The organism is Arthrobacter sp. 01L42 (assembly GCF_056400005.1).
In genome coordinates this window covers 1-48,868 of the sequence record NZ_JBFTSL010000029.1, presented here as the reverse complement: position 1 = coordinate 48,868, position 48,868 = coordinate 1, and the positions used below count along the sequence as shown (strand labels likewise).

General features: G+C 63.3%; 40 protein-coding genes and 1 pseudogene. 27 read left to right on the top strand and 14 right to left on the bottom strand.

Going from position 1 to position 48,868, the window contains the following annotated elements; genetic code table 11:
• Positions 1-493 precede the first annotated feature (493 nt).
• Complete coding sequence (locus AC1DN2_RS20070) at positions 494-799, top strand: DUF1905 domain-containing protein (RefSeq protein WP_476851691.1); 306 nt, start codon at positions 494-496, stop codon at positions 797-799.
• An 83-nt stretch (positions 800-882) separates the two neighbouring features.
• On the opposite strand, the gene AC1DN2_RS20065 is transcribed toward AC1DN2_RS20070, so the two are convergent.
• The 4 genes from AC1DN2_RS20065 to AC1DN2_RS20050 all read right to left on the bottom strand — a co-directional run bounded on the left by AC1DN2_RS20065 (position 883) and on the right by AC1DN2_RS20050 (position 3,182).
• Positions 883-1,350, bottom strand: a complete 468-nt coding sequence (locus AC1DN2_RS20065; RefSeq protein WP_223915857.1) for a hypothetical protein — start codon at positions 1,348-1,350, stop codon at positions 883-885.
• A 252-nt stretch (positions 1,351-1,602) separates the two neighbouring features.
• Positions 1,603-2,082, bottom strand: a complete 480-nt coding sequence (locus AC1DN2_RS20060) for a hypothetical protein (protein ID WP_476851690.1) — start codon at positions 2,080-2,082, stop codon at positions 1,603-1,605.
• 247 nt (positions 2,083-2,329) lie between these two features.
• Positions 2,330-2,671 carry a YciI family protein gene (locus AC1DN2_RS20055; RefSeq protein WP_476851689.1) on the bottom strand — a complete coding sequence of 114 codons (342 nt, stop codon included), beginning with the start codon at positions 2,669-2,671 and terminating at the stop codon, positions 2,330-2,332.
• A gap of 124 nt (positions 2,672-2,795) precedes the next feature.
• Positions 2,796-3,182, bottom strand: a complete 387-nt coding sequence (locus AC1DN2_RS20050) for a VOC family protein (RefSeq protein ID WP_476851688.1) — start codon at positions 3,180-3,182, stop codon at positions 2,796-2,798.
• Positions 3,183-3,308: 126 nt separating this feature from the next.
• On the opposite strand from AC1DN2_RS20050, the gene AC1DN2_RS20045 reads away from it, so the two are divergent.
• A complete protein-coding gene (locus tag AC1DN2_RS20045; RefSeq protein WP_476851687.1) occupies positions 3,309-3,608 on the top strand; it encodes a hypothetical protein in 300 nt (99 codons plus the stop codon).
• Positions 3,609-3,746: 138 nt separating this feature from the next.
• Here the strand turns inward: AC1DN2_RS20045 and AC1DN2_RS20040 are convergent, their stop codons facing one another.
• Positions 3,747-3,923 (bottom strand): hypothetical protein, encoded by a 177-nt coding sequence (locus AC1DN2_RS20040; RefSeq protein ID WP_476851686.1) that lies wholly within the window; start codon positions 3,921-3,923, stop codon positions 3,747-3,749.
• Between the two features lie 327 nt (positions 3,924-4,250).
• On the opposite strand from AC1DN2_RS20040, the gene AC1DN2_RS20035 reads away from it, so the two are divergent.
• Both AC1DN2_RS20035 and AC1DN2_RS20030 read left to right on the top strand, forming a co-directional pair.
• Positions 4,251-6,086, top strand: a complete 1,836-nt coding sequence (locus AC1DN2_RS20035) for an AfsR/SARP family transcriptional regulator (protein ID WP_476851685.1) — start codon at positions 4,251-4,253, stop codon at positions 6,084-6,086.
• Between the two features lie 85 nt (positions 6,087-6,171).
• A complete protein-coding gene (locus AC1DN2_RS20030; protein ID WP_028275253.1) occupies positions 6,172-6,354 on the top strand; it encodes a PspC domain-containing protein in 183 nt (60 codons plus the stop codon).
• Between the two features lie 199 nt (positions 6,355-6,553).
• Here AC1DN2_RS20030 and AC1DN2_RS20025 read toward each other — a convergent pair whose 3' ends face one another.
• From AC1DN2_RS20025 to AC1DN2_RS20015, 3 genes are all read right to left on the bottom strand, one after another.
• Positions 6,554-6,757 carry a cold-shock protein gene (locus tag AC1DN2_RS20025; protein WP_011690916.1) on the bottom strand — a complete coding sequence of 68 codons (204 nt, stop codon included), beginning with the start codon at positions 6,755-6,757 and terminating at the stop codon, positions 6,554-6,556.
• A gap of 200 nt (positions 6,758-6,957) precedes the next feature.
• Positions 6,958-8,856, bottom strand: a complete 1,899-nt coding sequence (locus AC1DN2_RS20020; protein WP_476851684.1) for an O-antigen ligase family protein — start codon at positions 8,854-8,856, stop codon at positions 6,958-6,960.
• A gap of 74 nt (positions 8,857-8,930) precedes the next feature.
• On the bottom strand, positions 8,931-12,572 hold the full coding sequence (locus AC1DN2_RS20015) for a carboxypeptidase regulatory-like domain-containing protein (protein WP_476851683.1): 3,642 nt from the start codon (positions 12,570-12,572) through the stop codon (positions 8,931-8,933).
• 364 nt (positions 12,573-12,936) lie between these two features.
• Here AC1DN2_RS20015 and AC1DN2_RS20010 point away from each other — a divergent pair, with 364 nt between their 5' ends.
• Complete coding sequence (locus tag AC1DN2_RS20010; protein ID WP_476851692.1) at positions 12,937-13,329, top strand: TfoX/Sxy family protein; 393 nt, start codon at positions 12,937-12,939, stop codon at positions 13,327-13,329.
• Here AC1DN2_RS20010 and AC1DN2_RS20005 read toward each other — a convergent pair.
• Positions 13,326-14,063 (bottom strand): hypothetical protein, encoded by a 738-nt coding sequence (locus tag AC1DN2_RS20005; protein WP_476851682.1) that lies wholly within the window; start codon positions 14,061-14,063, stop codon positions 13,326-13,328. The genes AC1DN2_RS20010 and AC1DN2_RS20005 overlap by 4 nt on opposite strands.
• A gap of 232 nt (positions 14,064-14,295) precedes the next feature.
• Between AC1DN2_RS20005 and AC1DN2_RS20000 the strand changes: the two genes are divergently transcribed.
• From AC1DN2_RS20000 to AC1DN2_RS19980, 5 genes are all read left to right on the top strand, one after another.
• Positions 14,296-14,874, top strand: a complete 579-nt coding sequence (locus tag AC1DN2_RS20000) for an HNH endonuclease (RefSeq protein ID WP_476851681.1) — start codon at positions 14,296-14,298, stop codon at positions 14,872-14,874.
• Positions 14,875-15,005: 131 nt separating this feature from the next.
• A complete protein-coding gene (locus AC1DN2_RS19995; protein WP_476851680.1) occupies positions 15,006-16,448 on the top strand; it encodes a DUF3375 domain-containing protein in 1,443 nt (480 codons plus the stop codon).
• A 65-nt stretch (positions 16,449-16,513) separates the two neighbouring features.
• A complete protein-coding gene (locus AC1DN2_RS19990; protein ID WP_476851679.1) occupies positions 16,514-17,095 on the top strand; it encodes a DUF4194 domain-containing protein in 582 nt (193 codons plus the stop codon).
• On the top strand, positions 17,092-20,496 hold the full coding sequence (locus AC1DN2_RS19985) for an ATP-binding protein (protein ID WP_476851678.1): 3,405 nt from the start codon (positions 17,092-17,094) through the stop codon (positions 20,494-20,496). The genes AC1DN2_RS19990 and AC1DN2_RS19985 overlap by 4 nt, the downstream gene beginning before the upstream one ends.
• A gap of 73 nt (positions 20,497-20,569) precedes the next feature.
• Positions 20,570-21,799, top strand: coding sequence for a Wadjet anti-phage system protein JetD domain-containing protein (locus AC1DN2_RS19980; RefSeq protein WP_476851677.1), 1,230 nt, complete (start codon positions 20,570-20,572; stop codon positions 21,797-21,799).
• Positions 21,800-21,804: 5 nt separating this feature from the next.
• Here the strand turns inward: AC1DN2_RS19980 and AC1DN2_RS19975 are convergent, their stop codons facing one another.
• Positions 21,805-22,131, bottom strand: coding sequence for a type II toxin-antitoxin system PemK/MazF family toxin (locus tag AC1DN2_RS19975; RefSeq protein WP_476851676.1), 327 nt, complete (start codon positions 22,129-22,131; stop codon positions 21,805-21,807).
• A complete protein-coding gene (locus tag AC1DN2_RS19970; RefSeq protein WP_476851675.1) occupies positions 22,128-22,331 on the bottom strand; it encodes an antitoxin MazE family protein in 204 nt (67 codons plus the stop codon). Before AC1DN2_RS19970 ends, AC1DN2_RS19975 begins: the two co-directional genes overlap by 4 nt.
• A 233-nt stretch (positions 22,332-22,564) precedes the next feature.
• On the opposite strand from AC1DN2_RS19970, the gene AC1DN2_RS19965 reads away from it, so the two are divergent.
• From AC1DN2_RS19965 to AC1DN2_RS19955, 3 genes and pseudogenes are all read left to right on the top strand, one after another.
• Positions 22,565-23,785, top strand: a complete 1,221-nt coding sequence (locus AC1DN2_RS19965; RefSeq protein ID WP_476851674.1) for a flavin-containing monooxygenase — start codon at positions 22,565-22,567, stop codon at positions 23,783-23,785.
• 336 nt (positions 23,786-24,121) lie between these two features.
• On the top strand, positions 24,122-27,070 hold the full coding sequence (locus AC1DN2_RS19960) for a hypothetical protein (protein WP_476851673.1): 2,949 nt from the start codon (positions 24,122-24,124) through the stop codon (positions 27,068-27,070).
• A 53-nt stretch (positions 27,071-27,123) separates the two neighbouring features.
• A pseudogene (locus AC1DN2_RS19955) lies at positions 27,124-27,264 on the top strand (DeoR/GlpR family DNA-binding transcription regulator); the annotation flags it as partial.
• Between the two features lie 111 nt (positions 27,265-27,375).
• Here AC1DN2_RS19955 and AC1DN2_RS19950 read toward each other — a convergent pair.
• A complete protein-coding gene (locus tag AC1DN2_RS19950; RefSeq protein ID WP_476851672.1) occupies positions 27,376-28,143 on the bottom strand; it encodes a hypothetical protein in 768 nt (255 codons plus the stop codon).
• Positions 28,144-28,511: 368 nt separating this feature from the next.
• Between AC1DN2_RS19950 and AC1DN2_RS19945 the strand changes: the two genes are divergently transcribed.
• Positions 28,512-28,895 carry a hypothetical protein gene (locus tag AC1DN2_RS19945; RefSeq protein WP_476851671.1) on the top strand — a complete coding sequence of 128 codons (384 nt, stop codon included), beginning with the start codon at positions 28,512-28,514 and terminating at the stop codon, positions 28,893-28,895.
• A gap of 674 nt (positions 28,896-29,569) precedes the next feature.
• Here AC1DN2_RS19945 and AC1DN2_RS19940 read toward each other — a convergent pair.
• A complete protein-coding gene (locus AC1DN2_RS19940) occupies positions 29,570-32,605 on the bottom strand; it encodes a DEAD/DEAH box helicase (protein WP_476851670.1) in 3,036 nt (1,011 codons plus the stop codon).
• Positions 32,596-33,363, bottom strand: a complete 768-nt coding sequence (locus AC1DN2_RS19935; RefSeq protein WP_476851669.1) for a hypothetical protein — start codon at positions 33,361-33,363, stop codon at positions 32,596-32,598. The genes AC1DN2_RS19940 and AC1DN2_RS19935 overlap by 10 nt, the downstream gene beginning before the upstream one ends.
• A gap of 695 nt (positions 33,364-34,058) precedes the next feature.
• Between AC1DN2_RS19935 and AC1DN2_RS19930 the strand changes: the two genes are divergently transcribed.
• The 13 genes from AC1DN2_RS19930 to AC1DN2_RS19870 form a co-directional block, all read left to right on the top strand.
• Positions 34,059-35,861 carry a DEAD/DEAH box helicase gene (locus AC1DN2_RS19930; RefSeq protein WP_476851668.1) on the top strand — a complete coding sequence of 601 codons (1,803 nt, stop codon included), beginning with the start codon at positions 34,059-34,061 and terminating at the stop codon, positions 35,859-35,861.
• On the top strand, positions 35,842-36,306 hold the full coding sequence (locus tag AC1DN2_RS19925; protein ID WP_476851667.1) for an EcoRII N-terminal effector-binding domain-containing protein: 465 nt from the start codon (positions 35,842-35,844) through the stop codon (positions 36,304-36,306). The genes AC1DN2_RS19930 and AC1DN2_RS19925 overlap by 20 nt, the downstream gene beginning before the upstream one ends.
• A complete protein-coding gene (locus AC1DN2_RS19920) occupies positions 36,303-37,889 on the top strand; it encodes an ATP-binding protein (protein WP_476851666.1) in 1,587 nt (528 codons plus the stop codon). The genes AC1DN2_RS19925 and AC1DN2_RS19920 overlap by 4 nt, the downstream gene beginning before the upstream one ends.
• A gap of 6 nt (positions 37,890-37,895) precedes the next feature.
• Entirely contained in the window at positions 37,896-38,693 is a 798-nt protein-coding gene (locus AC1DN2_RS19915; protein ID WP_476851665.1) for an HNH endonuclease, read from the top strand.
• Between the two features lie 463 nt (positions 38,694-39,156).
• The gene (gene dcm, locus AC1DN2_RS19910) at positions 39,157-40,404 is read left to right on the top strand and encodes a DNA (cytosine-5-)-methyltransferase (RefSeq protein ID WP_476851664.1); all 1,248 of its coding nucleotides are present in this window, start codon (positions 39,157-39,159) and stop codon (positions 40,402-40,404) included.
• An 877-nt stretch (positions 40,405-41,281) separates the two neighbouring features.
• Positions 41,282-42,316 carry a LacI family DNA-binding transcriptional regulator gene (locus AC1DN2_RS19905; protein WP_476851663.1) on the top strand — a complete coding sequence of 345 codons (1,035 nt, stop codon included), beginning with the start codon at positions 41,282-41,284 and terminating at the stop codon, positions 42,314-42,316.
• A 126-nt stretch (positions 42,317-42,442) separates the two neighbouring features.
• Entirely contained in the window at positions 42,443-43,765 is a 1,323-nt protein-coding gene (locus AC1DN2_RS19900; protein WP_476851662.1) for an ABC transporter substrate-binding protein, read from the top strand.
• Positions 43,766-43,844: 79 nt separating this feature from the next.
• Entirely contained in the window at positions 43,845-44,918 is a 1,074-nt protein-coding gene (locus tag AC1DN2_RS19895; protein WP_476851661.1) for a carbohydrate ABC transporter permease, read from the top strand.
• Positions 44,915-45,853 carry a carbohydrate ABC transporter permease gene (locus tag AC1DN2_RS19890; protein ID WP_476851660.1) on the top strand — a complete coding sequence of 313 codons (939 nt, stop codon included), beginning with the start codon at positions 44,915-44,917 and terminating at the stop codon, positions 45,851-45,853. The genes AC1DN2_RS19895 and AC1DN2_RS19890 overlap by 4 nt, the downstream gene beginning before the upstream one ends.
• Positions 45,850-47,460: an alpha-amylase family glycosyl hydrolase gene (locus tag AC1DN2_RS19885; RefSeq protein ID WP_476851659.1), complete on the top strand. Its 1,611-nt coding sequence runs from the start codon at positions 45,850-45,852 to the stop codon at positions 47,458-47,460. The genes AC1DN2_RS19890 and AC1DN2_RS19885 overlap by 4 nt, the downstream gene beginning before the upstream one ends.
• Positions 47,461-47,669: 209 nt before the next feature.
• Complete coding sequence (locus AC1DN2_RS19880) at positions 47,670-48,092, top strand: hypothetical protein (protein WP_476851658.1); 423 nt, start codon at positions 47,670-47,672, stop codon at positions 48,090-48,092.
• On the top strand, positions 48,093-48,215 hold the full coding sequence (locus tag AC1DN2_RS19875) for a hypothetical protein (RefSeq protein WP_476851657.1): 123 nt from the start codon (positions 48,093-48,095) through the stop codon (positions 48,213-48,215).
• A 105-nt stretch (positions 48,216-48,320) separates the two neighbouring features.
• On the top strand, positions 48,321-48,868 hold a 548-nt coding region (locus tag AC1DN2_RS19870), incomplete at its 3' end, for a helix-turn-helix domain-containing protein (protein WP_476851656.1).

Genomic DNA, 48,868 nt, shown 5'->3' with positions numbered 1-48,868 from the left:
GCCCGGCAAATTCAACCAATTCAATACAATAAATTGGTATCAACAAACTTGGCACACTATTGAGTTCTCAAACAACAGACACACCCGGCACCACCACAACCAACAATCAGTCAAGGATCGCTCCGGAGCAACTTTTCAAACTTACCCGATCTCGGAAGTCTTTGCAAATTCGCATTTCTGCGATTTACATTCATCCAAGAAGGTCCCCACCGTTATTTAGCACGCAAATTTGCGAACCATTTTCAGGCTGTTTAGAAGGGGGTCGGTCGCTTTCTTTCCGCATCAGCGGCGGCGACTCGAATTACTTTACACGCCGGGAGGACCCTACACAAATCGGCCCCCTGAGGGGGTTCCATGGCGTCACATTCCCGGAACCGCGCGGATTTCGGCAGCCGCGGCCGCCCCCAGAGGCCGGCGGCCCGGCGTCGGGGTTCTATGGAGTGGGTCACACGCGCACATCACGAGGCTTTGCTCCCGGTGCCATACTCAGAGCGTGACGACGTCGTACACGTTCCGTGCCGAGCTGTGGCACTACCCCGAGCAGGCAGGCTGGCACTTCATCACCTTGCCGCCGGACCTGGCGGAGCAGCTCAAGGACCAGGCCGCCCCGTTCCGGAAGGGCTTCGGTTCGGTGAAGGTGAATGCCTGCATCGCCGGGCAGCGGTGGCGGACGTCGCTCTTCCCGGACAGCAGGACCAACTCGTACCTCCTCCCCGTCAAGAAGGCCATCAGAACCGCAGCCGGCATCCACGCCGGCGATGAGGTGGACGTGGAAGTCGAACTGATTCTTGAGGGCTGACAACACGGACTGGATTGCAGGGGTAGCTGCAGGGCGACCCGAGCGCTTGTGCTCTCTGTTGAGCCGCTGCTTGAAGGAACAGTTCACCCCGCCGGAGAGGCCTCCACGAACGCCACCTGCGTGGCGTATTGCTGGTACAGCTTGACGGCCTCGTCGATCTCGATGTGGCCGAAGTTCAGCGCGACCTGCAGCCCCTCCAGCTGGGCACTGGCGGTCTCGGCTGCGCTCACACGGTCCGCCACGGAACGGGACGTGGCAAAGTTCGTGGCCAGCGCCGCGGCAACGGAGCAGATCACCGCCAGCAGACACAGTCCCCGCCACACAATCGAGTCGTCCGCCAGGTTGAAGATGTTCGCCACCGCTTCGGTGAACCCCGTGCCACCGGCGGCGGGGCCGACCGTGAACGCGGCGGCCAGCGCACTGCCCACGATGCTGATGCCGGCCAGCCGGGAGCGCCGGGGTCGTTCCCGGCCGAGGTAGGACTGAAGGTCCCGTTGCTTCTGGTCGATGCGGTTAGACAGCCTTTGCCGCGTATCGGATGTTTCGTCCATGATCTGGTCCCCGGTTCCCTCGCCGATCGTGTCCGCACGCCTGGAAAGTGGGACTGCCAGCGGTCCACCGGTTCCCCAGGATTCCCCAGCCGGGACGGGATCTCCCTGCCCCTTGGCCGCTCTCCTCCCGAAACGCGCACACGTTTAGGATGCTCCCGCGCCACTGCGGGTGTCTAGACACTTGACCGACGACGTCGGCGTTCCCCGCCGGTCCGGGGCGGGGAACGGTGCCCCGAGGTTCTCCCGCCGCCGCTATTCGTTCGTCGGCGCCTTCACGTCAGCTCCCGCGTGCACGGCGGTCTCGGTGGGAGGCCGCCAGATGGGCGTGCCGTCGAGTGAGAGGTCAGCCGGTGGAGCAGTCACATGGGCCGTGATCCCCTGGGACCGGAGTTCGGCCTCCAGTATGAGCAGCATCCTCTCCGCCATGCCCATCGAGAGTTCGCCTTTAGTGTCAGTCCAAATCATGGGGCCAAGTTCGGTCAGATAGACATCGGAGACGTAGTTTGGCGTGTACTGGGGGTAGTCGCCAGTCATTTCGGCGGGGCTCAGTTCCTTGCCGTTCTGGTCCACCGACATAAAGCGCCCTCCCGCGGCATACAACGCCGCGGCGGCCTTGTCCTGGTCGTCAGTCTCGACAAGGAACCCGGGTGACGTTTCCCATCCGTCACCTAGTCCTTCCTCGTACCTCTCGCCCTGCTGGTCGAAGATGTCAGGTGCCACGGTTACGCTCACTGCGCTGCTTCCCTTCACGTTGCCGTCGTGGGCGATGGACGGGCTCGGCTGAGGACTCGGGGTTGAGGGTGCCGCAGGCATGGTGGGCGAAGTGAAGGCTTGACCGGGCTGTGTGGATCCAGAGCATCCGGCCAAGGCCAGCCCGAAAGCCACCACTACTGCCCCACAAAGATGTCCTCTTGCCACGTGCCCTCCCCCGGCGCCCACCAGCCGAGGTCAGTGTAAGCCACCCCCGCCGCGCAGTCACCTAGCTGGCGGGGTCGTACTGGAAGGCGCGCACCTCCTGCGCGCAACGGCAGGCGGCCGCGATCTTCGCGGCCCACTCCAAAGCCTCATCGTAGGAGGGCAGCTCCAGCACCGAGTAGCCGCCTTCGAGCTGCGTCGTCTGCGGGTAGGTGCCCTCGCTCACGGTCCCGTCGCCGTCGACCATGACGGGCGGGATGCCCTCATCGATGCCGCCGCCAAACACCCAGACGCCGGCGTCCTTCGCCTCCTGGACGACCGCGTGCGACGCATCCGAAACAGCCTGCAGCTCTTCGTCAGGGAAGACCATGGCGGCACTCGGAAACGAGATCAGATACTTCGTCATTCGCGTCGACTCCTTGTTTGCAGCACGGTTTGCAGCACGGTGAATCGCGTTCATCCTCGCCGATGCCATCGTGCCGCGCAAGGATCTCGGCGGCCCCGGTGGCCGTGACGGCGAACCTGGGACCTCATGCAGCACCCGATCCGTACGGACGCGTGATTGCCTCAAGGAAATGCCCGTCAGGATCCGCGAAGTAGACGCCGCGTCCGCCGTCGTTGTGGTTGATCTGCTGTGGGCGGGACCGTCCCGGGTCCGCCCAGTAGGGGATGCCCTCGGCCTGGATCCTTGCGAAGATTCCGTCGAAGTCCTCCTCGCTGACCAGGAAGGCGTAGTGCTGCGGGGCGATGGGCCGGTCCGCCGTGGCGAAATCGAGGGCCACTCCGTGGTCCAGGGGCACGGTCATGAAGGACCACATGGCTTCGGGTTCCGGCAGTCCGAGCACGTTGGCCAGGAACTTCGCCGACCGCCGCTTATCCGTTGCGTAGACGATGGTGTGGTTGAAAGCGACCGTCATGGCGACCCCCTCCGGGGTGGTTGTCTGAGACCATCTGACATCCGGCACTCTTCAGATTTCAAGAGCGCCGGCTACGTCCCTGGAACCTTCGTGGCGCCAGTCTCAGCAGGGGAAACATAGGCTGCGATGACGACGGCGGCCATCGGACTCAAATACCTGGCCTACGACTTCGCGGTTAGGGCATTTACGAAGACCTACAGGACTCCTGCACTGCTCGTCTGCTTCTTCGTCGGCTACGCGGCCGCATTGGCCATCGATGCTGCATGCCTATTTTCGGCGTCGAAGCCAATAGCCGATGCAGGGTTCGCCATCATGGGCGCGATTTTCCAAACTCCGTTGGTCCTCTTCGCATTTGGGACCGCAATCGCCGCGACGGTCCTTTTAAAAGACCGGCCTCCCCAGACCGGGGCTACGCAGGCCCCGTGAACGGACGCGGCGAGCACGCCGCCACGAAGCGCTGAACTCCGCAAAGGCACCGCACGACGTCGGGCCTGACCTCCGCCTCCCATGCTGGAGGTGGGGGTCAGGCCCGTGCGGTTACTGGCGTGTGGTTACCGGATTCAGTCAGCCCTGCAGGGACCGCAGGGATGCGTACGGTTCGCTGGGCAGGTTGCCTGCCATCCAGGGGCGGGTGGACCGGATGGGAGGGGTGTGGCCCCGGCCGTCGCGGACGACCGCGACGATGGTGGCGACGGCTGCGAAGACCAGGAGTCCGGCGAGCAGGATGGCGGCAAATTCCATGTGAAGAGCACCTCGGGCGAGTGATGGAGCTGGTTGTTGGGGCTGACGATGGATCAATTGTTGGGCCGGAATCCCGGGCGATCGGTGCGGGTTTCGTTTGCGGGTGGGGTTCAGGTTTCCGGTCCTTTTGTAGGGACATGTCCAGTTTCCGCACCCACCGTGTGAGCCACCGTGTGAGCATTTTCCGCTTTGGTTTTTCCGCCCGCTTCCGGCTTCCTTCGGCTCCCTTCGGCTCCGATCATGCGACGGTCAGGCGTCGTCGCTCCCCCGCCGCACGCTCGCCGTCGGCACCTCCAGCTCCCCCACTAGCGGCGTAGCATGACTGATATGGCCGAGACTTGGATTCGGCTCCTCGGTCCGCCCCGGATCGAGTCCGCTGGCACCGCACCCCGGCAGCCCCGGGGCCGCAAGGCATGGGCTGTGCTGGCCTACCTTGCGCTGCAACCGGGCGGCACGGGCCGGGCCCGGACGGCGGCCCTCCTGTTTCCCGACGCCGAGGACCCGCTCGGTGCCCTGCGCTGGAACCTTTCCGAGCTGCGCCGGACCCTCGGCGCGGAATCGGTGGGCGGCGACCCGCTGCGGCTGGTGCTGCCGGCCGGCTGGAACTGCGACGTGCTGGCGGCCCTGCAGCCAGCCGGCGGCGCCGACCCCCGCACCTTCGACGGCGACCTCCTGGAGGGTCTCACCTTCGAAGAATGCCCGGCGTTCGAGTCCTGGCTGGAGGACCAGCGGCACCGGCTCGAGAATGCTGTCCTGACGCTGCTCTACGAGGCATCGCTCGCCGCGCTGGCGGCCGGAAGGGCCGACGACGCCGTCGACCTCGCCACCCGCGCGCTGCACCTGGACCCGTTCAACGCCGACTGCCACGCCGTGCTGATCAAGGCCCTGCTCGCCCTGGGTGACTACCGGCGGGCGCGGGAGCAGGCCGACAAGTGCCGCGAACTGTACCGCCGGGAGCTCGGGCTCGGCGTGCCCGCGGAGGTGCGCCGGGCGCTGGCAGACGGGGCGCCCCCGGCCGAGCCCGGGCTGCCGGCCAGTTCGGCCGCCGTGCGGTCGTACCTCGACGCCGCCGAGGCCTCGCTCTCGGCAGGCTCCGTGGACCGCGGGCTGGATCAGTTGCGCCTCGCCGCCGAGATCGCGCAACGGACCGGCGACCATCATCTGCTCGCCGAATCCCTGGTCACCTTGTCCGGGGCGCTGATCCATCAGGCCGGCGGACGCGGCGCCGAGGTGGCCGACCTCCTGCACCGGGCGCTGAAGTCGGAAGGGTTGGACCCTGAGTCGATGGCGTCGGGGGGACGGAACCCCGCGCGGCCGGCGTCGCGGGTGGCGGCGGCCGCGTACCGGGAGCTGGGGTACCTGTCGGTGCAGCGGGGCATTCCGGACCGCGCGGCCGGCTGGCTGGAGCAGGCGGCCCGGGCGGCGGACGGGTTCGACGACGAACGGTCCAGGATCCTGGCCATCCAGGGCATGGCGGCCTCGGACACCGCGCACTACGGTGAGGCGCTGGCGGCCCTGGCCGAATCGAGCCGGCTCGCCACCGCCGTTGGCGGCCGCCGCCTACTGGCGTTCAGTACGGCCCTGACCGGCCGGGTGCATCTGCTGCGCGGGGATTTGGAGCCGGCTGCTGAATGCCTGGACCGGGCCCAGGAACTGATCGCGGCCGAGCACTGGACGGCCTTCGAACCCTTTGTCGCCGGCCTCCGCGGCGAGACCTTCCTCGCCGCCGGCCGTCTGGAGGACGCCGCTCCCCTGATCGACCGCTCGTGGGTGATGGCCGACGTCGCCGGCGACCACTGCTACCTGACCCTGGCCGCCGGGGCCAAGGCGAGGCTCAGCATGGCGCTGAATGACCAGGCCGCGGCCGAATCCTGGCTCAAGCGCGGGCTCGACACCACGCCCTGGTATCTGTGGTACCGGGCGCGGCTGCTGGACACCGCCGCCGAGGTCGCGATCGACGCCGGCTCCCCCGCCGCCGGGGACTACGCCGACCGGCTGGGCACCATGGCCAGCCGCGGCGCCTTGCGCGAACTGGTGGTCCGGGCGCACTCGCACCGGGCAGTTCTCGGCGACACCGCCGCCGCGGAGACCATCCCGTGGCTGGCCAAGGACATCGACAACCCGGCGCTCAACACCTACCTGGCCCGGCGCGGCCAGCTCTGATCAGCTGCGGCGCGTGCTGTGGCAGTGGGCGGCAGGGGCGAAAGACACTGCTGACTCGACGGGCGCCTGGTGCTACGGTAGCGAAATGTCAGCAACCTTGGTTCGCCCCAGACGCGGCAAAATCTTCGCAGGCGTGTGCGCTGCCTTGGCCGACCGTTTCGAAGTGCCCCGGGCATTTGTCCGGCTCGGGTTTATGTTCTTCGGCCTGTTCGGCGTGGGCGAGTTCGTCTACGTCGCGTTGTGGATCCTCATCCCCCGGGACGACTAGCCCCAGACTTGTGGTGCGGGACCCGGCGCAGGGAGCTGGCCGGCATGAGGACCGCGACGGCGCCGTGGGCGGACGACGTCGGTGCCGCGCCGCCGTCGTCATCCCTGTTTTGGAGGCACAGGTGGGTTAAACAAAAGCAGGGCCCGTCCGAAGACGGGCCCTGCTCGAAACCTAACGGTCCCGGGTATCTAAAAGGAAATTAGATAGCCTGGATGTTGGTGGCCTGGGGACCCTTGGGGCCCTGCTCGGTTTCGAAGGAGACCTTCTGGTTCTCTTCGAGGGAGCGGAAGCCGGAGGAGTTGATCGCAGAGTAGTGTGCGAAAACGTCCTGTGAGGAGTCATCGGGGGAAATGAAGCCGAAGCCCTTTTCAGCGTTAAACCATTTGACGGTACCAGTAGCCATTATTTTTGTCCTTCGTGAAGGTGGAGGAACTGTCCCGACTTTCGGGTCCTCCTGTTTGGGGTGCTCAAAACCGCTGCTTCAGAAGAACAAGGTCTTGCAACCTTGCGTACTGCCTGAACTACGAACTGCATAAACACAACAACAGGATCAACTGTACAGGACGTTTGGAGTGTGGATTACCACACCTCCATCTGGAACGGTCAGCGAGGGCCGAGCGCATCCGCACGGGCCTGCGCCTGCCCCGCCGCTTCCGGATCTCCCAGCCGGTCATAGATCCTGGCCAATATGGTCCAGGGCTCCGCCGAGGCCGGCGCACGTTCCGCCGAGGCGGCGAGGTCGGCCAGACTGTCCTGGACGTTGCCGAGGCCGAAGTTGGCGACGCCACGTTGGAGATAGGCAGCGGAGTCGAAGGGGGAACGCCGAATCATCTCGTCCAACGTGTCTTTGCCTTGTTGGAGCTTCCCAATGTTGATAAAGCCGATGGCGAGGGCCAGGCCCGCCTCGGATGAGCCGGGCGTGCGGTCCAGCGCGATGCGGGCCCATTCGACGGCATGGTTCGCGGCGATGGAGTCCCCGTCGGCGGCCGGCCCGGTGAAGGCCTGGGCCGCCAGCAGCGCGGTATCCGAGTCCCAGGGCCGCAGCCCGTAGGCGCGCTGGAACTGGCTCTCCGCCGTCGTCAGGTCTCCGGCCGCGACGGCGGCTACACCCTCGGCCATCGGCCATTCGGCGATCGCCGCCGGCACTGCGATGCCCAGCCCCAGGGCCACGAGCAGCCCCGTAGCCACCGCACCGGCCGGGAAGGTCTTCCAGGTCCGGACCTCGGAAGCTGATTTCGCGGGAGCCGCCTTGGCGCGAGGCCGGACCTGCTGCACGGCAGCCCGCGACGTCGACACCAATCCCCCGCAGATGAAGGCCGCCACGGGCGTGGTGGCCGGCGAGGTGAATGCGGTGAGGAGCATCAGACCGTAAGCGGCCACGGCAGCGAGGGCGCCGGTCAGGTTGTCGCGGTCAACTCCCGGTGCCGCGGTGCGGATGCTTTCACTAGCGCTGCGCAGAGTGAGGAAGGCCAGCACCGCCGCCGCCAGCAGCAGCGGAAGTCCGCCCACGGCGGCGGCCTGCAGAAGCCAGGAGTGCGGCGAGTCCGGCGGGAATGTGCCGCCCACCCGGACGGCCCACTCCAGGGTGTGGAAGCCCGTGATGGCATCGACAAAACCGTTCGGGCCGACGCCGGTCCAGGGATGCTCGGCGATCAGCTTCAGGCTCTCGTCCCACAGCAGCCAGCGGCCGTTGACCGTGTCGGCGCTGAAGAGCCGCTCCCGCGCCACGGGAATGGCGACTGCGGCAACGCCAAGCAACACGAGCGAGGCACCGCCAGCCGCCGCGACGCGCGCGCGGCCGGGGGTCCGGATTGCGGCCGCTACCAACACAAGCACGACGGCGGCCAGGCCCAGGATCGCTGCACGGGAACCGGACAGGACCGTGGTCAGGGCCGCCGCTGCAAGGCCGATGCGGGCCGGCCAGTCCCGGCCGCGCAGTGCCGGCAGTGCCAGCACTGCGGCCGCCAGAACTCCGATGATTCCCTGGTCCGTCGCGTTGCCCAGGGTGGCCCCGGGGCGCAGATCCGCGGACCCGCCCAGGGGCCGCAAGCCTGCGGCCTCGAAAGCACTAATAAAGCTCACAATCACCACCGCCGGGGTGAGCGCGGTGCGGAACATGGCCCAATTCCTGGCTCTGCCCGGCCCGCCGAGGACCTTGGCACCCAAGGCAAAGACGGCGACGTAGAGCGCGATGACCAGTGCGCCCTCAAACCGTGGCCAGCGTCCCAGGAAGCTGGCAAGGGGGCTGGCGGAGAAAGCCGTAGAAATGGCCAGCACAATGGCGGCGGCCCACAGTGCCCGCCGGATGCCTTGGGGCAGCCGGCCTCCGGCCTGGGCAAGGGCTCCGATTCCGACGACGGCCAGGAGCCAGACCACCTTCATCCAGGTGAACCGGAACAGCCCGCCCGGCTGGAAGACCAGGACCGAGCAGGCCACCAGCCACACACAGGCACGGGGAGCGAAGACCCGTGCCCTTTCCAACGTTTGGATTGGGAAGGGCACGGGTCTCCTTGTGATTTTGCTTTGCAGGGCTGGTGATGCGCTCTGGTGCGGCGGCCTGCCGCGCCTGGGGGGTCCTAGACGGCGGTCACGATTTTCGTGGCCGCGCTGGTCTTGGCCGCCGTCGTGTAGCCAGGTTTGGAGCCGGTTACCGTGACCGTGATCGTCTTGCCCACGTCACCGGAGGCCAGGACATATGTCGCGGCCGTCGCCCCGGAGATGTTCACCCCGGAACGCTTCCATTGGTAGGCCAGGGTGACCGGCGCCGGACCCCACGTGCCGGGAACCGCCGTCAGCTTCTGCCCGCTCACAGTAGTGCCCGTGACCGTCGGGACCGGCGAAGCCGTCAACGCCACGGGTGCCGTGACGGTCTTCGTGGCCGCACTGGTCTTGGCCGCAGTCGTGTAGCCGGGCTTGGACCCGGTCACTGTAACGGTGATTGTCTTGCCGACATCACCGGAGGTCAGGAGGTACGTCGCCGCGGTCGCCCCGGCGATGTTCACCCCTGCGCGTTTCCACTGGTACGCCAGGGTGACCGGTGCCGGACCCCACGTGCCGGGAACCGCCGTCAGCTTCTGCCCGGTCACAGTAGTGCCCGTGACCGTCGGAACCGGCGAGGCCGTCAGCGCCACGGGTGCCGTGACGGCCTTGGTCGCCGCACTGGTCTTGGCCGCCGTCGTGTAGCCGGCCTTGGACCCGGTCACTGTGACGGTGATTGTCTTGCCGACATCACTGGACGTCAGGGCGTACGTCGCGGCCGTCGCCCCGGCGATGTTCACCCCTGCGCGTTTCCACTGGTACGCCAGGGTGACCGGCGCCGGGCCCCACGTGCCAGGAACCGCCGTCAACTTCTCCCCGGACACCGCAAGGCCGGTGATCGTCGGAACCGGGACAGCCGTCAATGCCACCGGCGGGGTGCCGAAGGACAGCGTGCCCATGTTGGTGGACTTGCCCACAATGACCGCCACGGCCGCAGCGCTGGCCTCGGTGGCGACGTTTCCTGAATAGATCTTCGACCCGTCAGCACCGGAGTGCGCGACGACGAAGTACTTTCCGGTACTGAGTCCCGTGATATTGAACTTTCCGCTGGCGTCGGTGGTCCCACTACGCGTGACGAGACTTCCATCGCGGGTGTAGGCCTGTACTCCGGCGGTGGGCAGAGGTTTGCCCGCCTTGTCCGTTAGCGTCCCGGCGATGGAGCCGCCCGTGACCAGGGTGGCGTTGATGTTCGATACCGACGCGCTTGCGCCGACGGTCACGGTCTGGGCTGCACCTGCCCCTGCGGATTCGGGCTTGTTGTTGTAGAACTGCGCCTCCGCGACGGAGGAGCCGCTGGCACGGTTGAATGCCACTTTGTAGGATCCCGCCGCGAGACCGCCAATGCTGTAGGTTCCGGCAGCGTCTGCGTAGCCGTCCTTGACCACAGCCCCCGCGGAGTTCAGGACGCTGACGGGGGTGCCCGTGGTGCCTCCGCCGGTGATCTTGCCGCTGACGGTGGAGCCCTTGACCAGGGCCGGGTTGATGCCGGTCAGGTCCTGCCCGGCCGCCACCGTCAGGGTTCGGGCCGCGTCGAACGAGGCAGCCTTGTCGAACCACTGGTCGGCCGCGCCCGTGTTCCAACCGGAAATGAAGAACTTGTAGGATCCGGCAGCCAAGCCCGTTACCTTGTAGCTGCCGTCCGGATTCACATAGCCCTGCGCGACCGTCGCCTTGGATGAGCCGGCGGCGTAGACCTTCACGGTTGTCATCGCGACGGGGACGCCGGGATAGACAACCTTCGTGAGCTCCACACCGGCGGGAGCGGTGATTTTCCCGCTGATGGTCGCTGCCTTGACCAAAGTGGCATTGATGCCGGCCAGGTCCTGCCCGGCAGCCACGGTCACCGCAGTGGCTGTGTCAAAGGAGGACGCGTTCTTGTACCACTGGTCGACGGCTCCGCCGGAGCCAGCTCTGAAGGCCACCTTGTAGGATCCCGCCGGAAGGCCGATGATCTTGTACGTGCCGTCCGGCGCCACCGTGCCGGAATACCTTCTCTGCTGGTCTGGCGAGGCTGCCGGTGCGGCCGGAGAGGCCGTGACGGACATCCCGGAAGGGCTGACGCCTGCCGGGGCGGTGACCTTTCCGTTGATCGTGGCGCCCTTGAGCAAGCTGACGTTCACGCCGGTGAGGTCCTGGCCGTTCGTTACGGTGACGGGGCGGGCCGTGTACGGCGAGTCTGCGTTCTGGTACCACTGTTCAACTGCGCCGGTGTTCCAGCCGGAGAACTGGAGTCGATAGGATCCCGAGGGAAGGCCGATGATCTTGTAACTGCCGTCTGGCGCCACATTGATGTACTGGCCCACTGGTGTCATGGAGGACGCCAACCAGGTTGAGACCTGGACGCTGGAAACGGTGACGCCGGCCGGGGCGGTGACTTTTCCGCTGATCGTGGCGCCCTTGACCAAGGTGGCGTTAACCCCGGTGAGGTCCTGGCTGGTGGCTACCGTGACGGCCGTGGCCGTCTCGAAGGAGGCGGCATTTTTGTACCACTGATCGAGGGCGCCGGTGTTCCAGCCGGAGAACTGGAGCTTGTATGAGCCCGCTGACAGGCCCGTGATTTTGTAGCTGCCGTCCGCTGCGATGCTGGCGCCTTGAGTCCCTTGGCCGCCCTGTGTCGTTGCAGGCGAGGCGCTGACGTAGGCGTTCGACAGATCGACGCCGGCCGGTGCGGTGACTTTTCCGCTGATTGTGGCAGCCTTCACCAACGTGCTGTTGATGCCGGCGAGGTCTTGGCCGGCGGTGATGGTCACAGCAGTGGCAGCGTCAAAGGACGTGGCGTTCTTGTACCACTGGTCCGCAGCGCCGGTGTTCCAGCCGGAGAACTCCACTTTGTAGGATCCTGCCGGCAGGCCGGTGATCGTGTAGCTGCCGTCCGGCGCCACAGTGGAAGATTCGCCCACCTGGCGTTGTTGGGCGGCGGCAGAGGCACTGACTGAAACGTTGGAGAGGGTGACACCTGCCGGCGCAGTGATTTTTCCCCTGATCGACGCGGCCCTGACCAGGGTGGCGTTGATGCCGGCGAGGGTCTGTCCGGTGGTGACGGTCACGGCCGTGGCAGTGTCAAAGGAGCTGGCGTTTTTGTACCACTGGTCCAGGGCGCCAGTGTTCCAGCCCGTGAACTGGAGCTTGTATGATCCCGCCGTCAGGCCGGTGATCTTGTAGCTGCCGTCCGCTCCCACGCTGGACTGACCCGCCTCGCGCCGCGAGTCAGCCGATGAGGCAACCACAGACAGGTTCGGTGAACTGACGCCGGCAGGAATTGTGACCTTTCCGCTGATCGCGGCGCCTTTTACCAGCGTGGTGTTGATGCCGGTGAGGGCCTGTCCGGCGGTGACGGTCACGGGAGTGGCAGTTTCAAAGGAGTCGGCGTTTTTGTACCACTGATCCTGGGCACCGGTATTCCAGCCGGAGAATTGGAGCTTGTAGGACCCCGCCGGCATGCCCGTGATTTTGTAGGTGCCCTCCTGGGACACGCTGACGAACTGACTCCACTGGCCTTCGAATTCCGCCGATGAGGCGTAAACATATACGCCGGCGATTTCAACTCCGGCGGGAGCCGTCACGGTCCCCTGAATGGAAGCCGTCGACGTATCGGCTGCGGTGGCCGGGACCGAACCCAGCATCATAAGTATCGCCAGCACTGCACTGATAAAGGCAGGCAGGCGGAATGTACTCGTCATTGCGAGCATGTATTTCCCCCAAGTTCATGCGTCAGCGAATGCTGAGCAACCAAAGTCTGCTGAGCCAGACTTTGCAAATAGTAACCCGCCATGTGAGTTTTGACTATCTGTTACTAGGCCAGGCACTCCGAACTAGGCACAGCTGCAAATTGTCGGAATTTACTGCGTCCGCATTTGCCGTGAAAAAAGCCGTCCCATGGAACCCGTATAACGGACCAGGAGGTCGCTGTTCCTGGGCTATGCCTCAATCATGCCCGCCGAAAGCTGGCTCGCAACATTTATGCCGACCGCCTGTCCCATGCCCGGCCGCGGGCATATCCTGCAGGAAGACCAGCCCGCGACCGTCAGTACCGGAGGAAGACCCATGGAAATGCCGAAAGCGTCCGACGCCGACAAGGAACACTTCCGCTCGGTGCTGCCGGACCATCCCAAGGTGGTGGTCAAGCCGATGTTCGGGAACTTGGGCGCCTTCGTGCACGGCAACATGTTCGCCGGCCTGTTCGGCCCCACCATCGGCGTGAAGCTGGCCGAGGCGGACAAGGAGATGCTCGAAAGCACCGAGCGGACCGTCCCGTTCGGGCCGGCCGAGCGTCCGATAGGCGGCTACACCGGATTGCCGGAGATCTGGAACGCCGAGGGCGACGGCGACGAGGCGCGGGCCAAAGCCTGGGTGAAGAAAGCATTCGAGCACGTGGCCGGACTGCCGCCCAAGGAGCCGAAGGTTTCTAAGCCCCGGCCCAAAAGGGTGGAAAACTAGGGCAGGACAACACTCACCAGTTCTGACCGGCTGCCGGTCTCCAGGTCCTCGGTAAGGGCCAGCGCACCGATCTGCGGGCAGTGATACTTATACTCCCGGGAGTTCTTTTCCAGCGGCGTCCAGTCGTAGACCTTGACGCAGTCGGTGTACGTGCCTGACTTGGTGGAGACTGTCTCGCCGGTAGCTACGGTGTCCCGCATGTCTTCCGCATTACCAACGTAGAACTCCTGCCTGTAGGAATCGCCGACGCGCTGCTCGGCCTTCATCCAGATGCCGGCTTTTGCGCCGTCTTTTCCATGCAAAAAGCTGCCGGAGTGGTTCACCAACATTCCATTCGAGTAGTTGTCCACGTCCTCGCCGAAGTACCACACGTCGCCGTTTTTGTGTTGCGCCAGATAATCGCGGGTTTCCTCCACGAGCTGCCCGTTCTTGTACTCCTTGTCCAGATAGACCACCGTCTCAACACCGTCTATGGTCCTCGTCTCCGGCAAGATTTCGATCTCGATCCTCTCGGTGACTCTTCCTTGCTCGGTAGTCTCGTAAGTCAGTTTCTTGCCGACAGGGAGCGCGAAGTATTTGTTGGTGATTTCGGTGGTGAAATCTGCTGGGTTGATCTGCGGGTTGTACTCCGCGGCCCCGTTCCTTTTTGTGTTGTCGAAGGCAAATAATGTCACCCCGCCAACAACCAGCAACAGAACGATCACACCAAAGAAGATTTTGGTTCGTCGATTCATGACCGTTCCCCCTCCTTCTGAGTAGAAATTCCTGTAGGGGGTCAGAGCACCGTTGCTGGTCCATGGCCATAGAAAAAAGCTAGCGCAGTCCGCACTGAACCAGAACACCCTCGGCGAAACGCCCCGCTTGAAGAGGCACCGCCTCCCCGTAACGCCAGCGAAGGTACGATCTGTCTCAGCGAGCGGGACGCCGCCCGTCTTCATTTGCCGGAGTCTTTATGGGGGAGACCAAATGATTGAATTGAAACGCATCTACTGGACGCGCCAATTACTTCGGTTCGCCATGGCCGCGTTGACGGTGTGGATCTTCGCCGGAGCCATCCTGTCGCTCGTGACGCGTTCCGGGAACGCAACTGCGGTACGACCAACCACGACCGTCACAGCCATCTTTACAGGGATGTTCGACGGCGTGCTGGCGGCCGTCGCGCTTCCAGGCGTACTCGCCGTCGTCCTGACCATTAGCGCGTCGGTAATCCGGGCGAGGGACGTGAAGCGCCGCGATCCGGTCCGGCGCTTCAGCCGCCAGCAGCGCCGCGAAGGCATGTCGCGGGCAGAGGGCCAGTGCGAGATGGAGGCCGGTTTCCGCCGCCGGTGTTCCCGTCCTGCGGAACACGGTGACCATTTCTACCCGTGGTCCAAGGGCGGATCCACCAGCCTGCGGAACTTCGTCGCCGCGTGCAGCAGGTGCAACCGCGCGAAAGGCGCCCACATCCCGTCGCCAGGCCAGCAGGAAAGACTGGAACGACGACGGCGGACGTACGTAACGCTTGAGGATGCGGTCGCCGTCGGGGAACGGCAGCCGCTTGTCTAGCGACATCCTGCCTCTTCCTCCATCTGCAAGCGCACGTGGCGGGTCATGAGGACTCTTCCTCCGCAGAAAATGTCCGCGGCGCCCTTTAGAGTGAATGTAGGACGTGAGGCGGGCAACACCACGAGGACCGGATGGACTACTACGCAATCAACGCCCTGCGCGAAAGCCATGCAGGCTGGTCCCTGCTGCGCGCCCAGAACGCGCCTCTCGCCATCTCGTTTTTCATGGCCGCCTTCACCGGCCCCAATCAGCGGAACCTAGGCCGCCAGCAGCTCATCGACAGCCTGGACGATGTGCTATTCGACTTGCGGGATGCCTACGGCGAGGACAAGTTTCCGCGCCAGGCCTCGGAGTACCTAGACGACTGGGCCGCCCCCGAAAGGGCCTGGTTGCGGAAGTACTACATCCAGGGCCAGGACGAGCCCCGCTACGATCTCACCGCGGCCGCGGAAGACGTGGTCCGCTGGGTGGAGGGCCTGCGCGGACGCGACTTCGTGGCCACCCAGTCCCGGCTCACCAGCATCTTTGCCGTCCTGGAGCGGCTGGTCCAGCAGTCGGAGACCGATCCCGAAGTGCGGCTCGCCGAACTGCAGCGGCAGCGCGACGGGATCGACGCCGAGACGCAGCGGATCCGGGACGGCAACATACGCGTCATGACGGGCCCGGAAGCACTGGACCATTTCCAGCAGCTGACCTCCCTGGCCAAGGACCTCCTCTCGGATTTCCGCGAGGTCGAACAGAACTTCCGGAAGCTGGACCGCCAGGTCCGCGAGCAGATCGCCACCTGGGACGGCACCCAGGGCGAGCTCCTGGAATCGATCTTCGCCAACCAGCAGGACATCAGCAGCTCCCTGCAGGGGCGTACTTTCCAAGGCTTCTGGGACTACCTCATGTCCCCGGAATCCCGAAGAAAACTACAGGAACTCCTCCAGCGCGCCACCCAGATCGAGGCCCTCGCCCACGCGGACAACCTCCACGCCGTGGTGAACCTGCACCAGGACTGGCTGCCCGCCGTCGAACAGACCCAGGGCACCGTCCGCCAGCTGTCTCAGCAGATGCGCCGGTTGCTCGACGACAAGGTGTTCCTTGAGAACAAGCGCATCATGCAGCTCATCCGGAGCATCGAGTCCGGCGCCCTCGCCACGCGGGAGCAGCCGCCGTCGGGAGACTTCATGACCATTTCGGCCCCGTCAGTGGACATTACGCTGCCTTTCGAACGGCCGCTGTATGAGCCGAGCCGGCGGGTGATGGTGGACGACGACGTCCTCACGGCCGACGACGCGGACGTAGACGCCGGCGCCCTGTTCAGCCAGTTCCACGTGGACAAGGAACGGCTCAAGGCCAACATCGACGCAGTCCTCGCCGAGGCGGAACAGACCACCCTCGCGGAGGTCACCGCCGCCTACCCCGTCTCGCAGGGCCTGGCGGAAATTGTGACCTACTACCAGCTGGCCACAGAGTCGGACTGGGCGAGCATCACACCGGACGCCCTGCAGCAGGTTTCGTGGCGGGCCTCGGACGGCAGCATCCGCGAAGCGACCATCGAGCAGATCATCTTCGGAAGGCCAGCATGAACCCGGCGTCGAATTCCCCAAGCACTGCGGAAACGGAAAGCCGGACGCCCGAGGAACTTCCCGGTGTGGTCACCCGGCTTTTCAAGGGCGTCCTCTACGCCGAAGGGGACGAGAAGCTCTGGCAGTCGCTGCTGGGCCTGTCCTCCCAGGTCCGTGACTATGTTTCCGTGCTGGGTCTGGACCTGATCCTGGACGAATCCGAGGGCTACGCGTTCCTGAAGTCTCACGAGGACCCCGATAGTAATCTCCCCCGGCTGATTCCGCGGCGGCAGCTGACCTTCAACGTCAGCCTGTTGCTGGCCCTCCTGCGCGGCCGGATGCTGGAGTTCGACACCAACAGCAGCGAGCTTCGGCTCATCATGACCGAGCAGGACATCGCGGAGATGGTCGCCGTCTTCCTGCCCGAATCCAGCAACGAAGCCAGGATCATGGACCGGCTCGCCACCGACATCAAGAAGGTGGTGGACCTCGGTTTTCTGCGGCGGCTGAAGGGCCAGCCGGGTACGTACGAGGTGGTCCGAATCCTCAAGGCGTTCGTGGACGCCCAGTGGCTAGAGGAGTTCGACGCGCGGCTGGCGGACTACCGTGCCACTCTCGCGGGGACGCCGGTTAGCGGGACAAGCGCAGCGGAGGTGGACACCAAGTGACCGCTGACCTGCAGGACACCTTGTTCAGCCTGGAGGAAACGACGGACGACGGCGGCACTCCCCCGGGGTTCCGGCTGCACCGTTTGGAGCTGCTGAACTGGGGCACGTTCCACCAGGGCGTGCGGACGTTCCGGCTGGACGGTGCCAACAGCCTGCTCACGGGTGACATCGGCTCCGGTAAGTCGACCGTGGTCGATGCCATCACCACCCTGCTGCTGCCCGCGAACCGGATCGAGTACAACAAAGCGGCCGGCGCGCAGAAGAAGGAGCGCTCGCTGACGTCGTATGTGCGCGGCTTCCACAAGAGCACGCGCAGCACCGGCGGCGAGTACTCCAAACCGGTGGCGCTGCGTGGGACCGGCGCCCTGACCGTGGTGCTCGCCGTCTTCCACAACGCCGTGCTGGACAAGTCGGTCACCCTGGCCATCACGCTGTGGGCCACCCAGGAGGCAGGCACGCCGAGCCGCTTCTACTCGTTGGCTGAGGCGAACCAGTCCATCGCGGCGGACTTCTCAAACTTCGGGCAGGACCCTGTCCTGCTGAAAAGGAAGCTCCGCGCCGCTGGTGCCGCCGTCCATGACACCTTTGAGCACTACGCCGCGGCCTTCAAGCGGCAGTTCGGGATCAGCGGCAACCAGGCCATGGAACTGTTCCACCGCACGGTGTCCATGAAGCAGGTGGAGAACATCACCTCCTTCGTGCGGACCAACATGCTGGAGGAAGACAACGTCGGCGAGCGCATCGGCAACCTCATCCACCACTTCGACGACCTGAAGATGGCCCACGACGCGGTACTCCGGGCCAAGGACCAGATAACCCTCCTGACGCCGATCAGGGAGGGCGCCGCCCAGCACGCGAATCTGAGCCATGAGTATGACCAGGCCAGCGAACAGCGCCGCCAGCTGCATCCCTGGTTCACGGACCGAAAGCTGCAGCTGAGCCTGGAACACCAGTCGGAGCTGGAACGAACCGGAGAACGGCTCCAGGATGACAGCACAAAACAGCGTACCGAGATCACCGGGAAGCGGCACGAGGTTTCCGCCATCCAGGAGGACATCCGCACCAACGGCGGCGGCCGGCTGGCGGCCATCGACGCTGACGTTGCACGGCTGACTGACCAGTCCCGGACCCAGCGGCAGCGCTTCGAAACCTACGGTGCAGCAGCGAAGGATCTCGGACTCCGGCCCCCGGAAGACCGGGTGCTGTTCGACGCGAACCGGGCCCGGCTCGCTGAGGTCGAAGCGCAGCTCGGCGCCCAATCCGATGAGCTCCAGGACGGCCGCACCCGGTGGGCCATCACCCGCACCGAACAAACGGCCGAGCTGGCCGAGATCGGCGCCGAACTGCGCAGCCTCCAATCCCGTCCCAACCTGCTGCCGCTCCCCCAGCTGGAGCTCCGCCGTCGGCTGTGCGATGGAACCGGAATCACAGAAGCGGCGCTGCCGTACGCCGGCGAACTGCTGCGGGTCCGCGACGGCGAGGGCGCATGGGAGGGCGCCGCGGAACGGACCCTGCACAGTTTCGCGCTGTCCCTGCTGGTCCCGGTCGAACACTATGCAGCGGTGAGCAGCTGGGTGGATGCGAACAACCTGCGCGGCAGGCTGGTCTACCTGAGGATCGGGGAATCCCCCGCCGCGCGGGCTGCCGAAGCGGGCACGCTGGCCGCGAAGATCGCCATAAAACCGGGCACGCCGTTCCGCAACTTCCTGCTGGATGAACTCGCCACCCGGTTCGACCATGTCTGCTGCGACACCTTCGAGGACTTCCGCCGCTACCCGAAGGCGCTGACGGTCAACGGCCAGCTCAAGGGCGTCCGCGGCAGGCACGAAAAGGACGACCGGCGGGAGCTGACGGACCGGCGCAACTATGTGCTCGGCTGGGACAACCACGACAAGATCAGCCGCTTCCTCGCCGAGCAGGACGAGGTCAAGGGCCAGCTCGGTGTCACGGAGACCCAGCTGAAAAAGGTCAACGCGTCCCTGGGCGATCTGGGCAGGCGGAACCAGCAGCTGGGCACGGTACGCTCCGTGGCCGACTTCGGCGAGATCAGCTGGCAGCTCACGGCCCGGCGGATCGAAGAGCTCAAGGCCGAGAAGCTCGAACTGGAGACCGCCAGCGACGTACTGAAGCAGCTCACGGCCAAGGAATCCGCGGTGACCGCCGAGCTGGAGCGGCTCGAGGAAAAGGCCGGCAAGCTGCGTGAACGGCTGGGCGCCAACGAGAAGGACGGCAGGGACATAGCGGAGGCGATCGAGGAATGCCGCGGCATTCTCGCGGAGACCCCGTTGACGGACGACGGCGGGGTGCTGGCCGCCGTCGAACAGCTCACCACCGCGGCGCTCGGCGACAAGACCCTGACGTACAAGAACACCGGCACGGCGGAGAGCTCTGTCCGTTCCGGGCTGACGGACACGATTGATGCACTGTCCAAGCGCATTGCCCGGGCCGCGGAAAGCACAGTCCGGCTGATGGCCGACTTCCGCAACAAGTACCCCAACGAGACCACGGACATCGACGCCGCTCTCGAGGCCGCCCCGGACTACACCCGGCTGCTGGAGCAGCTGGTCAGCAATGACCTCCCCCGGTTCGAGGCCCATTTCAAGGACTCGCTGAACCAGAACACCATCCACGAAGTGGTGGCGTTCAACGCCTTCCTGGACAGCCGGCGCCAGGACATCGTGACCCGGATCGGCGAGATCAACCATTCGCTGGCCGGGATCGAGTACAACCCGGGCCGGCACATCCAGCTGGAGCACCAGAACACCTCGGACCAGGACGTGCGCGAGTTCATGTCGGGCCTGCGGGCGTGCTCGGAGGGGACCATCGGCGACGAGGACCAGTACTCGGAGCAGAAGTATCTGCAGGTGGAGCGCCTGATCGAGCGCTTCCGCGGGCGGGAAGGCCTGACCACGCTGGATGAGCGGTGGACGGCCAAGGTCACCGACGTGCGGAACTGGTTCACGTTCTCGGCCTCGGAAAAGTGGACCGAGACCGGCGAGGAGTTCGAGCACTTCACCGATTCCGGCGGCAAGTCCGGCGGCCAGAAGGAAAAGCTGGCGTACACGATCCTCGCCGCGGCCCTTGCCTTCCAGTTCGGGCTGGGGTCGGCGGCCGGGGGTACGTCGGCGGCTGCGGCCGGGAAGAAGTCCGCTCGGAGTTTCCGGTTCGTGGTGATCGACGAAGCGTTCGGCCGCGGATCCGACGAGTCTGCGCGCTACGGCCTGCAACTGTTCCAGCGCATGAAGCTGCAGCTGCTGATCGTCACACCGCTGCAGAAGATCCACGTGATCGAGCCGTTCGTCTCGCACGTGGGATTCGTGGCGAACACCAACGGCGACGACTCCCAGCTGCGCAACATGACCATCCAGGAATACCGCGATAAACGGGACCGGCGTGCCTAAGCGGCGTCCCGAGGGCCCCGAGCCGAGCTTGCGAGGTTTGGGAAGGGACCTCCCCGCGGAGTCTTGGACTACCTTGGCGGGTCTCCGGGCGCAGTCACTGAAGGCGTGGAACAGCGGTGCCCTGCTGCGGGAGCTGCTGGAACCATCCGGAGCCTACCCGCGCCGCCGTTCGCTGAAACGTCCGACGGCGGCAGCCCTGTTGAGCGATTACGCTGTGGCCCATCGGTGGGCTGCTGAGTTGTTCGCCGGGGCCGGCCCGTACGAGCTGGAAACGGTGGAGGCGGGCCGCCGCACGGTGGGCTCCAACCGGATTCCGGCCGCGGCCGTGTTTGCGACGGTGGGGAACGAGATCGGCTTTGTCGGCAAGTCCCGGGAGGCGGCGCGGTTCCGGGAGCTGTTGGGCAGTCTTGGTGAGCTGGATCCGTTGCTGCTGTGCTGGGCTGGGCGGCGGCCGCTGAAGCTGCTCGAACTGGATTCAGATGCCCTGACGGCGGCGCGGGCGGCGCTGTGGCTGCGGGACAATCCTGCGCCGGGAATTTACGTCCGGCAGCTGGGGCTGCCCGGTGTGCACACGAAATTTATTGAGGGGCACCGGCAGGTCATAGATCAGCTGCTCGCCGCTCTTGCGCCTGGTTCCGATGTTGATGAAGTAGATGCCAATGCCGACGCTTCGTCGGAAGCGGCCATAGAGGCGGCTGAGCCGGAGATTGCCTTGGACGACGGCGCCGGCCGCACTACGGCGGCACGCTTTGCCCGCCGGCACGGGTTCCTGCATCCGCCGGAGCTCGTCCGGTTTCGCCTTCTGGACCCCTCAATGAACGTTCTGAGCGGCGCCCGGGACATCACGGTGACGGCCGAGGCGTTCAGCACGCTGCAGCTGCCGGTGCACACCGTGATCGCGACAGAGAACCAGATCAACTTCCTCGCGCTGCCCGAACGGTCGGGCGCACTGGCCCTCTACGGTGGCGGGTACGGTTTTTCGTCCCTGCGTGATGCGGCCTGGCTCCGGAACTGCGATGTCTTGTATTGGGGCGACATCGATACGCACGGCTTCCGGATCCTGGACCAGCTGCGCGCAGTGCATCCCCACGTGGCCAGCGTGCTGATGGATGAGGCGACATTGCTCGCCCATCGGGATGCATGGGGCAGGGAGCCGTCGCCGTCGAGGGCTCTGATGACCCGGTTGACCGCTGACGAAGCCGCGCTCTACGAAGCGCTAGGCCACGACTCCTACGGATCAGCCGTTCGCCTCGAACAGGAGCTGATCCGCTGGGACTGGGCTCTCGAACGCCTCTATGGCTGAACCAGTCAACGCCCCAGCCCAAGAAAGACGGCAAGGGACTGCTCAACGGCAACCATGGTCTTGGAATCTATTCGGCCTATCCGCTGCCCGAGGTTGGCACGCCGCACTGTCGTGAGTTTGTCCACCATGATCTGGCTGAGTTGCGTCAAGCCGGTGAGCTGTCCGGGGTCAACGGTCAGCCTCAGCAGCGGGGCATCCGTCAGGTGAGTGGTTAGCGGCAGAAGGGTGACTGACTCCGAGGCCGCAAACAGGTCATCCTGGATGACGAGTGCTGGCCTGGGTTTCTGCGCATATGTTCCCCCCGAAACCGTCCACAGCTCACCGCGATTCACTCCGGCCAGTCTTCCGCAACCTGTTCGATGAAATCTTGGTCGTCGCTGGCATGGTCGGAGGCCGCGACCGCCAGCGCTTGCCGCCGGGCCTCGACCTTAAACTCCTCTGTCCGCGCGTCCGGAACCCACATCTGAATCTGTCGGAAGCCTCGCTCTCGCATGGCAGCTCGGTGCCGAGCTACACGATCCCTGACGCTCATAGGTCAATGTTACATGTAACACCGACCGACGGCACCCGGCATGGACAATGTTCAGTCCATCCCGTGCTCCTACGGCTGCCGCCGGCAGTGGACCCCACGCCGTCGTCGGGCACCTGTACGTAGGGACGCTGCAGGCATTATCCTGCCAACAAAACCAGCCCTGCACCCTGGCTACGGGAGAAGAACCATGGAGACCCCGACGGCCGCCCGACGCGCAGTTAGTCAACACCCTGGTGATCGGGGCCGGTCAGGCCGGGCTGGCCACCAGCTACTGGCTCACCCAACACGGCGTCGAACATCAGCTGCTGGAACGGCGGGATGCCCTGGGCGGGGCGTGGCAGGACCGGTGGGACTCGTTCTACCTGAACACGCCCAACTTCTCTTTCATGCTGCCGGTGCTGACGTACGACGGTCCCGAGCCGGATTCCTTTCTCCCCCGCGACGCCGTCATTGACTTCTTCCGCGACTATGCGCAGCGGATCGCCGCGCCGGTGCGGCTGGGCACGGAGGCCACCCGGATCGCCAAGGCGGGCGGCCACTTCAGCGTGGAGACCACCGGCGGCAGCTTCACTGCAGAAAACGTGGTCCTGGCGAACGGCGCCTTCCAGAACCCGCGCATCCCGGCCGCGTCGGCCGGGCTCCCGGGACAGGTGCACCAGCTCCACAGCCACGACTACCGCAACCCGCAGCAGCTGCCGGACGGCGCCGTGCTGGTGGTGGGCACCGGCCAGTCCGGCGGACAGATCACCGAGGACCTGCTGGCCGCCGACCGCGAGGTCCATTTGTCCATGTCCGCGTGCCCGGAGGCGCCCCGCCGGTACCGCGGCCAGGACACCTTCTACTGGATCGTGCAGATCAACCTGCACGGCCCCGCGTACGGCATCAACGGACTCCAGGTGGAGCAGCTCCCCTCCCCCGCCGCCCGCTTCATGTGCAATCCGCTGGTCTCCGGCAACGACGGCGGCCACAGCATCCACTTGCGGGAACTGGGCCGCCGCGGCGTGCGGCTGCACGGCCACTTTGAGGGAACGGACGACGGCGTGCTCGTCTTCAGCGACGACCTCCCCGGACGTCTGGCGATGGTGGAGGCCGGGTTCGGCCAGCGCCTGAAGCCGATGGCGGACGCCTACATCGAGGCGGCGGGCATCGACGCGCCGGCCGCCGAACCACCACAGGACGATTCCTGGCTACCCGCGGAGTCCGGCGCGCGGCTGGACCTGGACGCGGAGAACGTCACGTCCGTCATCTGGGCCACCGGTTACGGCCTGGACTTCAGCTTCCTCGACATCCCGGTGCTGGACGAATGGAACTACCCCCGGCACTCCCGCGGCGTCACCGAGGTTGCCGGGCTGTACGCCGTCGGGCTGCCGTGGCTGACCCGGCACGCCTCTGCCACGCTGGCGCTGGTGGGCGAGGACGCCCGGTACGTGGCCGAGCACATCGCCGGCCGGTGAAGGCGACGTTCCAGAGGGGTGACTACCACGGACTGCTGGGGACCAACGACGACTTGAGTATCTCGGCACCCTGTGGCTATGGGCGTACTTCACCTAAATACCGTCAGCCTCAGCCAAGTGGGGCCGATCCGGGCGAAGCTCCCAGACCAGCTGGCGTCGGACCCGGTGCTCGTGCCGCAAATTGCGTTCCAGCGGGTCTGCGCGATCGTTGTAGCTTCACCTGTAAGATCCGCATAGCCGCGGCTTTTCGCAGGCCATTGCAGCCCTTCGCGGGCCACACTTTTGGGGAAAACTTTCATGCTGGTCTTTCACCGCGCTCGACCCTTGGTCCGCATAATGCCACTAATCTTGGGCGTCCTGGTGGCACTCGTTTTGGCAGGCATCGCCCCGTCCAGTGCGCGGGCCGATACGTCAGTTCCGCCGTCACTTATGAGTTTCACGCGCAAGTCCCCTGCTACGGCGCTCGTCGGTGACACGATTTCTATCGACTGGCGCGTGGCCGACGTCCCGGTGGAGGCAGCAATTTTCGGCTTTGACGATTCCATGGGCAGAAGCCACCAAGTACGTTGGGACAACAACAACCCCGGATTATCGGGAACCGCTACCGCCACGATTGACTCCACCTGGGCCTCCGGCACACTGCGACTGACGACGGCCTCCATCTATAGCGATAACGGCTACGTCGTCTACTACCCGGATGGCACCACCTACAAGAGCCCCTCCGGACTCGCCGCCCCCAAATCAGCGACCCTGAATTTCAGCGCAGCCAACGTCACTGTCGTGAATTCCATTGATACGTCAGTTCCGCCGTCACTTATGAGTTTCACGCGCAAGTCCCCTGCTWCGGCGCTCGTCGGTGACACGATTTCTATCGACTGGCGCGTGGCCGACGTCCCGGTGGAGGCAGCAATTTTCGGCTTTGACGATTCCATGGGCAGAAGCCACCAAGTACGTTGGGACAACAACAACCGCGGATTATCGGGAACCGCTACCGCCACGATTGACTCCACCTGGGCCTCCGGCACACTGCGACTGACGACGGCCTCCATCTATAGCGATAACGGCTACGTCGTCTACTACCCGGACGGCACCACCTACAAGAGCCCCTCCGGACTCGCCGCCCCCAAATCAGCGACCCTGAATTTCAGCGCAGCCAACCTCGGCCTCGGGATCCCGGTTTCCCCGGCGGCTGTTACGTTCCTGGACCAGGAAGGCACCGCCTCTGACACCTACACGATTCCCGCCACGGCTGGAGTTGAATACCTTGTCGGCGGGAAGTCCGTGGCCCCGGGCACGTATCCGGGCACGGGCACTGTCACTGTGACCGCGAAGGCGAAGGCCGACTATATCCTGGCTGCTGGTGCCACAGCATCGTGGGGGGCGACGTTCAAGGGTCTGCTGGTAACAGCCGTCCCAACGATTACAGGTGCAGCCATGGTCGGGACGACACTGACAGCGAACCCGGGCCCATGGGGCCCTGCACCCGTCACACTCGCATTCCAGTGGTATCGCTCCGGAGTGGCCATCGTCGGGGCCACAGCCGCGACATACGTGGCCACTCCAGCCGACGCCGGGGCGACCCTCACAGTCATGGCCACCGGGTCACGACCCGGTTACATGGCTGTCTCCCAAACCTCCGTGCCCACACCGGCAGTGGCCAACGGCTCGTTGGTTACGGCAGTTCCAACAATCGCCGGTACCGTGCGGGTCGGGTCGACGCTCTCCGCAAACGCCGGAGAGTGGTCGCCGAAACCCGCCACGCTCAAGTATCAGTGGTACCGCTCCGGGATACCCATCAGCGGAGCAACTGCGGCGACGCGCATGCTTACTGTCGACGATGCCGGGTCGACACTCACCGTGCAGGTCACCGCGTCAAGGCCGGGCTACATCACCGCCGTTATGAGCTCCGCCCCAACCGCCCCGGTGGCCAAGGCGTCCCTGGTTACGGCCGTTCCCACGATCACGGGGACTGCCAAGGTCGGGTCCTCCCTCACAGCAAACCCCGGAACTTGGTCCCCGGCTCCGGTTACTTTCAAATACCAGTGGTACCGCTCGGGCGTGGCCATCATTGGAGCGACGACAGCGACGCGCCTGCTCGCCTTAAGCGACGCTGGCGCCACCATTACCGTCAAAGTCACCGGAACCAAGTTTGGTTACACCAATGCCTCCGTAACTTCCGCCCCAACTCCGGTGGTGCCCAAATTGCCGCTGGCCACGGCACTTCCGACGATCACGGGCACTGCGAAGGTGGATTCGACCCTGACAGCGCACCCCGGAACCTGGGCTCCGGCCCCGATCGCCCTCGCGTACCAGTGGATAGCGAACGGGACACCAATCCCAGGCGCCCTCGAGAGCACCTACACGGCAGTGGCCGGCGACGCCGGGAAAACCCTGACAGTCACCGTCACCGGCACCAAGCTGGGGTACACCGCGGCGGCCAAGACCTCTGCCGCGACAGCTGCGGTGGCTGCGCTGCCGTCACTGATGGCCCGAGTGCCGACGATTACCGGAAGCGCGAAAGTAGACTCGACCCTCACGGCGCTCACCGAACCCTGGGGACCAGCACCCGTCACATTGAACTACCAGTGGTACGCGGGCGGCGTACTTATCCCCGGAGCCAACCTTTCCACGTACAAGGCCACCGCCGGGTACGTCGGCAAGCCCCTGACTGTCACCGTCACCGGCACCAAGCCGGGTTACACCACTGCGGCCAATCCCTCCTCCGCGACCGCTGCGGTAGCAAAGGGCTCACTGGCTTCCACGACCCCCACAATCACCGGCTATGCCAGGGTCGGATCCACTCTGAAGGTCAACCCGGGCACTTGGGGGCCGGCGCCGGTCACGCTCAAGTACCAGTGGTACCGGTCCGGCGTGGCCATTGTTGGCGCCAACGCAGCCAGTTACATGCCGAATGCGGCTGACCTCACGAAGACACTTACGGTAAAGGTCACAGGATCGAAGACTGGTTATACCAGCCGCTCAAGAACCTCCACCGCCTCGTCAGTGGTGACCATGGGTCTGGTCGGGCCCGCTCCCATCATTTCCGGTGGCTCGGCTTTCTTTTCCACCCTCACCGTGTATCCCGGTGCTTGGTCGCCGAGTCCAGTGACGCTCCGCTACCAGTGGTACCGCGACGGCGTGCCTGTCACGGGGGCCACTGCCGCGACTTTCACACCTGATTTTGACGATCTCTGGTACGAGCGACTCATCACCGCCCGGGTCACCGCGTCCAAAACCGGTTACACCACGGTTAACAAGACCTCGCTCCCTTATCGGACCTGGTGACGCCGGGACGGTATTCCCAGGAAGGCCCAGCTCGCGCCGATCGGCCTGCCTGGGCCCGGGGCGGGAATGCCGCGTATGTCCTGGCGGATTCCTCCAAGCTCGGCCTGCGGCCCTTCCACGCGTGGGCGCGGCTGGCGCTGCCCTGGACCCTGGTGACGGACGACGGCACCGACCCGAATCAGGTGCGTGGCTGACCGGGCACGGCTCGTCCATCGTGGCGGGCGTGGGCCGCGATGCCGAGTGCATTGCGCAGCACATCGCCGGGAACATCGCCGCCCGGTGAAGGCGACGCTCAAGAGGGGTAGCTACCCCGCGCAAGGCCCGTCGAAGTCCACTGGTGCGGCGAGGCCGGCCGAGCTGAACCATTCCCTGGCCCATGCCTGGACCGAGGGCATCGCGAGTTGTTCGGCAACAAGCTCCGGCGGACCGACGAACACGGACTTCCCCTCCTCCAGGAGGTCCCCGGTGCCGCTACCGGCGAGGAACCCGAAGAGGGCAGTCTGGTCGAGGAAGGGAAGCTTCCCGCCGTCGCCATCGGTCAGCACGCCCCAGCGCGAGGTGAACAGCGAAAACTCCTCCGGACGTTCCCCGTGGTCCACCACGAGCGGGCAGGCCTCGCCGTCGAGCTGGATCCGCCGGTAGTTGGGCTCCGTTTCGTCGAGGGCCATCAGTTGAACATCGTCCAGCCAGGAAAGCCAGACCGCTGTGCACTCTCCCAGCAGCGGATACGGGGCGGCGGCGATGTAGCCGGCCTTGCTCACGTGGGCGGAGTGGCCAACGGCGATGTTGTGGAGCTGCCCCCGGACCAGCGGCAGGACCGCGCTGACGGGCTGGTGGTAGTTGGCGAATTTCCGCCGCATCACGTCGGCGCTTGAATTCGAGCCGATGGAGACCACCAGGGAACGGGCTTCCAGCGGTGCCGCGCCGGCTTGCGCGAGGGCTTCATCCAGTCCGGCTGGAAGCTCAAGGGGCCGGAATTCATTGCCGTCCATGACACCCGAGGCCACGGGCGGGTCCCACGGATACAGCAGCGGATCGAGATGGCCGGCGGCGCCGGCCCCGCTCAGTCCCATGGAGTCAGCCGGGTGAAGCCGATCGGCATCGTGCTGGAGGCTAATCAACGTGGCCCGCTTTCATGGCTCGGGACTTCCAGTGTCCCGCACTTTTGGGAGAACCGGGCCTTCGGGGCCTAAGGAATCGGCCGGCCCCGCACCGCCGCTTCGGTGCGAGGCTATTCCTGCAATCGCCGAAGCACATCCGAAATCAGACTGCACGAAGAGTCAACACCTTGATGGGCGGAGGCTTCACGGCAGAGAACGTGGTCCTGGCTGACGGCGCCTCCCGCGCCCGTGCATCCCTCTGTTTCCGCCGGCCACCCAGGGCATATGCAGCAGCTTCACAGCCATGACTAACGCAACCCGCAGGAGCTGTCTGACGGTCCGTGCAGTCCGGTGGCCAGATCACCGGGGACCCGGTCGCAGCCGGCAATGAGGTTCATTTGTTAGTTTCCTCATGTCGGGAGCCGGCCCGCAGGTACCGCGGGCAGGCCACCTTCTACTGGATCGTGCAGATCAACCTGCACGGCCCCGCGTACGGCATCAACGGACTCCGGGTGAGGCAGCTCCCCTATTCCGCCGCTCGCTTCATGTGCAACCCGCTGGTCTCCGGCAACGACGGCGGCCACAGCATCCATCTGCGCGAACTGGGCGCGCGGCGTGGGGCTTCACAGAGCCGCTTTGTAGGGGCGGACAACGCGTGCTCGTTTTCAGCGACGACCTCCCCGGACGTCTGGAGATGGTGGAAGCCGGGTTCGGCCAGCACCTGAAGCCGATGGCGAATGCGCACATCGAGGCGGCGGGGAATGCCGGCCGCAGAACCGCTTCAGGACGATCCCTGGCTTCTCGAAGAGCCCGGCGCGCAGCTGAACCTGGACGCGGAACGTCGCGTCCGTCATCTGAGCCACAGGTTACGGCCTGGACTTCAGCTTCCTGGACATGACGGTGCTGGACGAGTGGAACTACCCCCGTCACTCCCGCGGCGTCACTGAGATCGCCGGACTGTACGCTGTGGGCTGCCGTGGCTGACGGACCCGGCAGCCCCGGCCACGCTGGCGCTGGTGGGCGAGAACACACGGTACGTGGCCGAGCACATAGCAGGTTGGCATGCGCGGGGCTGAGGTGCTCGCCGCGGCTCGTGAGGAAACGGATTCCCGGGTGAGTGTGGGCCCTCCAGGTGGCACCTGTCCTGAGGATAATCTGGCTGTCCAAGCTTACGGGTTGCTTTGCGTCGGACAGAGGATCGCGTTCAGCGCATCGAGTCCACGCTACTTTCAAACTGGGAACCAGCTGCCAGATGCGCCGACTTGCGAAGCGTCATCTCGCCAGGACCCGACGACGCGGAGGATTTCTTCCTCGAACGGCCAAAGATATGGACATGAAGCGGCAACCGATTGCCTTTACGAAACACATGAGTCTGATCAGACCTCAAACCACCAGTGTCCTATAGGGAGGTCCGTCTCCTCATTTCACCTCTGAATCGTTGAATTCTCTTTTGGTCAAGGGGGGTAAGCGCGAGACTACTGATGTCATCTGCGGTGGCGTAGCGCAGCCAATTTTGGACAACGATCCAGGATGGGCTGTGTGCCGCCACTTGAAGGGCGGCGCCTCGCGTAAGATCCAGATCCCGAATCAGGCGAGTCGCAGACTCAGTAGGTACTCCGAATTCTAAAGCATCCCTAATAAAGGGAGAGGTGGGTGCACCCTGAGAAACTATTGCTTGAATTCCGGACCAAAGCCACGTGACGGGATAGATAAGCTTCCCGATATATTCCGCCGCGTCTGAAGTCAGCTTTGAAGTATCGGCACCTCCAAACAAAGCTTTCGCAGAACCTGTACTTGGAGCCGCTTCGGCAATAGCTCCGAGGGACGCCCCCTGTATCCACATTGAAAGCAACGAAACGTCCGCAGCGAGTTCCTCACTATTTGGCCAAACTTCCGGGTTATTGACAGTCTCGACTAAACGGTGGTATCGCGCATCCTCCGCACCAGTTCGCCTCAGCCACAATGATGATTCAAGCGTTTCTACTCCCTGAAATAGAAGCTCTGAAAGCCAGATGGAGTCTTCTGTGCCGACAACAGATTCTCCGGACAGCCGCGCCAACCTCTGACGCACTTCATCCGAGAGCACGGCGAGGAGTCGTTCAATCGTCGGAGTTGCGAGGCCAGTGAGTCGGGCATGGTGACCATTCACTGTCAGTTGCAGGGGACTTCCCGCGACCACGTATTGGCGTTCTTCGAGATTCGTCAATACGGTTTGAAATCGTTCTTGAATTTCGCGACGTTTAATCGATTCAGCTTGATGCCAAGCAAAGGTCTTACGAGCCAACGTCAACGCTTGATTATCAACGTAGCTATTTCCATCTCCAAGCCACCCGAGAATCTGACTCTCTAGGTCGAAATAGTCGTTGAGCCGCTCGAATCGACTCAGGTCCGCAGCTGGTACGACAAGCCGGCTTTGAACCCGGTCCCGCATGGCGTCACTCCAAAGCGACCCCCGCACTATGTTCCGCAGCGTCTTGGCATCGCTATCCAGGACGAATACCATCCCCTCCACCGCAGCACTCGCCCGCCCAGCCCGTCCAATAATGTTGAGATAGAGATCTCGCTCTAAACGGCGGGATGGGCCCGGAAAGTTTAGGTGCGGGATGACCACCACACGGAAAGGCAAGTCAGCCCCTTCGGCAACCGTGGTCGTGGCCGACAAAACCCGAAGAAGCCGGTTTCTTGCCAAATGTTCGATGGAACGCAAAACGTTCGTGGGAACTCCAGCATGGTGAAACGCGATGCCGCTACTCACTAGGCGAGCCAGTGGGTGCGTTTCGCCCATAATGGCACGAATTTCTTCTCCCACCTCATCGACTGTTCTTAGGTCCTGCTCTCGCAGCTCGGCCCGCCAGCGCATGCCGGCCTCGGGTGAGAGCGCAGCGACTTTCTTCGCAATCGATTCGGCCGCTGCGCGGGAGGTTTCCACCACGAGAACTGGATCGTGGCCACGCTCGAACCGAAGTATCAGCACGGCCGCATCGTCACTTGCCGTAGTGCCGCGAGGCAATTCTGCAACCAACGCCGCTTGCTGGCCAAGTCTTTGCTTGATCTTTCCGTTCGTCTCCCAAACGAGCTCAATAGTTCCAGTTGGACGCCGACCCCCGCTTATCGGCCCCCGGCCAACCAGCCATTCGCTCATTTCATCTGCCCCGTGGGTAGCAGCCGATAGACCTAGAAAGCCCCAGTGAGGAAATCTATCGCGAAGCCGGGTCAGCAGTAGTTCAAAACGTGGTCCCCTGCCCGCACGCCCTACCAGCTGAAGCTCATCAAAGACGAGCAACTTGCATCTACCTAGCAGCTCTGCCGCTTGGCGACCATTCTGAGTATCTTGGCTGGAAGAGCGAACAAGAGAGTCCAGTCGTTCCGGCGTTACAATGAGAACGTCGGCCGTCAGCATCGCTCCCAGGCCCGAAGTCGCATCAAAGCCCGAGCCTAGGTCGCGAACGGTCATACCGAGCGGGGCGAGTCCCTCCTCGAAAGAGGTGAGAACTTGTCGGGCGAGTAGCCTGTACGGGGCCACATAGATTGCGGCTGCCCCCGGATGCCTTGACGCCATGGCTGCAATACGCAGTTCCGCCAGAAACGTCTTGCCACTTGACGTGGGCAAGGCCACAACGTGATCCGTCTCGCCAGTCGCCCCCCCTTCAATCGCGGCTATTTGGGCAGGGAAGAGAGCCTCCACGCCCCTTGTCGACAGGTAGCGGGTTAGGCGTTCGTCGTCGAAGGTCTCATCTTGGAGTTGGAGGACGCGCACGGGATTTGCTGAATTCAGTGAGTTTGAAAGTGCAATCAGAGCGTCGATGAATACCAACCCCAGAGCGTCCCCGCTGCTGACCATCCATTGTCGGCACCGACGAAGATACTCCGGCCTCCCATTCGAGGTGTCGCCAGAAACATCGGTGTCTCCTGCAATGAAACGTATGCAGGCAAGTATCACGAGATCGCCCACGGCTTCAGCTGAACGGGGTTCACGGCTGTCGGGAGTTGGTTGAATCGTCGCCTGCACCAATTTCTGGGCTGACAGTCGTCCCCCTTCCAAAAGATGCCCCAGAGATTGGATGGCAACGGTCAGCAGGGGACGACTGACGTCTATGCGCGAGGCAAGATACCGGAGTCGTGGCGAAATGAACATCAACCGAGCGAACTGCCCATCAAGGGAGAGCGTTTCCACGCACATCAGAAGGACTGCAAGAGCATCGAGATCCGGCTCCTCGAGGGCTGCCGTCGCCAGTGAGACGACGGTATCAACGGAGTCGTCGTGCAGGCTGTCAAAGTCACCATTGTGCAGGCCAGGTGCTTCGAGTAGCGGCAGGATGAGCCGGTCGCGGTCTATCTGGATGGACCGACGAGGGATTCCTAGCGACGCTTGCACCCGCGCTCTACGCAGCGCCCGTCGTGAACTCGAAAACTCTTCCGTCGTCGTTACGGGCATCTCGAGGCCAGCTCTCGTAGCCCGGGAACATGGACGGCACGGAAATGCTTAGCCGTCGATGTTGCCGGTAGTAGCCCGATATGATGATCAAAATCTGTTTTCACAAGAATGTCTGCGACTCCCACAGCCACGTGGTCAACTTTCTCCTCGTCCCAGATATGTTGAATGAATTGCCACACGCGGTCGGCTACGTTTTCCGGAACTCCTTCTGACTGAAGTCGTCCTTTCAACACTCTCAGCTGCTGAGCTACATAGGCAGGCGTTAGATCGGTGTCCGAAACGGAGAGTGCCAGCTTCGAGCGAAGTCCCTGCGTTGTTTCGCTCACTGAGTGTTTAACACTCACGAACAAGAGCCGCTCTCCCGCACCCAACACTGGTCCTCCATTAGCGTCTAGCTTCACGCCCATAACGTCGATGCCGCTATCGCTCTTTTTTCTCGCCATTTTCGGGACGTTGGGCATGTGGAAGAGTTGGGGATCCCAGGAATTTCGAGCTGCTACAGAAGCTGCAGCTATCAGTTCCGTCACATCCGATCGAGTGATGTCATCTTTCGACGAATCGCCCATCAACAAGGCATCCAAATCAATGCCTTGCTCGGCAAGTAGATTCCGGGCTTCAGTCGATCTATCACCTAGTAGGATGGCACGATAAACCTCCACTGCTGCGTCAACTGCCGGCTCCGACATCGTCCAAGCGTCGATAATCCACCCACTTGCGGAGAATGACGGCGCGGCTTCGCAGTGGCTGGCCAGCAGCACTAGCTCCGCGTGTCCATGGGGCAACATCGCCAGGTCTCTCCTCGATTAGAACACCACTATGAAATGGATAAGCAAATACGACATCTTGTAGAATCAGTCGGGGGCCATCGACGCTTTCGGCAGCCAAATAGGTGAATCCATGAAGGCTGCGGTTCGTTTCTTCAAACGATTCCGGCTTTTGTGCGGACAGACCACGCCCTCGTATCTTACTCAGACATTTGCCCGAGTAAGAGCAAGATCGGCGAGACGGTTTCAGAATGGTCAAGGAGAACGCTCTCCGGTCGCCGGTCGGGCGAGGTTGCTTTCGCGACTCCCGGGAAACGGCTCAGCAAGGGATAGTCGTCGTCCATGGTCATCACCGAGAGCCTCTTTGTCATCCTAATGTTGGCTGCTTGGCGACGCCGCCCTCAGGGGCTGCTCCGGGCGGCAGGTACCGCAGCCGCTGACATGGCCAACGGGCCATGGCTTGGCTGGACGTCCGCTGGCCGCACGGTTGTTGACGTCGCAGCGAAATTAGCCCTCAGGGCGCGACGGGCCACAGAAAGTAGTGGCCACATCCCACACCTAGCGAGGAACGTGTTGTTAGGATGTCACCCAGGTAGCTCGCAGGGAAGCATGCGGCAATAACGGCGAGGTTGGGGAGCTTGGCGCAAGCACGTTGGGTTGTCGACGAAGAATCAAAGACGCTGCGAATCTTGAACGATCTGGAGAGAATCCGGGAAGTCCCTGCACTCAGTATATGGCGCGCCGAATTCGAACTTCTCGCGGAGATCGACGGAATTGCAGTGAGGCCACCGAGTGAAAGTGGACTCGGACTGGACTTCGCCCCCGAAGCCGGAAATTTGAGTCTTGGAATCGCGAAGACTGCTGCAGGGCAGCCCGTAGTGGGCCTTCAACTCTCGGCACAACACGGACCTTTGCTTACTAGCTTGCCAACAGCAGACCAAATTATCTACAGCGGGACATGGTATTGCCTCGATACCGTCGCGATGCGTGAACTCCGGGAACGCGTTTCTGAGCTCCCCGTAATGTTGGGAGTGCCACTCTCCGCCGCTCAGGCTATGGATTTGACCTGGAAATGGTCTATCCCGACGGACTTCGCGCCCGGCGAGGTCGTTCAGTTTGCCGCGACCAATAAGGTAGCAGCGCAGTCCCTAGTTGAGGGGCAGCTCTATCCTTACCAAGCTGAGGGAATCGATCGACTGCTCGACCTGTACGAGGCCGGGATTGGGTGTCTCTTGGCCGATGAGATGGGGTTGGGAAAGACCCTCCAGATCATCGCGCTACTCGCCCACGCAGTGAGATCCGGGCCCTCATTAGTTGTGTGTCCTGCATCTACGCTGGCTAACTGGAAACGAGAACTTTCCTTCTTCGCCCCACATCTTGAGGTGCACATCCATCAAGGCCCCCGACGTTTCGGTGGCATTAGTCAGCTTCGGCCATTTGACGTCGTACTTACGTCCTACGAGACAATGGCCCAGGACGTGCACTTCCTAAAGGCCATTCGGTGGGAGGTTGTTGCCTTCGATGAGGCACAGTACATAAAAAATCCTTCAGCGGATAGAACTATAAGTGCGCGCCTCTTGAGAGCCAAAGCAAAGGTGGCAGTTACCGGAACGCCCATCGAGAATTCTCTACGCGACATGTGGTCAATTGTCGATCTAGCAGTGCCCAGTTACTTGCCACGGCTCGAGGATTTCTTAGAAAGTTATCCAGATATTTCGACAGCGGCCAGCTCTCTTGGACAGAAAGTCTCTCCTATTGTAATACGTCGGAGGCTAACCGACGTTGCGGAGTCCCTTCCAGAACGTATAACCTCAATCGTACCAATTGCCATGGGAACAATTCAGGCTTCGTCCTACGATTCGATTCTTTCGTCAGGTCAAGCCGCACTCCCCAAGATAACTGCTCTGAGAATCTGTGCCGCTGGTGTAAGTAGAAATGCGCAGAGCGCAAAACATCAGTTTCTACATGAGCTGACATCCGAAGCTTTTTCTAATGGCAAAAAGGTTCTTGTATTTGCCTCGTTTAGCTCCATCATCGACTCACTTGCCGAAAGCTACCGGCAGCACACGTCGGGTCTATACGTCGGAACGATTGATGGGCGCACGCCGATCCTGGACCGTCAAGCAGTGATTGACAGTTTTTCGTCGCACGATGGTCCTGGCGTCCTGATTCTCAACCCGCGGGCCGCGGGCGTCGGACTAAATATCCAAACTGCCAACTATGTCGTTCACTTCACGCCCGAGTGGAACCCGGCGGTCGTCGATCAGGCATCAGCACGCGCGCACAGGCGCGGTCAACTACAGACGGTATTTGTTTATCACCTATATTACGAAAAGACAATTGAAGAAGTGATGATAGATCGGCTTGAATCGAAGCGGAAACTTCGCGAAGACGGTCTGGCACCAATCTCCGACAGTCCCACAAATCAAGAAGTTTCCCGCATTCTTGCTTTTTCGCCTAATGGAGTTGCTAGTGCTATCGCTGCCTTTTGAAATTGATTCAATTTCCAAAACCCTGTCAAGCAACGATCTCGGCTTGACTGGAAGCCATCAGGCGGGCATTACCGTGCCCAAATCCGGACCGATGCTAGCGTTCTTCCCTCACCTTTCTCCAGAAATTTTCAATCCGAGAATTTTATTGGACGGTTTTGATGAGCTTCTCGAATCAGACTTTGCGCTGAACTACATCTACTACAACGGAAAAATTCACGGCACTGGCACCAGAAATGAATATAGAATCACGGGTTTGACCAAATTCTTTAGATCTCATGACGCTCGTATCGGTGATGAAATTCGCTTTTCGAAGCTCTATGGTCATCGACTAGGAGTATCTGTTATTTCAAAGCACATCCAAGAGACCAAGGATGCCGCTACTGATTCGCCGGTGCGAATCAAGTTGAGTGGCAACTGGTCAACCTACCGAAGGACTCGAGAGTGACTACCTCCCTGTATGAAGCTACGCCTGATCCAGTCCGCATTACGGAATCGCTACGAGATACCGGATATGTGCTGAACACGGCGGTGGCCGATGTTGTGGATAACTCCATCTCGGCCAATGCCACGCGCATTGATGTTGAGCTTGTTCAAGATCCGGCCGGACGTGTCCGCTTTAGCATCACCGACAACGGTGAGGGGATGGATACTGAAGGCTTGGTCAATGCGCTCCGGTACGGTTCAGATCATCGAGACGATCCTGCCAGCTTGGGGAAGTTCGGCCTCGGGCTGAAGACAGCCTCTACTGCCTTCGCGCGGAGAATACGGCTGACGTCGCGCAAGGGTTCCGGTGATCCTGTCGTCGGCATATGGGATCTGGACCGGGTGGCCGAAATTGGTTGGAACGTCGAAGTTTCTGAGACCGTCCTCCCCTTCGACCGCAAGATTCTAGACGAAGTCTCCGGTGGCGGAGCTGGCACTATGGTTCGCTGGGAGTCTGTTGACCGGGTAATAAAGGAATACAAAGATCCGAGGGGCAGCCGCGCTCGAACTGCCCTGGACAAAGCGGTGAAATCCCTGTCAGAGCACTTGAGCATGGTGTTCCAGCGGTTCTTAGATTCCGATGATAGCCGTGTTCCGTCCGTTGAAATACGCCTCAACGGAGTGAAGTTGAAGTCATGGAACCCGTTCGGGTTCGGCGCCGAGTGCCTTCTAGATGACGAGACAGTAGTCGAGACTGAATTGGGCGACTCGAAAATACTCCTACGGGCTTATGTCTTGCCACGGAAGGCAGAGTTGCAGGCAGCCTTCGGCGAAGAGGCGCATAATGAAGCTCGACTTTACAATACATACCAAGGGATTTACGTCTATCGTGAGAATCGACTAATTCACGGCCCGGACTGGTTGGGGTTCTTTATCCAGGAGCCCCACTATACCTTGGCTAGGGTCGAACTTTCCTTCGACCATATGCTGGATGAGGCATTTCAGATTGATCTAAAAAAATCAAGAATTTCGCTTGATACCGCGATTACAGATTACTTAGCGAAGGCTCTTACTGGACCGCGGCGAGAGGCGGGAATCCGATACAGAGACGGCGAACGCACGAAGCTGCAGGCCATTGACGACAAGTCGATTCACGCGCCGTCAAACGCAACAATCGAGGACAAGTCAAGAACGATGACTAAAGCGACTCTGCAGTCAACCGATGCAGATGCCGGGAAAGCGGAGATACTCAACGCCAAAGGAAGAGTGTTGGTGGAGTTTGTTCCATCCAATGACAACCGAGTTTTTCTTGAAACTGTCAACACCCTTGACGACGGGCAGCTTTATCGGCCGGCCTATATCGGGCGCAACCCAGGCGTTCAGATAAGCAAGACGCACGCATTTTATGAGAAGGTATATCTTCCAAACAGACAATCGGGTGCAACGATCCAAGCGTTGGATTCCCTTCTATGGGCCCTCGCTGCCGCAGAATTTAAAGTATCGGATGATGCCACCCTCGCTGTCTTCGAAGATATTCGTTACGACGTTTCGAAAACACTTCGGCGGCTCGTCGAAGATCTCCCCTCGCCCGAACTGGAAGACTAACCAGGTATGACGAGTCCTCTTGAGTCCGCACTATCGGAGCTACTGAACACAGCTATCGAAATCGAGACCGCTTCGCCTGGCATGCAATTTTCCGTGCGAATCAAGGGCATCGATCGACCGCACGGGTTCAAAGTGGACGTACGGCGGCGATTCTCTTGGATGGAGGCTTCCCTCCAGTTCGATAGTCTGTCTTCTCAGTTGGAGGATCATCTGCGGGTTTCCCTTTCCCGCCAAGTCCCACAGTTCGAGACGTCCATGGTGACGCTTACATCCCGCGGCGTGGAATATAGGAGCGTCCCTAGACTCGGAACCCTCGATGGCCCGCGGGAGAGGATCATGCTCTCCAGCAGGCTCCAGTTAGATTCGCAATCTTCGATTTGGGAGGCTGAACGCCTGTCCGCACTGTCGATCCTCCTGCCAATCGTCCAGCTGCTGGACGATTCTGGGGAAGAGGAACCATCCGATGTATTGTCCCCCGAGATGTACGACGAGGAAGGTCAGGTCAGCTACGGGTGGTCGCGAAGATATGAAAGGAGCCAAGCTAACAGGGCGCTGGCCATCGAAATTCACGGGCGAACATGCTCTGTCTGCGGGGTAAATTTCGACGATTGCTACGGCGCCCTAGCCCGTGGCTATGTGGAGATTCATCATCTAGTTCCGGTGAGCAGCATGAACGGGCCGCAGGTGGTCGATCCGCGAACGGACTTGGTTCCCTTGTGCGCGAATTGTCACCGAATGGCTCATCGCAGATGGCCTCCATATACGCCCTCGGAGCTTCATGCAAGTCGTTTCCCCGACTCGTGATGCAGTTTGTCACCGAGTGAGCGAAAAACCGGCGACTCCGCGTTTTGCACCCTTACGGCCTCTGAACCGGCTCTTCAAGCTGCCTTCCGCCGCTCTTGCTAGTAACCCGCAGCTGGGGCACCAAGGTGGCTGGTCTGCAGTCTGGCCGGTTGAAGATGCTAGTGGCAGCGTCGGCCGTCACGACGGTGGGCTCCGTCAAGGCTCGTGGTCCTGTTCTTGGTTGAATGCTTAGACGCACTCATCCCAACGGGCCTACGGGCCCCTTCTTTGGCTACGACGCGGAAGTAATTCTCCACCAACCACGAAGAGCGCCTGAACGTCGCTGAAGGCTCGCCTAGGATTCTGCCTATGCGGAAAGTGAGTTAATTCCTGGGAAATTGCTGGTGCGACCAGCGGCGTGGCACCCCGCCCTCTGGGTCATTTATGCGACATAATGTCGTGGGATCAACCCAGATAGGACATCATGGACAACGCAAATACCCTTCTTGGCCAGGCACGTGCCCGGTACACTCAACGTCAGCTGGCGGAGCAGCTCAACGTCTCGGACCGGACTGTCATGCGCTGGGAGAGCGGCGAGACAGCTTGCCCAACGATGCTCGCCCCGGCGTTGAGGGAACTGCTGGGACTTCGCCCAGCCTCCGGCCCCGAGGATTTCAAGTTCATTGACCTGTTCGCGGGGATCGGCGGGATCCGAAAGGGATTCGAGGCTCATGGCGGTCGCTGTGTTTTTACCAGCGAGTGGAACAAATATGCCGAAAAGACCTACCTCACAAACTTCCCAGACGATGAAGAGGAGTCCCACACATTTGTGGGGGACATCCAGACCTTCCCGGCCAATGATGTGCCCGACCATGACATTCTGCTCGGCGGTTTCCCCTGCCAGCCGTTTTCAATCGCGGGGGTGAGCAAGAAAAACTCCATGGGCCGGCTGCACGGTTTCGAGGACGCCACACAGGGCACTCTATTCTTTGACGTGGCCCGGATCATCAATGAAAAGCGTCCGGCGGCGTTCATGCTCGAAAACGTCAAGAATCTCCGTTCCCATGACAAAGGTCGGACCTTCGCAGTCATTATGGATACTCTCCAGGATGAACTCGGCTACGAAGTTCACGCAAAGGTTATCGACGCCATCAACTTCACCCCCCAGCACCGCGAACGAATCATTATCGTCGGCTTCCGCGAACCCACGGATTTCACTTGGGACGATTTGGAAGTGCCTCCGGTCGGCCCAAGGCTGAACACTGTTCTGCACCGGACTGACGGCACCGAGCCCGTACTCGAATGGGACGGGGACCGGTACTTCGACCATGAAAACGCAGAAGTGCAGCCCAAATTCACCTTGACCCCGAACCTCTGGGCCTATCTCCAAGCATACGCTGCCAAGCACAAGGCCGCCGGCAACGGCTTCGGGTTTGGTCTGGTTCAACCAACAGGGACAACACGGACCTTGTCGGCAAGGTACTACAAGGACGGCTCTGAAATCCTCGTCGCGCAGGATGGCAACCGACCACGTAGGCTGACGCCGCGCGAATGCGCGCGCCTGATGGGATACGAGGACACCTTCCGGATTCCTGTAAGCGACACCCAAGCCTATAAGCAATTCGGAAACAGCGTCGTCACACCGGTCATGAGCGAGATTGCCCGGATCATGACACCACATGTGTTCAAAATTGTGAACCAGCCGGCCGCGGCGGAGAGCCTTTCCGCTTGACCGGTGCAGGAAAGCGTGCCGCGTCGTGGCGCCGGCGGGTTGGCGCCACGACCGGTTCCTGGTCCCGACAACGCGGATCCTCAGCACGTTGTGTTCTAGAGTCCGGCTTGACGACCAACTCCTGAACGGAAGGGCCGAACAGACCGCCTGACGAAACCGGCTCTTCAAGATTGGTGGGGAAATCGATTCCCACGAACCTTGAAGAGCCGGCTATCTGACAAGAAATCCGAAAGAAATCATTCCTGAGTTCAATGCACAGGAAGTCTTCACCACGGCAGCCAGACAGCTCCCACCACCGCTTCAGACGATCAATCGATATCGCTGGCGGAACAAGAGCCCGACTACCGTGAACGTAAAATCGCTTCTCGCTCCGGAGTGACCTGAAACCATCCGTCCTTTCGTTTGGCCCAATATTCGGCCTCAACAATATGCAAAACCTACATACAGGCAGCGGGAAGTGAGCGAGCGAAATATCAATATGCCCTGATATCTTTGCGATCTGACCTTGACCGGCAGGCCAAGGAACTTGCCAAAACGAGGCCACGTCACCTATAGAGCACCAGGTTCTTACGCCCATCCCTCTCGCCGATAGAGGCCGAATGACAAGCCGCGCGGAGCCAGTCCCTGCCAGCTCAGAATGATAGCGCGCCCTGACGTCGAGGCTGTGACCTCCCACCGTCGATTTCTGCCCGTGCTCGAACTCGGATCTATGCGCTACGCGTCAATCACCCTTCCCTCGTTTACGAAACGCAACGCTATCGCCGTTCCGCCCCCTAGTGTTGATCCTGTACATAACGAAACCGTTTACGTAAACCGTTTGCGTAGCCCTCCACAGATGAGCTGCGCATCCCGCCGACAACCTCAGGGAGGAGGAACAGTGGTCACCATCCGCGATGTCGCCAAGCACGCCGGCGTCTCTCCGGCCACCGTCTCCCGGGTTGTCAACGGGCTCGTGGGCTACTCGGACGAGACCCGGGAACGCGTCGAAACCGCGGTCAAGAGCCTCAGCTACGAAACGGACTACCTCGCCCGGGGCCTCAAGACCCGGCAGACGTCCGTGATCGGGCTCCTCGCGCCGATGGTCTCCGATGCTCTGGCCTCCCAGGTCATGCAGGGCGTGGAGGAGGAAGCCCAGGAACGCGGCTACGCCGTGATGCTGGGCCGCACCGGCGCCAAGTCCGCCTACATCGCCGGCTACCTGCGGACCCTGCGCACCTACCGGGCCGCCGGCGTCATCCTCATCTCCGCGGTGATCACGCCGGAGACCAGGCAGCTGCTGGGACCCAACGTTCCCATCATCTCCGTCGCCATCAGCGACAAGTCGGGCTCCCCCAGCGTGGCCATCGACGACGAGCAGGCAGCCTACGACGCGACCCGTCACCTGCTCCGGCTCGGCCACCGCCGCATCGGCCTCCTGACCGGGGACCCGGCGTCGGTCCACGTCGCCCAGCCCCGCAAACGCGGCTACCTCCGCGCCATGACCGAAGCGAACTGCATGCCGGTCACCGCCACCGGAAGCTTCTTCTACGAAAGCGGCGCACCCGGCGCCGGCGAGCTGCTGCAGCAGGACCCCGGCCTCACCGCCATCTTCGCGATGAGCGACGAGATGGGCGCCGCCGTCGTCAATGAACTGCAGCGCCGCGGGCTCCGCGTGCCGGAGGACGTCTCCGTCCTGGGGTTCGACAACACCTCCACCTCCCTGCACGTGAACCCGCCGCTGAGCACCATGGCGCAGCCGCTCGAGGAAATGGGACGGATGGCCGTGAAGAAGCTGCTCCGCTCCCGCGACCTGGGGCCGAAGATCATGCCGCACCGGCTGATCGAGCGCGGCTCCACCGCGCCGCCCAGTCCAACACCGGAGAACCCGGCACCGCCCGGCGAACAAGCCGGCGAACACGTCCTGGTCAGCTAGCCAAGACCCCCAAACACCACCACCACCCACGGCGACCGCCGGCACTCCCCCGTGCCACCAGGCAACCCGCCGCGATTCCGCATGCACCAAACCACTCGCACCAACCCACGAAACAAGGAGCAACACATGAGGCAGCGCCGCCGCACCTGGCAGACTCTTCTCGCCACCACCGCATCCCTGACCGTCGCCGCCGTCGCCCTCACCGGCTGCGGCGGAACCGCCACGGACGCGAAGAGCGCCCCGAAGGCCGCCGCCGCGTCCTTCGAGGGCAAGGGCCCCATCAACTACGTCTCCAACCGCGACGCCTCCGGTGCCGCGAACAAGAGCATCGAGGAATGGAACGCCGCCCACCCGGAGGAGAAGGTCACGTTCATCGAACTGCCCGACTCCGCGGACCAGCAGCGCCAGCAGCTCATCCAGAACGCGCAGATCAAGTCGGACACCTTCAGCGTGCTGAACCTGGACGTCGTCTGGACCTCCGAGTTCGCCGCGAACAAGTGGATCATGCCGCTGCCCGCGGACGCGATCCCCACGGACAAGATGATCCCCGCCACGGTCAACGCCGCGACGTACCGGGACACCCTGGTCGGCGCCCCGTACTACACCGACGGCGCGCTGTTCTACTTCCGCTCGGACCTGCTCAAGGCCGCCGGCATCGCCGCCCCGCCCAAGACCTGGGACGAGATGAAGACCGCCTGCAAGGCCATCCTGGCCCTCCCCGAAGCCGCGGGCATGTCCTGCTACGCCGGCCAGTTCGACAAGAACGAGGCCCTCACGGTCAACTTCTCCGAGGCCGTGGCCTCGGCCGGCGGCACCGTGGTGGACGCCGACGGCAAGCCCACCGTCAACACCCCCGAGGCCAAGAAGGGCCTGAACCTGCTGGTGGACGGCTTCAAGGACGGGCTCTTCCCGTCCGACGCCATCACCTACCTCGAAGAGCAGGGCCGCCGCGCGTTCCAGGACGGCAAGCTGGTCTTCCTGCGCAACTGGTCCTTCCTGCACGCCTCCCTGAGCGCCACGGACGGCTCCAGCAAGGTGGCCGGCAAGTTCGGCATCACCTCCATCCCGGGCACCGACGGCCCCGGCGTCTCCACCCTCGGCGGCCGCAGCCTCGCCATCTCGCCCTTCACCGCCAACAAGGCCACCGCCCTGGCGTTCATCAAGTTCTTCACCAGCGAGGAACAGGCCAAGAAGCGCCTGGCCCTGTCCTCCCGCGCCCCGGCGTACGCGTCCCTTTACGCGGACCCCGCCGTCGTCGCCAAGCGCCCGTTCTTTCCCACCCTGCTGACCTCGCTGAACAACGCCCAGCCGCGCCCCAAGGTGGTCCAGTACGGCGCCACCACCAAGGCCATCCAGGAAGAGGCGTACGCGGCCATCACCGGCAAGAAGGACACGGATACGGCCCTGAACGACATGCAGGCCAAGCTCACCGAGCTCTCCGCCAAGTAATTCCGCCCCGTAGCAACAGCCCGGCCGGCCGGTTCACCCCGGCCGGCCCGGCAGCTGCAACCCCAGTGAGGTTCCCAGAATGACGACGACGACCGCCCCGCCCGCCGGCGCGCAGACCGGCACGCCCCAACCAGCCAGCCCGCGCAAACGCGGCCACCGCGGCAACCGCACCGCCGGGGAAGGCCGCATGGCCGCGCTGCTGCTCTCCCCCACCATCCTGGTGCTGGCCCTGGTGATTGTGTACCCGCTGCTCGCCGCGGTGCACCAGTCCCTCTACCGCGCCGAATCCGGACTGGACGCGGACGGCTTCGTCGCCGACGTCGAATCCTTCGTGGGCCTGGCCAACTACGCCGACCTCTTCGTCGGCGAAACCGGGCGGCGCTTCCTGAACGCGCTCGGCAACACCACGTTCTTCACCGTCACCACGGTGTTCCTCGAGACCGTCCTGGGCCTCTGCCTGGCCCTCGCCATGAACCGCGCCTTCCGCGGCCGGTCCTTCCTCCGCGCCAGCATCCTGGTCCCCTGGGCCGTCCCCACTGCCGTCTCCGGCCTGCTGTGGCGCTGGATCTTCCAGTCCGACGGCATCGCCAACACCCTGCTCGGCTCCGAAATCCTCTGGACCGCCGAGGGCAACGCGTCCCGCGCGGCCATCATCATCGCCGAGGTCTGGAAGACCGCCCCGTTCATCGGCCTCCTGGTCCTCGCCGGCATGCAGGTCATCCCCGGCGAGGTCTATGAAGCGGCCAAGATCGACGGCGCCGGCTGGTGGCGCCAGCTCGGCTCCATCACCCTCCCGCTGGTCAAGCCCACCCTGCTGGTCGCCGTGCTGTTCCGCATGCTCGACGCCCTGCGCATGTTCGATCTCCCCTTCGTGCTGATCGGCCCCGGCAAGGAATCCGTGGAAACCCTCTCCATGCTCGCGTGGGACGAATCCAACCAGCTCCGCTACGGCTCCGCCTCCGCGTTCGCGATCATGCTCTTCCTGTACGTCGCCGTCGTCGCGATCGTGTTCGTGAAGGTCCTCGGCGCCGACGTCACCGGCGCCAAGGAACTGAAGCTGCTCTCGAAGAAGTCCCGCACCAAGGCAACCCGTACCCAGGCGAACACTGACCAGGCAATCGCTGAACAGAAGAAGGCCGAGGCCACCCGATGACCATCTCTGACCTCCGCAACGCCGCCACCGACTCCGGCGCCCCGGGCGCCTCCGGAGCCGGCGCGCCCGACGCATCCACCGCCGTCGGCCGCTCCGGTAAGCCGAAAGCGCCGCGCACCTGGCGCTCCTACTCGGTGTACCTGGGCCTGGCGCTGATCTTCGCCTACTGCCTGGCGCCGTTTTACTGGATGCTGGTCTCCAGCCTCCGCCGCACTGCCGACATTTTCGACAACACCCTGCTGCCGGCGCCGTTCTCGCTGGAGAACTACGCCAAGGTGTTCGACGGCTCCACCATGTTCGGCCAGGCCCTGCTGAACTCCCTGATCGTGGCCGGCACCACCACGGTGTTCGCGCTGCTGCTCGGCGTGTTCGCCGCGTACGCGATCTCGCGGCTGAACTTCCGCTTCAAGTCGGTGATCCTGGGCGTGATCATCGCGACGTCGATGTTCCCCGGCATCTCCGTGGTGGTGCCGCTGCTGCGCCTCTTCACGGACCTCGGCTGGATCAACACCTACCAGGCGATGATCGTGCCCAGCCTGTCCTTCGCGATCCCGCTGGCGGTCTGGAACCTCACCACGTTCATGAAGGCCCTGCCGTTCGACCTTGAGGAAGCCGCCATGATCGACGGCTGCACCAAGTGGCAGGCGTTCCGCCGGGTTCTTCTCCCGCTCGCCGCGCCGGGCGTCTTCACCACCGCGATCCTGACTTTCATCCACAGCTGGAACGAATTCATCATCGCGCTGTCCATGATCAACGACCCCAAGATCCAGACCGCCACGGTGGCGATCTCCAAGTTCGCTGGCGCCACCGAATTCCAGGCGCCCTTCGGCGAGCAGATGGCCGCCGGTGTGATCGTCACCGTACCGTTGGTCATTATGGTGCTGATCTTCCAGCGGCGGATCGTCGAAGGCCTCACCGCGGGCGCGAGCAAATGAGCACTGTAGAGGAAACCACGATCGCGCCGGTCCCCGAGTGGTGGCAGTCGGCCGTCATTTACGAGGTCTACCCGCGCTCCTTCGCCGACGGCGACGGCGACGGCGTGGGCGACCTCGCCGGGCTGATCGCCCGGCTACCGTACATCGCCGCCCTCGGCGTCGACGGCATCTGGATGACCCCGTTCCAGCCCTCCCCGCAGGTGGACCAGGGCTACGACGTCACGGACTACTGCGGCGTGGACCCGTTGTTCGGCACCATGGAGCAGTTCGATGCGTTGCTTTCTGACGCGCACGCGCTGGGGCTGCGGGTCCTGCTCGACGTCGTCCCCAACCACTGCTCCTCGGAGCACCCGCTGTTCCAGGTGGCCCTCGCGGCCGGGCCGGGCTCGCCGGAGCGGGACATGTTCCACTTCGTTGAAGGCTCCACCGCCGACGTCCCGCCGAACAACTGGCAGAGCGTCTTTGGCGGCCGGGCCTGGAGCCGAGCCAACCCGGAGTCCGAGACGGACACGGACTGGTATCTGCACCTCTTCTCGGCCGGGCAGCCCGACTGGAACTGGCGCAACCCCGCCGTCGGCGATTACTTCGACGGCGTGCTCCGCTTCTGGTTCGACAAGGGCGTGGACGGGCTGCGGATCGACGTCGCGCATGCGCTGTTCAAGGCCGACGGGCTGCCGGACTCGCCCTCCACGGGCGGGGTGGTGGACGGGCTGCGGTCCAACCCGCAGGTCTCGGACCAGGAGGACGTCCACGAGGTCTACCGCCGCTGGCGCACGCTCGCCGAGAAGTATGAGCCGCATCGGCTACTCGTGGGTGAGGTCAATCTAGAGCCCGCCCGCGCGGCCCGCTACACACGGGCCGATGAGATGCAGCAGGCCTTCGCGTTCGCGTTCGTGAAGCTTGGCTGGGATGCGGAGGCGTGGGCCGCCGTCGGCAACGAGCTCGAAGCCGCCCGGCAGCTTCACGGCGCTGCCCCCACGTGGGCGCTGGAAAACCACGACATCGTCCGTTCCGTCACGCGCTTCGACGGCGGCGAGCTCGGCAGCGTCCGAGCCCGGGCGGCACTCGTGGCTCTGCTCGGACTGCCCGGCGCGGCCTACATCTACCAGGGCCAAGAGCTCGGGCTGCCCGAGGTCGACGTCCCGGTGGAGGCCCGGGTGGATCCGATGTGGGCCCGCGGCGGAGTCTGCCGCGACGGCGCCCGATTGCCGCTGCCATGGACAGAGGAGGCGGCGGCGAACCACGGCTTCTCGCTCGGTGAACCCGCCGCGGAACCGTGGCTCCCGATCCCCTCGGGCTGGGGCGCGCACGCAATCGAACTCCAGCGGCAGGACCCGGAGTCCGCCATGAACCTGACCAAGGCGGCACTGGAGCTGCGCCGTCAGTTGTGGAAGAACGAGGTCTTCACCGCGGACGACGGCGGCAGCTGGCGGGTCGAGGCCGGAAACCTCCTCATCTGCGAACGCAACGAGCACTTCTTGGTCGCCGTCGCGATGGGAACCGCGCCGGTCAGACTCCCGGCTGGCACCGTGCTGCTCAACGCCGAACCGCTGGCCGAGGACGGCTGGCTGCAGCCCAACAACGCGGCGTGGGTGCTTAGGGGCTGAGGCGACCGGGGCATGCGAAAGGGGCCCTCCACGCTGCCTTGGGAGACGGAGACGGCCAACTTTCACTTTTGCAGCCTTGTCAAGACTAGACATTGAAATCGGCACACGACTAGCGTTCCCCTTCCTACCAACCGGCGAACCTACAGCATTAGCGGCTTCTGGAGTGAGGCGGTCCGCCAAAGTTGGCGACGTCAAATAAGGAGCCAAAAATGCGTAAAAGTGGATACCTGTACGCGGCAACGGCACTTGCCGCAGTACTGATGATTCCGGCCGGTCCTTCTACTGCTGCGCCAGCTGAGGTAAGTCATACACAAGCTGTAGGTGGGCTTTTCAACACTTGCACGGGGGAACTTGTCCAGTTCACGGGGAAAGCCCGCGTGCTGGATAAGCCCAATGCCGACGGCTCGTTTAAGACGAGCTTCAACATTCACGGCACTGGGACCGGCTCATTAGGCAATCAATACGTTGTTCACCTTGATCTTCTGCTCGTCCGAGCCACTTCCGGCCAACTGACGCTGGACGACGAGAAAACAACGCTTGTTAGCAAAGGGGCTGCCCCGAACCAGAGCGTCCGCTTTCATTTTTCTTCCGGTTCTCCGGACGTCGTATTCACAGTGGATTGCCACGGCTAGATGGCACTCTTTGTCGCCGTCGCGATGGGAGCCAAACCGGTCAGGCTCCCGGTCGGGACAGTGCTGCTCAGCGCCGCGCCCCAGGCCGAAGTCGGCTGGCTGCAGCCATGCAATGCCGCCTAGGTGTACTGAGCCGGGACGTTGTTGACACCCGGGGCTTGAAAACGAGGAGGACCTCCGGGCTAAGTGGAGCTGTCTAGTTCACACACTTTGCGCTCGGAGGTCCTCGTGTCCCACGTTAATGCCCGKCTGACAGTTCATGGAAGACTCCTGATCGTKGACCGGGTGRCCGCMGGYCGCCCGGTCGCYCATATCGCTGCGGAGCTGGGCGTGTCCCGGCAGACCGCGTACCGGTGGRTCMGACGMTTCCGSGCCGAGGGCGCRGCCGGKCTKCSMGACCGYTCRAGCCGGCCGAGGTCATCACCGGCCCGGACGAGYKCCGAMCGTGAGCARGCCGTCCTGGACGCCCGGCGGTCGTTACGRTTCGGKCCGCTGMGGATCGCTGCGYTCACCGGCGTCCCGGCCCGSACSGTGTCCCGGRTCCTGCACCGGCACGGGGTTCCGCGGCTGGCAGACTGCGATCCGCTGACCGGCGCCCCGATCCGCGCGGCCAGGACAACGGCGAACCGGTACGAACGGGCACGGCCCGGGGAACTGGTCCATCTGGACGTCAAGAAGCTCGGACGCATCCCGGAAGGTGGCGGCTGGCGGGCCCACGGCCGCTCGGAGCAGGTCAAGGGACGCGGAATCGGTTACGACTACGTCCACGTCGCGAT

What these genes read in the sequence shown, in the direction of transcription:
- AC1DN2_RS20065 (WP_223915857.1), bottom strand. Translation starts at nt 1,350, where the DNA reads ATGGACGAAACATCCGATACGCGGCAAAGGCTGTCTAACCGCATCGAC.
- AC1DN2_RS20055 (WP_476851689.1), bottom strand. Translation starts at nt 2,671, where the DNA reads ATGACGAAGTATCTGATCTCGTTTCCGAGTGCCGCCATGGTCTTCCCT.
- AC1DN2_RS20050 (WP_476851688.1), bottom strand. Translation starts at nt 3,182, where the DNA reads ATGACGGTCGCTTTCAACCACACCATCGTCTACGCAACGGATAAGCGG.
- AC1DN2_RS20045 (WP_476851687.1), top strand. Translation starts at nt 3,309, where the DNA reads ATGACGACGGCGGCCATCGGACTCAAATACCTGGCCTACGACTTCGCG.
- AC1DN2_RS20040 (WP_476851686.1), bottom strand. Translation starts at nt 3,923, where the DNA reads ATGGAATTTGCCGCCATCCTGCTCGCCGGACTCCTGGTCTTCGCAGCC.
- AC1DN2_RS20035 (WP_476851685.1), top strand. Translation starts at nt 4,251, where the DNA reads ATGGCCGAGACTTGGATTCGGCTCCTCGGTCCGCCCCGGATCGAGTCC.
- AC1DN2_RS20030 (WP_028275253.1), top strand. Translation starts at nt 6,172, where the DNA reads ATGTCAGCAACCTTGGTTCGCCCCAGACGCGGCAAAATCTTCGCAGGC.
- AC1DN2_RS20025 (WP_011690916.1), bottom strand. Translation starts at nt 6,757, where the DNA reads ATGGCTACTGGTACCGTCAAATGGTTTAACGCTGAAAAGGGCTTCGGC.
- AC1DN2_RS20015 (WP_476851683.1), bottom strand. Translation starts at nt 12,572, where the DNA reads ATGACGAGTACATTCCGCCTGCCTGCCTTTATCAGTGCAGTGCTGGCG.
- AC1DN2_RS20010 (WP_476851692.1), top strand. Translation starts at nt 12,937, where the DNA reads ATGGAAATGCCGAAAGCGTCCGACGCCGACAAGGAACACTTCCGCTCG.
- AC1DN2_RS20005 (WP_476851682.1), bottom strand. Translation starts at nt 14,063, where the DNA reads ATGAATCGACGAACCAAAATCTTCTTTGGTGTGATCGTTCTGTTGCTG.
- AC1DN2_RS20000 (WP_476851681.1), top strand. Translation starts at nt 14,296, where the DNA reads ATGATTGAATTGAAACGCATCTACTGGACGCGCCAATTACTTCGGTTC.
- AC1DN2_RS19995 (WP_476851680.1), top strand. Translation starts at nt 15,006, where the DNA reads ATGGACTACTACGCAATCAACGCCCTGCGCGAAAGCCATGCAGGCTGG.
- AC1DN2_RS19970 (WP_476851675.1), bottom strand. Translation starts at nt 22,331, where the DNA reads ATGAGCGTCAGGGATCGTGTAGCTCGGCACCGAGCTGCCATGCGAGAG.
- AC1DN2_RS19950 (WP_476851672.1), bottom strand. Translation starts at nt 28,143, where the DNA reads ATGGGACTGAGCGGGGCCGGCGCCGCCGGCCATCTCGATCCGCTGCTG.
- AC1DN2_RS19940 (WP_476851670.1), bottom strand. Translation starts at nt 32,605, where the DNA reads ATGCCCGTAACGACGACGGAAGAGTTTTCGAGTTCACGACGGGCGCTG.
- AC1DN2_RS19915 (WP_476851665.1), top strand. Translation starts at nt 37,896, where the DNA reads ATGACGAGTCCTCTTGAGTCCGCACTATCGGAGCTACTGAACACAGCT.
- dcm (WP_476851664.1), top strand. Translation starts at nt 39,157, where the DNA reads ATGGACAACGCAAATACCCTTCTTGGCCAGGCACGTGCCCGGTACACT.
- AC1DN2_RS19900 (WP_476851662.1), top strand. Translation starts at nt 42,443, where the DNA reads ATGAGGCAGCGCCGCCGCACCTGGCAGACTCTTCTCGCCACCACCGCA.
- AC1DN2_RS19895 (WP_476851661.1), top strand. Translation starts at nt 43,845, where the DNA reads ATGACGACGACGACCGCCCCGCCCGCCGGCGCGCAGACCGGCACGCCC.
- AC1DN2_RS19890 (WP_476851660.1), top strand. Translation starts at nt 44,915, where the DNA reads ATGACCATCTCTGACCTCCGCAACGCCGCCACCGACTCCGGCGCCCCG.
- AC1DN2_RS19885 (WP_476851659.1), top strand. Translation starts at nt 45,850, where the DNA reads ATGAGCACTGTAGAGGAAACCACGATCGCGCCGGTCCCCGAGTGGTGG.
- AC1DN2_RS19880 (WP_476851658.1), top strand. Translation starts at nt 47,670, where the DNA reads ATGCGTAAAAGTGGATACCTGTACGCGGCAACGGCACTTGCCGCAGTA.
- AC1DN2_RS19875 (WP_476851657.1), top strand. Translation starts at nt 48,093, where the DNA reads ATGGCACTCTTTGTCGCCGTCGCGATGGGAGCCAAACCGGTCAGGCTC.